Raw genomic sequence first — 57671 nt, forward strand, 5'->3', positions numbered from 1 at the left:
GCTGCCTGAACTATGGCAATGACGGCTACAAAATGACGCTGGAGCGTCTGGGGAGATAATGTATGCATAAACCGGGGATATTGATTATTAGTCATGGATCGCCGGAGTCGGAGTGGATGCGCTGGATTGACGAAGCTGTCGAGCAGACTACCTTTCCGGCAGACATGCCTGTGTACAGTAGCTATCTGGATAATGTACCAGGTCGACTCATACAGGATGGAATTGATGAGCTAGAGCGACAAGGGGTAACCGATCTTTTGGTTATCCCCCTGTTTGTATCTTCAGGCAGTACGCATATCGATGAGATATCGTATGCGCTCGGCGTGAAGGAAGCGCCAGACAAGGAAACGGATCTTGAACCTTTTCGTATAACAGCGAGGGTTCATTTTGGTTATCCGGTCGATGATGATGAGGATATTGCCCATATGCTATGGGATAAAGTAAAGCATTTATCCGAAGACCCTACGCGTGAGGTTGTACTGATCGTTGGTCATGGCAGCATTCATGGGGGCTTTCTGCATCGCTGGGTAAAAGGCATTGCCTCATTATCCAGAAGAGTAGGTGCGATTAGCGGTACGGCCTATGCAGATTACGCACTGCTGAATCCAGATAGTCTAATCCTCAAAACAAGAAAGTGGACGAAGCGCGGTTATCGGGTGTTGATTGCTCCGATCTTTTTGAGCCGGGGGTATTTCCTGAACACGGTGATTCCTCGCCGTCTGGAAGGGTTAAGTCATCATTATGTAGGTGAAGCATTATTGCCACATCCACGGCTGTCGCACTGGATTCAGCGTCAGGTGGATGTACTGCTGGAGCAGATGACCGTAACCAAATAAAACATAGCCAGGTCTGTTGATTTGCCTGTATGGTGTCAGGCAGTTTTGTTTGCGTCCTTCAACAGGCTTATCATATCAACAATAGGTGGCATACAGGAATGAAAAGAGCGAGATTAATATATAATCCAACCTCCGGTCGTGAGGAAATGCGTCGTCGACTGGCGGACATTTTACAGCGTCTGGATCAAGGTGGTATCGAAGCAAGCTGTCACGCTACAACAGGCGAGAATGATGCAACCGAAGCGGCACGCGATGCGATTGAACGCGGCGGCTACGATATGATCATTGCCGCTGGTGGAGACGGTACGATCTATGAAGTGATTAACGGCATGGCGGCATACGATAATCCACCGCCGCTGGGCATTTTCCCACTCGGAACGACGAATGATCTATCCCGTGCGCTTGGCATTTCGCGTAACTGGGAAACGTACTGTGATCTGGTGATTCGACAGCAGACCCGTCCGATCGATATCGGGCGTGTGAATGATCGTTATTTTATCAATATTGCAGGTGGCGGATCGTTTACGGAGCTAACGTACGAAGTCCCTAGCAAGCTCAAGACGATGATTGGTCAGATGGCCTATTATATGAAGGGCATCGAGAAAATGGTCAATCTGGCACCAACTGAGCTGATCATTCGCCCGGAAGGCATGGATACGATCCATGATCAGTTTATGATCTTCCTCGTGGCGAACAGCAACTCGGTCGGCGGCTTTGAGAAGCTAGCACCAGATGCACGTATCGACGATGGTATGTTCGACGTGATCGCTGTGAAAAATTGCAATCTCGCCGAGTTCATTCGTCTCGTAACGATGGCGCTACGCGGCGAGCATCTCGATGATCCGAAAGTGTTATATTTCCGTACGAGTAGCATGCATATCGAAGCACCTCAGGCATCACAGGTGCTGCTGAATCTGGATGGCGAGCTGGGTGGTAGCTTGCCCGGGCATTTTGAGGTGCTCAAGCATAAGCTGCGGATTTTTGCTGCGGATCAGCGTCCAGTTTAAAGCATAGCGGCTTATAAAATAAGGCTTTCGTAACTCCCGGTCTGAATTTCTGAGAAGAAAGAAGGACGAATGAGTTGCGGAAGCTTTTTTTGTATGTATGTTTGCATAGATGATTTTGTACGTATAGTTTGACTGGATAGTAAAATAATAATATTTTGTCTTCCATATTCTTTGTGCCCTATTCCGCATCCTTCCAACCATATTTTATCTTATATTCCGAGTCCCCATGCTATCTCTTAACTTGAGCAGGCAGGCTGTTGCTAGTACACTATATACAGGTGAACTCTAGGCAAATGTTAGCTATATCAAAGCAATAGAAGCTGCATAGAAATAAAGATCTAAAAAAATAACAACTATGGCCAACACCAACAATTCTAGCACAGTTCCATTTGCCTGCTTCTAGTGATGCCAGAAAAGTAAGAAGAATCCTACATCATTTATTCCACACGGTGTACATTTGAAAGGAGCAACCGATTATGAGTACATATTCGAATTATCCCAACCTGCTGCCTGAGACGAAGCTAAAGCAATTGCTGGAAAGGCATGAAGCGCCTGAACTAGAGCAGTATTTGCGCGATCACCAGCGTCCACTTGTCAAATTAATCCGTGGTGATAAAGGACACGAGCGTATCGGTCATTCACGCTTTGGCGGATCGCCGGATCTACCGGAACAGCTGGAATGGCCACAATCGAAAAACGGTGAAAAAATGACTCTAATCGCTCAACTCAATCTCGCTCAGCTGCAAGCAGAAATACACGATGAAGAGTATCAGGGTGTGCATAGCTCACTTTTACCAAAGCAGGGAATGCTCTATTTCTTCCTCGGTGAAGGCGAAACTGCGAATGATATCGAGCATCGGGTAATCTACTGGCCTGGAACGGATGTGTCCCAGCTACAATATCAGGAGTGCGAAGAGTTTACGACCTGGGAGGAAGAAGACGAGATCAAATTCGAAGCCTATGAAGTTCATGCCCATGCGGACGTGGAGTTCCCGAACTACGGCTACAGCACGATACATTTAGTAGATCAGGATACGTTGACAGATGAATCGGAAGAAGCGTACATGCTGATCACAGAAGAGATGGATTGGAAGCCTGAGAATAAAATGGGACAGCTATTCGGCTATGCGGAAGGACAACATGGAGATGGCGAGCTAGTTGCGACTTCTTATCTGTACAACGGTAAATATACATACCGTCCGGACGATGATCGTAAGCGACTGCTCAAGCATTTTGACGGCGATGAAGCGCGTTTGCAAGAAGAGCTGGAAAATGTGTATATGCTGCTTGAGGTAGACAGCGATCAGGAAATTGGCTTCCTCTGGTGGGATGCAGGCTATCTGCAATTTTTCATTCGTAAAGAAGACCTGCTCGCAGGTCGATTTGATCGTACATTTTGCTCGATTTATTCTAGCTAATTGTGCGCATCGTTAAAGCTGAAATAAGCAGGTTGATCTATATAATATTTCTTTTAATATGGTAAGCAGAAGGCATAGGAGCATCGAAGTAATAGAAGTAATATATGAAGTGATATATGTAGAAGTAATATACAAATCAGAACGAAGTAGCAGGCTACGACTGCTTATGTAGCTAGCCTGCTACTCCTTCATTACATCCCCTCAACCTATACAGTATGCGAATATAGCCATGCTATCACTAAACGATATGTACCCATCATCCACCTATATCATTCATGCTAAATCCTATTCCGCACCTTCACTCATCAAACAAATTCAATAATCCATCGTGAAAGTAGCGATATGTATTGTAACGTCGTGCAGTTTTCTATACAATTTAGTAGTTGCCCATCTGGGCGTAACTCAAATTAAGATGGAAAATGGAGCAATGACCATGAATAACAACCGCAAAGGCGGTCACTCACATAAATCAAAATCCAATCGACGTAAACCGGCAGCCGTATCCGCAGCAATCGCTAATCTGCCGGTAGCCAAAAATGATGAAATCGAGCTGGAAATGATCGGCTTAACTCATGAAGGCGAAGGTGTCGGTCGCGCAGACGGCTATACGTTATTCGTATCTGGCGCACTACCCGGCGAACGTGTGAAAGCCCGTGTACTCAAAACCAAAAAACAATATGGCTATGCCAAGCTATTAAAGGTATTAAACGAAAGCCCAGATCGCGTACAAGCCCCTTGCCCGATCTACACCCAATGTGGCGGCTGTCAGCTCCAGCATATGAGCTACGCTGGACAGCTAGAGTGGAAACGTCAGCATGTTATCGACAATCTGGAGCGAATCGGTAAACTGACTGTGCAGAAGCAGGCAAGGTCAGATGATGCGGACAGCCAGTTGGTAGAAGGTACAGTAACCGGAAATACACCGATACGAGGTGCATCAGCAGAAGATACGACCGTAAAATCGAGTGTAGATCAGAATATGCATTCTTCCGAAGTCGGATCACATGTACCAGATGTCCAGCATCCAGCGGACGCGTCTACGTCCACGAAACCTATAGTATCCGCATCCCATGCGATCCGTGTCCTACCAACGCTCGGTATGTCAGAGCCGTGGCGCTATCGCAACAAAGCACAGGTACCGATCGGTCAACAGGATGGACAACTGGTAGGTGGCTTCTATGCACGTGGTAGCCACCGTATTGTCGACATGCAAAGCTGCCTGATCCAGGACAGTCGTAACGATGAACTCGTCAACAAGGTGAAAGCGATCGGTCAGGAGCTGCATATCCAGCCTTATAACGAAGAAACAGGGGAAGGTATTCTACGCCATGTCGTCGTCAAAGTCGGCTTCGCTACAAATGAAATGATGATCGTACTCGTCACCAACGGCGAACGCCTGCCACGCAAGCCCGAATGGATCGAACGCATCCGCGCTGAAATGCCACAGGTCGTGAGCATTTGCCAGAACATCAACACGAAGCAAACGAACGTTATTTTCGGCGACGAAACGCGTACCCTGTGGGGACGTGATGTCATCCATGATTATATCGGCGATGTAAAGTTCGCCATCTCTGCACGTTCATTCTATCAGGTGAATCCCGTGCAGACGGAAGTGCTGTATGAGAAAGCTGTACAGTATGCTGGCTTGACGGGTAACGAGACGGTGATCGATGCGTACTGTGGAATCGGTACAATCTCTCTATTCCTCGCACAGCATGCGAAGCGTGTATACGGCGTGGAGATCGTGAAGGAAGCGATTGAGGACGCGCGTAAAAATGCCGAACTGAACGGAATGACGAATGTGGAATTTGAGGTAGGTGCATCCGAGGATGTGATTCCACGCTGGAAAGAGCAGGGGATTACGCCGGATGTGATCGTTGTCGATCCACCACGTAAGGGATGTGATCCGAGATTACTGGAGACGATTGTACAGATGCAGCCGGAGAAGGTTGTGTATGTGTCGTGTAATCCATCTACGCTGGCACGAGATTTGCAGGTGCTGGAGGAAGGCGGATATCGGACGGTTGAGGTGCAGCCGGTGGATATGTTCCCGCATACGGTGCATGTGGAGTCGGTGGCGGTTCTTCAATGGCAACCATCTGAATAATCGTATAAGTGACTATTTCTAATCAATTACAGCTTATTCATTACAATAAACTGCATATAAAGAAGCCAAGCATAGTTTGATTGTTTGGCTTTTCTTTTTTTATATCATTCATTACATTTCTCTAAAACGCCTCATATAGAAAACAAGGGAATTATCACGTATGATTAGATGTGAAAATAATCGGTTCAGTATTACCTCAAACAAGACAGCATATATGATTTTCAAGCAAAGTCTCAATCATATAAACGAAACAATAAAAGTAAGCAACAACATTGAACATATAACACTCCACATATTCCAAACTATTTTAACAAAGGCGGTCGAACACCATTCTTATCAACCAACTCAAAGTAGGTGAAGAATTCATCGGCTTCTACCTACTCAAAATGCTCGAAACCAAACAAACCAACACCACACCAGCCAAAGACTATTTCGACATCATCCTCATGGATGCCACCGGAGAAGTGTCCGCTAAATACTGGGACGTAACTGCGGACGAAAAAGAAGCCTTCGCCGCGATGGAGCTAGTCAAAGTACAAGGTAGTGTGCAAACCTATCGGGACAAGCTCCAGGTGAAAATCAGCCGAATCCGTAAAGCCGTAGAAGAAGATAACATTTCACTAACTGATTTTATCAAAGCCGCGCCGATCAGTCCGAATGATCTGATCAACACGATCAAAAAGACCATGAACGAAATTCAGGATCAACACATCAAAACTATAGTAGCCTACTGCCTCGTCAAAGTCGAAGACAAACTGATGGAATATCCAGCTGCCAAGTTCCATCATCACGCCTACTTTGCAGGACTGGCGTATCATATTGTTCGTATGCTGGAGCTCGGCGATTTTATTTGCAAACAGCGTCCTTTTTTAAACGTCGATCTGATCAAAGCAGGCATCATTCTCCATGATATTGCCAAACCGGAAGAAATGAATGCTCAGCTCGGCATTGTGACAGACTACAGCGATCACGGCAAACTGATCGGGCATATCGTGATGGCTTCCAATTGGATCGTGGAAGCAGCGATGTCGCATCAGATTCCGCTCGACTCCAAGCAGATAGTCGCTTTGCAGCATATGGTTCTGTCTCACCATAATCTGGGCGAATGGGGCAGCCCGGTACAGCCGCAATTGCCTGAAGCAGTCGCCTTGCACTATATTGATGCGATGGATGCGAAGCTACAGATGGTGGAGGATGCACTGGCGAATACCGCTGAAACCGAGTCGTGGACGCCTATGATTAGAGGTTTGGAGAATAAAGCATTGATGCGTCTGACATTTGATGAGTAATGGTTGGCGCTGAAGCTAAATCCTTTATAGAGATGTCCATGACAGAAAATGATTTGCGATGAGAGCTAAATAAAAGTTAAAACGAAAAAGGATACTCACCACTGAGTATCCTTTTCTATATTTACTCTATATGAACTTTAAATGCGTTCTAAACGAACTGTAAATGCACTCTACATGCACTCTACATGCACTCTAAATTACCCTTACTGCATCCTATATCCATTATGCTATCATCCATTACAATGTGGTCTTTAGCTTCCCCTACAACGTTGCAGTAATAACAAACCGCCCCGCATTAGTCCGAATGCCTTTCTCCGTCTGATTATCCTTCACAAACTGTTGCAGAATCTCAAAATCCGCATCACTCTGTCCAAAGTTAGGAATAATAGGCGTATGCTTTAGCAGAAAAATTAGATCCTCCACCGTTTCATAATACTCCGCAACATTGAATGCTACCGCGCGAATACCATTAAAGCCCGCTTGGCGTAAATCGTTCATGTATCGCTGTTGTAATGTACCTGCTTCGGTTCCCAATGCTTGTCCTCTACCGAATGCTTCTTTTATATTGGATTTATCGTCTTCACTGACTTGCTGCGTAAGAAACGCTCCACCGCTCACCAAAACTCGTGCCACCTCATCAGCAACAAATTCCGAATGCCGACACGATACGATATTAAAAAAGTCATTGGGGAAATGCAGCTGCTCTGCTTCCATCTGGAGAAACCGCACATTAACTATACCTGATTCAGCACCATTTCGAGTCGCAGTCTCCAGCATGCCAGTGGATTGATCAATCCCGATCAACAGCAACGCCGATTCGGCGATCGATAAGATCGCTTCGCCGCCACCTGTACCGATATCAAGCAATAGGTCGGAGCTTTTGCAAATATGGGTGACTTCAGCATACAAGTCCGGATGTGTCCCTTCCGATACACATTTCACCTTGCTAAAATCCCAACCGTTCGTTTTACCAACTTGGTCATAAAAGTGTTTATATTCAAATGAATTCATAGATCGTTCCGCCTTCCAATAAGGAGATAATGGTATTTCGTATCATTCGTTCGAGTCACTGCATGAGATCAAAAGGACAGACGTGTCCCTTGATAGCTGGTACGCGTTTTTTCCAGCCCGAATGCTACATACCTCGAACGATACGGAAAGACATCCAATTCACCTCGTTTGAAAGATTATTCTCATTGTAGTTTGAGAAGGAATTGTAAGCAAGCATACTGAGCGTCGGAGCATTAAACAGATTTGATGAAATATTGGATGCTAATTACTCAATCCACTATTCTTTTCATCGTTATCGGCTACTCCAGCCAATAGTTCCTTCACCCACGCATAGCATTGATCGAGCTGTTTATCACTTACAAGCTGCGAATTATGCTCAAACATGATTTTCACATACTGATTTTCTTCGCGAATGATATTCAGATATTCTTCAATCGGAGCCCATCCATCTGTCTGGCGTAGTTCAGGCAATACAGGATGGCGCAGATGTTGGATCGTGTCTTTCATTTGAAAAGTCCATAAGTGCACGAGGTATGAGTATTTTGCAAAGGTTCTCATGACTTTACGTGCATCAAAGTTAGGGTCGATCGATTCTTGCAAAAATAATCTGCCTGTATCCAGACATAGTTTAATTTTGGGATATCTGGCTAGCAGCTTCTCTAAAAAGTCATTATCGTAGATATATGTAGTCAACGCATCGAATTCAAGCACAGGAATGAAATCATACTCATTACTTTTCTCAGTAAGCCACTGGAATAAACCTTCACTTCGATCAACAAAATCGTCAAAGGAAAATTCGCTTTCCAATATATACTCGGAGTGATCGGCAAAGCGCCATGCATTCCAATTCACCCGATCATCTAATATGACTGGTTTCGGATAATGAAATAATACATAATCAGGCTGCATTGCTTTTACAACCTCTAATTCCTGTTGGATCGAATAAAAAGCATGTTCTCTAACCGTTTGATCTGGAGACATAAACAGAGCATCTCTTGATAAGGATGGAGAGGCGTAGAATGGATAATGAATACCAATAGCCAATCCAGTCTGTCTTGCTTCGCGAATAAGATCGATAGCATCCTGAGTTGTAGCGAACAAGCAAGCTTCTATACCATAAAAGTCTGCTCTAAAATCTCTCGTATACTTCTTACGATCAAAGCCTCCATATTGACCAATCATAAACTGTTTCAAGCCATCACCTCTCTTTTCAAATTAGTGGCTAAAATAAGATGAATAATCCTAATTAAAGTATAAATATGGAAAATAATAAAAATAAAAAATCTCCCTCCGATATATTTATATAATAAGCCAATCTAATGTATAGTAAAGCCAATTCATTTTGTACATGTATCATATCAGGATATACAAGGGAGGAAGAAGCTTGAAAACAAAGCTACCAATCATGATTCCGTTTATTCTTATTCTATGTATCAGTATAGGAATTTTAGTGTACAGTTTGTTCACTTCTTCTCCACCTGACGTTAATCGGATGCCCAGACCGATGGAGGGGGAAGGTGGATTTCGTCCAGAGGAAGGTATAGGGGAATCGTTTAAATGGTTGGGAACGTTCGCGGTATGGCTGGTCGCTTTTAGTGTGTCCTGGTATGGATTCAAACGTCTGAAAAAGAAGACCAAAGTTATTAAAAAAGCCTCCAAGTATACATTTCGCTGGCATCACTGGGCAGGTTGGATTGCAGTGGGACTGATTGCGGTGCATGCGACATTTTTTCTAGTGACCAAGCTAAGCGATCCTAATGTGAAAACGGGTCTAGCCGCGTTTATTCCGTTAGCTACACTTGCCGTATACGGATTATTGCTGCAACGTGCGCCCAAACCGTTCATTCGTTTACTTCATACACTGCTTGCCGCATTTACCTTGATTGTGATCGCCATTCATGCGGACGGTACATTCTGGGCAGCATTGTCCGCAGTCGTCGCTGCATGGCTGCTAGCATGGGCATATGAACGCCATAAGCAAAAGGGGCTTCCAAGCAAAGCTTCTTAAATAGATAGGTAAAAGGCTCTGTGTAGAGGAACAGAGCCTTTTTGTATGCAAATGTGAAATACAGTTTAGTCTGTGCGGATAGTATGCTGAGATGTAGAGCCTGCAACGTATCTTATTAAGGTAATATCTCATAAATGTAATTTGTGACCCGTTGAGCGACCTTTTTATTTTGTCGGTATGTGATATATCGCTTCTGGCTACTAAGCTTAAAATAAATTCGTACATCATAGTAACCAATCATAGTAACTAGTACACGATAGTAACAGCTAGTGCATGAGATAAAGCGATGGATGAACAACCCCCAATGTAGTTATCCCTCTTATCCTTCTCTAACCGCAAACCAAATCGTCCAGCGATCCTGTTCTACAATTGGCAGCGGATGACCACTTCGCTTGTCCATAATATGATCAACTAACACTCGCAACTCCTCATCCGTTAATTCATGTAAAATAGAGCGGCCGGTTCGTTGTAACAGGTCTTGCTCTAATTCCTCCATATTCGCATACACTCGTCTCGTTTCCCAGAGGGATACGGTATGCAGCAATCGCATTCCGTTGGATATCAGCGCCTGTTCGACTTGAGCGGAATCGTATCGAGAAGTCGTTTCACGATCCTTTAGACGAGGGAACATTTCAAAAAAATAGCCTCTAATATGATTCGGGTCTCCAGGTAAGAGACAATCCTCGGGAGTACGATCTTGAATGATCAGTATGCCCTGCTGCTGTAAAATACGGGCGGCTTCCTTGAAGCAGGAATGGAGATCGTCGAGGTGATGAATCAGCGCACGCTCCAACACGATGTCTACCGCCTGTCCGGGCAGATGGGTTTGATCGGCAGTTCCTTTTTGAAAATGAGTAGCGGGTAATTGTCTACAATTGTGTGCAGCCGCTTTTAGCATTTCATCGGAAAAGTCGACACCTGTAACCTGTTCAGCACCCATCTCGATTAATGCTCTGGTATAAATGCCACCGCCGCAGCCGATATCTGCAATGCGTTTGTGAGCGACCTCTACATGTTCGCTGATCGCGTCGATCCAAGATTGATCTGCTTTTCGCGTAGCATAGGTACCTCTGTTTTGTTCATCGTGGAAGTTGATTGGCATGATGATAATCCTCCTGTCGATGTAATGGGTCAATACATGAACGATACTTGTTTCAAATAAGTTTCATCAAATGAAACTATGTTTCATTATTATTTTAGCATAATATGTTGATGTATGCATATTGCTATCCGTCATTAGTTAAAGTAAAAGGATTGCCTATCTTTATGTTTATATAGAGAATAGGCTGAAATCACGATTCATGGAGGGAGCCAATGCTATAGTATTTTCATTTTAATCGCTTAAATTGTTGACATTTGCAGGGGTTTGATTAAAGATGTTTAAGGACACAATTGAGCATATCAATTGTGCTGGAATGTAGCGTTGGTGTCGTTGAATATACGAGCTGGGTGTACTTCACCTGTTGGGATCGCGGAGTGTGATCTTCGTGATCATGAAGAATTATCTTAAAACACGAGCATGCAGCAAATCGACATACATGGTTCAATAATGAACGTGGATATAGAGTGAAAGGATTTTTGAAAATGACAGACAATTTTTGGCATGATTTACCGAAACCGTTTTTTATACTGGCTCCGATGGAGGATGTGACGGATGTTGTATTTCGTCATGTGGTGAGTGCGGCGGCTAGACCGGATGTATTTTTTACCGAGTTTGCGAATACGGAGAGCTATTGTCATCCAGAGGGCAATCATAGTGTACGTGGTCGCTTAATGTTCACCGAGGATGAGCAGCCGATGGTAGCACATATCTGGGGCGATAAGCCGGAATATTTCCGTCAGATGAGTATTGGGATGGCGGAGCAGGGCTTTAAAGGGATCGATATCAATATGGGCTGCCCGGTGCCTAATGTTGCAGAAAATGGCAAGGGCAGCGGGCTGATCTGCCGTCCTCAGCTGGCAGGTGAGATCGTACAGGCAGCGAAGGCTGGCGGTCTGCCGGTGAGCGTGAAGACAAGACTTGGCTTTAGTGAAGTAGACGAATGGCGCGACTGGCTAACCCATATTTTGCAGCAGGATATTGCCAACCTGTCGATTCATCTGCGCACGCGTGATGAGATGAGTAAAGTGCCTGCACACTGGGAGCTTATTCCTGAAATTAAAAAGTTGCGTGATGAGATTGCACCACAGACGCTGTTGACGATTAACGGAGATATTATGGATCGTGCGGCAGGGCTGGAGCTGGTGGAGAAATATGGCGTAGATGGCATCATGATTGGACGCGGAATTTTCAGTAATCCTTTTGCGTTTGAACAGGAGCCGAGGGAGCATACAAGCGAAGAATTGCTTGATCTGCTGCGTCTGCATATGGATTTGCATGATAAGTACTCAGCGATTGAGCCGAGATCGTTCAAGCCGTTGCCGAGATTTTTCAAAATTTATGTACGTGGATTCCGTGGAGCGAGTGAGCTGCGTAATGAGCTGATGAGTGCACGTTCGACGGATGAGGTACGGGCGATGCTGGATGTGTTTAAGGCGAAAGCGGGTCAGGCTGTAGAGGAATATTAAGAGTATGAAAAGCGGGAGTGTTACTTTGTGTAGGTTGCAAAGAGCATTCCTGTTTTTATATGTGAATAGAGTTCGTAAAAGAAAAACTTTGAGTTTCGAGTAACTGAGAACTTATTGGTATAGCAGAAAAGTTCTCGAATATAGAGGATATTAGTATATCAGGAATATAATGTTTGGCTGATTTTGTAAGATTTGTTTATTGTTAAGTTTGTAGTAAATAACTTTTAGGAGGAAAATATGAATAAGTTTCTTAAAGGTAGTTTAGTTTTTTCGCTTGCATTAGTTATGTACATAGTTTTTTCACCATCTACAATCTTTGCGGCTACCGTGGGTCAATCACTACCTAAAGCTGAAACAGGATGGACAAGCTATACCGCCAAGAAGCTTCCATTGCTACGTTACGATGATAGTTGGAATTTCTTAGATAGTGATGAGAAAGCTGGTATTCCGTTTGCAGGTACATTAACCTCTGCTAAGGGAAATGGATCGTTAAAGTTTAATTTTAAAGGAACAGGATTGCGCCTTATTACAGCAGTAAATTACTCGTACTCCAAGAAGGTAGCTGTAAGTATTGATGGAAATGTAGAGTATTTTTCTCCTGGGGACGATGCAGTGAAAGATTACAAATATAATATTTTAAAATATGAGAAGACAGGTCTAGCATCAGAAGTCCATGAAGTGGAAATTTGGACAGTGGAAAAATCGACAGTAACTTTAGGTAATGACTATCGCTTGTATCGGGTTGATATTCAGGGGGAACTAACCGCAGATGAGCGAGTAGAACAGCCACCAGTGGAACAACCGCCTGTGACGGAGGAGCCTCCAGCAGCAGAACAACCATCCTCAGATCGCGCAATTCTGGTGGTGACAATGACTACAGGACTGGAAAAAGAATTTGATTTGAGTATGACAGAGGTAAACAGCTTTATTAATTGGTATGAAGCGAAACAAGCAGGTACTGGTAAAGCTTCTTACGCTATTGATAAACATGATAATAATAAAGGCCCATTTAAAAGTCGAAAGGATTACGTGCTGTTTGATCGTATCCTGACATTTGAAGTGAGCGAATACTAAAACTAATTTCGTGAGGCTCCATCGGTTTTTAATGATGGAGCTTTTATTATGCAATCATTCCTATCGTAAATATAAATTAGTGATAGCGAGAACTTTAAAATCTTAATCCAATTAAGATAAGCTCAATTACCTTATCAATTTCCATGAGATTACCTGTACCAATCTTGATCGTGTAGTAAAATGATGCGAAAATTGGTTGATATAAAAATAAATTAGCACAGAGAGTATCAAGCTCTGAATTCAATCCAAAGCTTCAATAGAGCTAAATAATCAAGAAAGGAGCTTATTATGCAACCTATTCATACTGATCGTTTAATCCTACGTAATTTCAAAGCCACCGACGCAGCAGGACTACTAGAATATACATCCAACCCGCGAGTAAACTGCTTTTTAGACGGGAAAATGAATACGCTGGGGGAAGCCGCAGCCGAAGTACAGAAGCGAATAAACAATGATTCACACATCGCAGTTAGCTTGAAGGAGACGGATGAGCTGATCGGCGAGCTATTTTTAATGCAGGAAGAACGCGATTCAGACACGTTTAATATCGGGTGGAATTTTAACGCTCGGTATGAAGGCAAGGGGCTAGCGCGTGAAAGTGCAGAGGCGTTGCTGGAATATCTATATATGCGAAAGGATGCCCGTAGATTATACGCCTATGTGGAGGACGATAATTTTCGCTCGCAAAAGCTATGTGAGAAGCTGGGCATGCGGCAGGAAGGCTGCATGATGGAGTTTGTCACATTTACGAAGCATCCAGATGGTACGCCGAAGTACGAGAACACGTATATGTATGCACTTTTAAAATGGGAATGGTTGAAGCATAAAGAGTCTTTATCGATATAAGGCGTGGACAAAAAAGACATAGACAGACAGAATATCGATAAAGAAAACATAGACAGAGAACCGATCAACTTATCCAGATCGTAATCTCTGTCTATTCGTGTGTGGAAATGAGGCTTTTCTAGCATGCTCTATTTACAACAATAGTCTAGTTTCCTACACCGAAGATTTAAATATTTTTGTTTTAAAGGTAAATTATGTATGCTGGAGAATTTATTGTATGGTGGTGCTGATTACGAATTCACTTCCATTGTGAATCGATGCCATCACCGTTCCACATTCCACCCACCGAAGGGGGCCATTCTCCATGCAGGCAGGACAATCTGGCAATGCGCAAGGGATTGATGTAAGTCGATATCAGGGGACGATTGACTGGAAGCGCGTGAAGGCGGCGGGCAAAACGTTTGTTTTTGCTAAAGCGAGCCAGGGAGCTACTTATCGAGATTCTACGTTTACGAGCAATATTCAGGGAGCAAGAGCAGCGGGCTTATTCGTGGGTGCGTATCATTTTCTAACAGCCACGTCTTCAGTGACCGCGCAGGCAGAAGCAGCCCATTTTGTGACGGTAATGCAATCGGTGGGAGCGATGGATTTGCCACCTGTCATGGACTATGAGAATAATCCCAATAGCTTGACCACCCAGCAGATCAACACTGTTGCGCTTACCTTTTTACAAGAGGTGGAACGCTTGAGTGGGCATCGACCGATCGTCTATACAGGGAATTCGTTTGGACAAAATTTTAATGCGACATTGGGTATATACGATCTATGGATTGCCCGGTATAGTAGCAGCGGCATCGCACCTAAGGATACAGCTGCTTGGAAACAGTGGACATTCTGGCAATATAGTGATGCCGGGCAAGTGGATGGCATTAAGGGGCCTGTCGATCTGAATCAGTTTCAGGGTAGCATTGAGCTGCTACAGCGTTATATTCAGCAAAGTAAAGCTTCATCCCGATCATCTGATGTTATAGCTTCAAAGTCGTTGCCACAGCAGAAGTCCTCTTCCACTGGAGTCGTTCAGGCTGATGCAGTATCTTCTGTAAGCTCTGCATCGACCGAAGTGCCTGAACCCGTCGTTCCAGCTCCGATACCGACAGCTGTTACTTATGTTAGAGGTACACAGACCGTGAAGGCTACAGGGCTGCTTATCGATAATAAAAATTATATTCCTTTACGCGAGCTGCAATCTGTATTTGGATTTATTGTAGGATTCGATGCTGCGACCAAGACAGCGACGGTGAACGGACAACCTATACAGGATGGACGGCTCGTCAACAACATAACGTATGTGCAGGCAGCTCCGCTTGTAGCGAGCTTTCATGGAACGCTAAGCTGGGATAACGAGAGTAAAAGCTTGACGATTCATAAAGGATAACTTGCTGACGCGGTCGAGAACCTTTCTAGTGAGAAGGCAAGCTATATGGTGGAGTCTTTGATATCAGATGAGGAGTATGGAAGTGTTGAATGGTAGTAAGGGTGGAGTAGATGAAGTAGAAGATAATGCTTATAACTACATCGAATGTTCAAATGCTCAAAAAATGGGCTGGATAATACCATCGAGGCTATTGTTTGAAGTGAATCTGCTAACGTATTCATTCATTGCTCGATCGTTTGCGCGAAAGCATGTACCAGAATCCTATACGAAAGTATAATCCAATTGAACAAGGAGTCAGCTCAGGCATCTGCGAAACACGTTATCTACTAATGATCTACTGATTACATGACTTCAACGCCTTAATTAAGATTTCTTCCGACTCACATCGTTATTATTGCACGGGAAATACATCTGCTGAGCAGGTGTATTTTTTATTGCTGAAAAACCAGTAAAATCAAGCCTTTTCAGTAATGTAAGCGTATACAAAAAACTGGGAAATGGAAGGTAAACACCTTTAATTTATAAATTGTGCTTCCTTTATTTGCACATTATAATTTGAAATGGAGGTGAGGAATTATTTTCCAATTATGAGTATCGTAAATTTACAGATACGATAAAAGGAATCACTCAGCACAGATATGCGCTTACAGCTTGATGTCGCTGAAGTTCTCACTGAATACAAGGATAACCGGGGTATGAAACGGATCGCAGTCGTGATGCAGCATGAGTATGGCTTTAGATGTTTATTCATCATCATCCCATTCCAGGAGGTATACGATGTTCAAATTTAAAAAGAAATTGATGACAACATTACTCGCCGTAACGATGGGCTCCAGTCTGTTCGCAGCTACTTCCAGTGCAGCAACCGATTACTGGCAAAACTGGACAGATGGCGGCGGGATCGTTAACGCCGTGAACGGTTCTGGCGGTAACTACAGTGTAAACTGGCAAAATACAGGTAACTTTGTTGTAGGTAAAGGCTGGACAGTGGGTTCGCCAAACCGTGTTATTAATTACAATGCAGGCCAATTCGCACCGCAGGGCAATGGCTATCTGACATTGTACGGATGGACGCAAAATTCGCTGATCGAGTATTACGTTGTCGATAGCTGGGGTACGTACCGTCCAACAGGTACATACAAAGGGACGGTAACGAGCGATGGTGGCACCTACGATATCTATACAACGATGCGCTACAATGCACCATCGATCGAGGGCAATAGCTCGACATTCGTTCAATACTGGAGTGTTCGTCAGACGAAGCGTCCAATCGGCACCAACTCCACTATTACATTTAGCAACCACGTCAAAGCATGGGCAAGCCATGGCATGAATCTGGGTAGCAAATGGTCGTATCAGGTCATGGCAACAGAAGGCTATCAGAGCAGTGGTAGCTCGAATGTAACAGTATGGTAATGTAAATCGTGCTTCTTATGTCGCAGTCATAAGGAGCACACCAAATAAGAGAGTGATTCGTCTAGTACAGAGACGGATCACTCTCTTTTGCACGGGAGCATTATTGCTCGTGTTAGTCATTTCGATAGCTGTATCTGCCGCTAACCGTGATATAAATTAGCGATAACGTCCGGCGTCTTCTAGCATTTTACGATTACGCTTCTCGTTCTCCGTCTGACTGATCACGATAAAAGCATGAACAACACCTGGTAACCAGACGATTAACGTTAGGATGAGATTGAGAATGGCTTTACCTGGCTTGCCGCACAGCAATACCGCAACAGGTGGCAGGAAAATCGCTAAAATATAGAGCATCGTTGTCACTCCATTCGTATAATATCGGACACTATCTATTTACCAATCTGATACGGATGGTAAACGTATTTTATAGTACGCTTCTCAATTGCATCGGTTGCAGGCTTGCTACAGCCTTGAAAAGCTTACTGCGAGTGAGGTCTAGCAGGTTTCCCCGACCAAAGTCTAAGCTACAAAACCGTCCAACGACGGTTGGAGTGGAGCGCTTGATTTTGTAAGATACATATATAAGCAAGTCACACATGAGAACGTGCAGGAGTGAAGAGCCAAACGAGCATGAAGCATATCATATACGCGCAACAGATGATGTGAAGCTACAGATGCAAATGAGATCATTCGCGTACTTTTTATTCATCCATAGAGAAATATTCAAATGAATCGTATTCAAATGAAATACCAGTTATACCGCACATACTACTATATTAAAGGAGAGACATAACATGAGAAAATGGCATCGTTCAAGTCGTGATAAGGTGATGACGGGATTAATCGGTGGTCTGGCAGAAATGATGGGCTGGGACGCAAGTCTGCTCCGTATTCTGTTTGTCATCAGTGTATTTCTGACAAGTGGAACAAGCCTGCTGATCTATCTGATCGCAGCCCTGTTTGTACCGAAGGAATATCCGTATTAAGTGTAAAACGCTAATCATTCCCGTTCTCAGCTCATACAACAAAAAGAGAATATTCGATATATCTATACGAACATAAAAAGCGGCAGTGCTCTGTTATATTCAGCAGAACACTGCTTTTTTTGTTGTCAAATCGTAATGTTTACGATAATATGTAGATCGTAATTGTTACGAAATATCAGAGAGATAGATTTCAAATAAATAGGGGAGAGATGCTGAAATGAATCGTCTGAAAAAGAATAAAGCTATAGCTACCATACATAGGATTCTAGCGATGCTGGATCGCACCGCACAATCACTGGTAGGAAAGGATGGCGTACACATAACGAGTGGTTCCACACGCTCCATCCAGACCGTACAATCCATAGGAGCGATTCCCAGCAAACGCCGCTATACGTGGACGGTCGCAGCTGCGATGCTCGCTCTAGTTATGCTGCTCGGTGCTTGCTCACCTGCGTCTCAGTCATCAGCTGATGCACAGCAAGGGAAGCATGTGCATTTTCTGTACAATTTCTCCACACGTTCGCTTGATCCGCATACCGATTCTAGTTATGTACCGTTACGTGCTGGTATCACTGAGACACTGGTGAGACTAGATGAAGACAAGCTATCTGTAGAACCATGGCTGGCGAAAAGCTGGGAGGGCGACGATGGTGAGCACTGGACGATTCATCTGCGTGATGGTATTACCTTTCAAAATGGCAAGCCCTTGACGGGTGATGCTGTCAAAGCTTCGTTGGAACGTGTGCTCAAGGAAAACGCAGGCGTACAAAATGCACTGAAAATCAAGACGATTGAAGCAGATGGACAGACGCTACATATGACGACGACCGAGCCATTTCCGGAATTCGTATCCGAGCTGGTCAATCCGAATACGTCGATTATTGATGTGAGTGAGAACGATATCGTGAACAAGCCGGTAGGGACAGGGCCTTTTGCTTTAAGCTCGTTTACGCCGGGAAGTCGTCTGGAGCTTAAACGTTATGACGGTTACTGGGATGGAGCATCTCCGCTGGATGGAGTGACGTTTTCCTTTAACGAGGATGCCAATGCGCGCTCACTGGCATTGAAGTCAGGTCAGGTTGATGTGGTGTATCGTCCAGAGGTTGAAAGTCTGGAGTCACTGGATGCTCAGGACGGTATTCGTGTGGATGCGACATCGACATTCCGGGTGCATCAGATGACGATGAATATGCAGCGTCCGGCGTTACAGGATGTGAATGTGCGCAAGGCAGTCGATGCATTAATTGATCGCAAAGAGATTGTAGACAGCATTTTACTTGGCTATGGCGAGCCGGCTACAGGGCCGTTTCTGCCATCGCTACCGTTTGCTCCGGTCTATGAGCAGCAGACGGGTGGGGCAGACGTTGCCAAGCAATATTTGCAAAAAGCAGGCTATACACTTCTCAATGGCACGATGCAGAAGGGTGGACAGCCGCTCAAGCTGACACTGCTCACTTACTCAGCACGTGCAGACCTGCCGCTCATCGCGCAAGTATTCCAATCGGATGCAGGAAGAATTGGGATTGGTGTAGAGATTCGTCAGATTGATACGCCAGAGGAATATATGGCGTCTAATCGGGATTGGGATCTGGCGACATACAGTAATCTGACCGCACCACGCGGCGATGCAGGATATTACCTGAATGCTACGTATCATCCGAAGGGCGCGCTGAACTTTAGCGGTGTGCATGATGATCAGCTGACTGCGATCATCGACAAGCTGAATCGTACAGTTGAACCGAAGCAACGTGCAGTGCTGGCGAAGCAGGCTGCGGATTATGTGCATGACAATGTGATTAATGCCTTTGTGTTATTTCCGTCTACGATCGTAGCGTATAACGAAAACAAGGTGAAAAACTGGGTGACGACTCGTAGTGAATACTACATGATCACGAATAAGCTGGATGTGATGTAATGCTTCGTATTATTATTCGTAAGCTGGTGGAGACAGCAGGCTTTGTGCTGTTCATCACGCTGATTAGCTTTTTATTTATACGTCTGGCACCGGGCGATCCGGTGCTAACGATTCTGAACGTGGATGAGCTGTCTGTTAGTCGTGAGCAGGTGGAGGCGCTGCGTGAGGAGTTAGGCTTTAACCAGCCGTTATTGCTGCAATATGCGATGTGGCTGTGGGATCTGGTGCGATTAGACTTTGGACAGTCCTTTGTCACCGGTCAGCCTGTAGTGGAGATGATCACCTCTGGTCTTCCAGCTACGCTAGAGCTGGCTGGTGGTGGATTGCTAGTGATGCTGTTGATCGCCTTGCCGCTCGGTTCCTTATCTGCGCTCTATCGGGATCGCTGGATCGATCATGTGAGTCGGGGGTTCGCGATTATCGGTGCGGCTGTACCTAGCTTCTGGCTGGGACTGCTGCTCATCGATTGGTTTGGGGTACGCTGGGCATGGTTACCGACGATGGGTCGAGATGGCTGGATTACGCTGGTACTGCCCTCTTTAACGCTTGGTCTGGCAATCTCAGGGGTATATGTACGTCTGCTGCGCTCCAGTCTGCTTGATTCACTGAGTCAGGAATTTGTACGGGCAGCGCGAGCGAGGGGATATAGCGAGTGGCGTATTTTCCGTGTACATGTGTTTCGGCATAGCCTGCCGCCTGTCATTACAGTGTTCGGTGTGAGTCTGGGCAGTCTGATCGGTGGCGTGATCGTGATCGAGGTGCTATTTGCGTATCCGGGTATCGGTAAGCTGATCGTTGATTCGATCAGGCAGCGGGATTATCCGGTCATTCAGGGCTATATTTTGCTGATGGCGGTGATCGTATTCGTCGTCAATACGACGGTTGATCTATCCTACCGCTTCCTCAATCCAGAGCTGCGGTTGAAGGAACAGAAGGCAGGTGGATAAGAAATGGACATCGTAAAGAAGCATCATCGCTTAGCGCTATCCATGCGCCGTCTGCAACCGATCATATTGGTAGCTGTGCTGGCAGTAGTGCTATGCGCATGTGGATACGCGTTTTTCTATTTAAAGCATGATCCGTTATTAACCGATCTAGGTCAACGGCTGCAAGGTGTGAGCTGGCAGCATCCGCTTGGTACGGATCATCTGGGCAGAGATACTTTTACTCGTCTATTGCTCGGTGGGCAGCAGACGCTGGGGTATAGCTTGCTGGCACTTGGTGCGGCATTGCTGCTCGGTATCCCGTTTGGATTACTGGCAGGGTATCGTCGTGGCTGGGTGGATCGTATCTTTGTACGGATATCGAATGGATTTCTAGCATTTCCAGATACGATTGTGGCGATTGTGCTGAGTGGGTTACTCGGTGCAGGCATTGGCAATCTGGTAATGGCGATCGTTATAGTCAAATGGGTCAATTATGCAAGACTTGTGCGCAGCATTGTGCTCGGCGAAGCTGAAAAAGATTATATTCGCATCGCACGTACCAATGGGTTACAGAGCGGTACGATTATGCGTCGTCATCTACTGCCACATGTGATTGGACATGTACTGGTAATGGCAAGCCTTGATCTGGGCAAAATTATTTTGCTCATTTCCTCATTCTCGTATATTGGATTGGGCACACAGCCGCCTTTACCAGAATGGGGAGCGATGCTGAATGATGCACGGCCTTATTTTCAATCTCGTCCAGAGCTGATGTTATTCCCGGGTATCGCTATCGTGATGACGGTATTGCTAGCGAATATGATTGGCGATATGCTGCGCGATCGCTTTGATGTGAAAAGAGACGAGTGGAGCAAGGAGGTGCCGTCCTGATGCTAGAGCTAGATAAGCTGACCGTGCGTAGTCGGGAGCGTGTGCTAGTGGACGAAGTATCTCTATCGGTAGGTGCTGGAGAATGGATGGCACTGGTCGGGGAAAGTGGTAGTGGAAAAAGTCTGTTATCCCAATCGATTGGTGGACTATTACCTACAGGATTAGGGGCAAGTGGCAGTATCCGATGGAATGATCAGGAGCTAATGACGCTACCTGCCCGTCAGCTACGGAAGCTGCGTGGGAAGGAGATTGCGTATATTTTTCAGGATTATCAGGGAGCGTTCACCCCTTTTCGCACGATTGCTCAGCATATGGATGAATATCAGCAGGTGCATGGAGAGAAGAATCGTCAGCAACGGAGGGAGCGAAGCCAGCAGGCGCTGGAATCGATGGGCTTATCGGCAGAGCTACTGAATCGGTATCCATTTCAATTAAGTGGAGGACAGCTACAACGTGCTGCGATTGCGTTAGCGTTGCTGTTATCACCGCGTCTGCTTATTGCTGATGAAGCGACTACTGCGCTGGATAGTGTATCGGGTCATCGCATTCTGGAGCTGCTCCGTCAGAAGCAGCAGGAGACAGGCTGTGCGATTCTGTTCATTACGCATGATTGGCGGCATGTGCGTCGGTATGCGGATCGAATTGCGGTGATGAAGGAGGGGAAGATAGTGGAGAGTGGCAACCGTCATCGTGTGCTGGATCATCCACGTCATCCGTATACCAGACAATTGATCGCTGCTGCACCGATGCTGGAGCGACCGGAACCGACATTGCGTTCGGGTCTAGAGCCGCTCCATCGATTGGAGGAACAATCGCAATGAGTGTACTTCAGGTAGAGCATTTGTATAAAACGTATCATTCTCATCCTGGTCATATTGGATGGCGAAATGGAAAAAAAGCTACGTCTGTTGAAAGGGCACGATTCGGTTGGCTGGGAAGATGGTTTAAGCATTCGTCCGAACGAACAGGGGTGACGGCGTTAGACGATATATCGTTCCAGCTACAGCAGGGCGAATGTCTGGGACTGGTTGGCGAAAGTGGTAGCGGTAAAAGCACGCTGGCTCGTTGTCTGCTTGGCATCGAGTCAGCCGATCGAGGGCGCATCGTGCTGGCAGGTGAGGAGCTCGGTGGACAATCTCAATCCGAGCACCAGCTACGACAGCAGCGCAGACATATACAGATCGTCTTTCAAAATCCGACAGCTGCGCTGAATCCGAAGCTGACGATTCGCAAGTCTTTACTTGATCCATATCGGCAGTATCGCCATCAGCTCGATCTGAATCATTTTCGTGCTGATCGAGAGGATCGCTTTGCCCGTCAGCTAATGGAGGCGGTTGAGCTGCCTACGGCTCTGCTGGATCGATATCCGCATCAGTTAAGTGGCGGTCAGCGTCAGCGCGTCACGATTGCACGCACGATCAGTATTGAGCCCAAGCTCGTTGTGCTGGATGAACCGACCGCGAGTCTGGATGTAATCTCACAGGCAGCGATTTTACAGCTACTGACTCAGCTCAAGCAGGAGCTGGGACTGTCGTATTTGTTCATTTCACATGATCTGGCGGCGGTCTGTCAGCTAAGTGATCGGATCATGGTCATGAAGGAGGGACAGATTGTAGATCGTTGTCTACGACATGAACTGTTCGAGCAGGAGCGACATGCGTATACACAGGAGCTGGTATCGATTTTTTGAACAAAGCTGTTACTGTACTGTGGTTCTGCTCATTCGGATGGTTGGTGCTGATGGGAAGATTGAAAATGCAAGGCTATCGTTTATAGCATATAGATTAACATGCAAACCAGCGGTAGATGCACAGGGAAAGAATGTGCATTTACCGCTGGTTTTTTTATGCTTGCTATCGTTGCGATTCCGTATCGGGTGTTTCTTCATCCGAACAGCTATACGTTCACATCGTTTCCTTCCTCTGGATAATACATCATCATAAAATAGCTGGCTTTCTCAGAGGATGGATTGAAGTAGCCATGCGGAATCGTACCGGAAAAATGAAGTGCGTCGCCATCTGATACATGATACGGCTTGCCATTGATCTCCACGATCATCGAGCCTTCTTTGACAAACAAATATTCTTCGCCTGGATGCGTTTTGGGAAGGTGCTCGCAGCCGGGCAATAGATCAACGACGTACAGCTCGAATCTGTTCTCCGGGTGATACGGGAAAAAGCTATATACTTTGTACAGATCATCGCTGTCCACGACAGGATCAAGCTCGCGAATATTCACCTGCTGGATCGGCTGCTCTTCTTCCTTTAAAAACATGCTAAACGAGACCTGAAAGCCTTTGGCAATTTTCCATAAGGTGGTCACGGTTGGATTGGACTTTTCATTTTCGATCTGGGCAAGCATCGCTTTACTCACGCCGGTTAGCTCGGACGTTTGTTCCAGGGTGAGATTGCGACTTTTACGCAATTTGAGCAGATTACGGGCAATGATTTGTTGAATAGGTTCCATGCACAGACTCCTTTATCCAAAAATTTAATATAACAGACTATTGTATGTTATGAAGAATATTTGTATACTATATTAAAATTATATTCATTGTAGCATATCTGTTCCCGTTATGTGGATGCAAATTGTTCCATTTCGCTACGTTCAGTATAGGTGCATGCAGTGCTTCCAGCTGTCAGATCGCTTGCCTTTCATACAAAGGCATAAATAGCGCAGACAAATGGTAAATCAAAGGAGGAAATTAGATGTTGACCCATCAGATGGAATGCACCACAGAAGTACCCGCTTCAAGCTCGCCAACTTTTTGGGAGGGCGTACGGGATTGTATACCGACACTGCTCGGTTATATTAGTATCGGTCTGGCTGCTGGTGTTGTAGGTGCAGCCTCGGGCTTGAGTGTGATGGAAATGGCATTGATGTCGCTACTCGTATATGCCGGAGCAGCACAATTCATTATTTGTGCTCTGCTAGCCGTGCATACGCCGATATCGGCCATTGTGCTGACGACCTTTATCGTCAACCTGCGTAATTTCCTATTGAGTGCGACATTGGCACCGCATTTTGGCAAATATTCATTATTGAATAATATCGGAACAGGCTTACTTGTTACAGATGAATCGTTCGGTGTGGCAGCGACACGGCTTGCATCGGGTAAGCCGCTCAGCAATCGCTGGATGCACGGGCTCAATCTGACTGCCTATATCGTATGGGTAATCTCCTGTACACTCGGTACGCTGTTCGGCAACTGGATCGCTGATCCACAGATGTTCGGACTGGATTACGCGCTGACAGCGATGTTCATTGCACTGCTAGTATTACAGCTGGGTAATGTCGTACCGGAGAAGCTCAAGCATTACTTGAAGCTCATGGCGTATATGGTGATTGCGATGGTCGTATTGTCACTGGTTGTGTCTACACAATTGGCCATTATTCTGGCAACGGTTATTGTAGCAACGATCGGGGTGGTGACAGAGCGATGACAGTGAATTGGACGGTATTTATGATTATTGTAGGCTGTGCGCTTGTGACGATGATTCCGCGAGTAGCTCCATTTTTTGTAGTACGTAATATGGTGCTGCCGCAGGCAGTTATGAAATGGCTATCGTATATTCCAGTATGTATTTTTACAGCGCTTGTGGTGGAGAGTATGCTGGACAAGCAAAGTGGTACGCTGCATATTGAATGGCCGGCGGTAATTGTGCTGGTGCCGACGTTACTGGTCGCGTTGAAGACAAAAAGCTTGTCGTTGACAGTTGTGGTTGGGGTTGTGTGTATGGCAGTGGTGCGGTTTTTCTGGTGAGTCGGGTAACAGGAAGAGCATCGTATTTGGATAAGTGATCTGTGGGAATACTCTTGAAGCACTTATTGATATATCCATGTGGGTGTGCTGATGTACGTTCAGTAGATCGCTATGGTATTCATATGGTAGACGAGCAAATACAGCGGATCTTTTATAAAAATAGCATGATCGATGGTCACCTCAAGCAAAAGAAATGCTGAGGCGATGGCGATCATGCTATTTTTGTGTACTGCGATCTTGGAGATAAAGAAGCCTGCACAGAATACGATGTTTTTAAACGAAATCAACGTAAAAATCAAGTCCGCCATTCTGAGTAGTGATCAACTATAATAGGAATAATAATTTGAGAGGATTTGAAATAAGTACGATGATGAAGGCGATTCCTTACCTCTTAACGCTTTATGATGTATCGTCTTACTGAAATGTACTTCATGTAGGATGACGTATCCGGTATAGGATGTACTGGATATCCAACGTGTTGAAGCTGTACATTATACTGCTCAACATTTCAATAAGTGAGAAGGGACGATAAATTTGCAATCGCTTACAAATGAACATCTAACATTACTCAAATATTCCGCGCATAGGTATGTTAGGAGACAATCAATAATAAATGATGCTAGGCAAGCATCAAAAGCGACCCGATACGATGGTAGGCGGTAGATAAACTGCGCCTATCCTTATTCATAATGTAGAGTATTCATAACCAAGTGTATGGCTAACAGAGCATAGTCAAAGGAGGTTCACCAATGCTTAAAGCTGCGATATTTGATGATGAATATATTGTTCTGCAAGGACTCAAGCAGATGTTGGATTGGCAGCATTATGGAATTGAACTGATTGGCACAGCAGAGGATGGCTTATCTGCGCTGGAGCTGGTACGGGCGAAGCAGCCAGATATCATTTTCACTGATATTCGGATGCCAGGATTGGATGGATTACAGTTAATTGAAGCGATTATGAATGAGCAGCCAGATACACTTTGTATTGTATTTAGTGGGTTCAATGAGTTTGAATATGTACGGCGTGCGATTGGACTTGGTGTGATCGACTATCTGGAGAAGCCGATTACGATCGATAGTATGCAGGAGACGATTCAGAAAACACTGGATCGAATTGCGCGCGAGCAGCAATTTGGCGCGATGAAAATCCAATATGAAGCCAGTCGTGCCGAGCTGGCGGAAAAGGCGGCGTTGGATCTTCTTTTTCAAGGGAATGCTGGTGCGGCTGAAAAGCTGTGTCGGGAAATGAGGATCGAACGAGCATCTATTGATGGGGTGATGGTGCTCGCTTTTGCTCATACGCATCATCCATTGCCCCAGTATAGCGGCTATCATGTAGTGGAGGTAACTGTGGAGCAGGAGCGTCTTGCTCTATTGTTGCTGGAGGATGCAGGTAAGCTACCGGAAGAGCAACTACAGCTGCTGCATGTTCAGTGTGGAAATGACGTTTTCGCTTCTGGACGATGTTATGCTGCACTGGAGGATGCGAATAAAAGCTGGCGCGATGCAAGGCAGGCGTTACGCTATGGTATTTTTTTGGAGGAAAATGGCTGGGTACGGTTTGAAGATACAGCAGGAGATGAGCCAGTCCGCTCGGAGCTGTCTGAGTGGGAAGAAGCATTCGTATTTTCACTACGAGCCTGTGATCGAAGTGGGCTAGAGCAGGCACAGCAGCGTCTGGAGGACTGGGCAGCAACCGCTCGGCTTACACCAGAGCAGACGGAACAGGAGATTATAAAGCTCATATTTCTGGGTGGCGATGTACTACGTGAAAGTGGGGAAGATGTGAGCCGATTATTACCGTCTACTCGCACAATCTATCGGGAGCTTGGTGTGCTGGATACCCGTGAGCGCATGTTCGATTGGTGTCGGAGAATGATTATGCGTCTGGCAGAGGGAATGGAAGAGCTACGCAGTCCTTGTAAGCATAATGCTGTGCAAAAGTCGCTTGCCTATATTGAGCAACATTATGGCGAAAGCCTTTCGCTACAGCAGGTGGCAGATTATGTGGGGATGAATGCGAATTATTTTAGTCTATTATTCAAGGAGCAAATGAATATTTCGTATATCAAATACGTCACCCGTGTACGGATGGAGCATGCATGCAGATTGCTTCAGGAGGGTCTCAAGGTAAATGAAGCGGGCGAACAGGTCGGCTATTACAATCATCGCCATTTTAATGAAGTATTCAAAAAAACATTCGGTCTTACACCCGGGCAATACCGGGATCAATCGTCAGCCTCGTTACGTAGCGACTTTCGGGAGCAGAGCTGATGAGTCGCCTGCGCCATATGCTGGATCGGCTAATTCCACTGTTTCGGTTTAAACGGATTCGTGTGCGCTTTTTGCTCGCGATGATTATTCTTGTCGTTCCTGCGTTAATGTTGCTGGGCTTTATTTCATCGAATATTGCCAAAAGTATGATTACCAGCATTAACAGCGAAAATAACCAGAATCATTTGCGCACGTCCAGTGAGGTAGCGGATCTGCTGTTTCGCAATGTACAAAATCTGCATCTGTCGATTGTTACGAATGATACGGTGAATGAAACGCTACGTCGTAGCAATGAACGCACCGAGCAGGTCACGGGTCGTAGTAATAAGTTGGGCGATGAGGCGACGAATCGACTTCAACAAATTCTAGGTGAGCGGATTATCGATACTCGATTTGTGCGATCGATCTGCTTGTTTGACTTGAATTTTCGCGTGTCGTGTATCGGGCGCTCCGATGATGTCGGGCAATACGAGCAAGCTGGACAAGGAGCGATTGCCCATACCGATTGGTATAAGCAGGTGTATAGCGCTCAGGGCAAGGTCGTTTATTTTCCAAATGATGTACTGGGCGAATCAGCTAATGTATTCTCCACTGTAAAACTGGTACGCGACGATATGGCTGTGCCAGGTATGCCAATCGGCTTGCTTGTAGTCAATATTGATCGTCAATTGTTCAGCAAGGTGTTCCCAAGCCGTGAGGATTATGAAGGCTTTGTGGTGCTGGATAATAACAAGGTGAATCAGGTACAGACGGTATTTAGCAATGCTCCTATCACTTCGACTGCGAATACGATGAACGAGCGCATAGCTGCGTATGAAGAAGATGGCTACCTGATCAGCCGTTATACGAATTCCACAACAGGCTGGAGCTTTCTGCATCTCGTTCAGCGAAGTGCGCTGCTTCGTCAATCCAATCAGATTGCCTATGCGACACTGGGTGTGGCTGCATTGATGGGTTTGCTAGCAGTAGTACTGTCTTATTTTATCTCCGGCACGATTACTCGTCCGTTATTACAGCTCAAAAAGCTAATGCTCGACTGGACGCAGGGAAAGCTCAAGCTTCCCGATTATTTTGGTCGAGATGAGGTCGGTACAATCGGTGAGACATTTAAGCGCATTGTGGGCGAAAATGAAGAGTTGAATCAGCGTCTAATCGCCACTGAGATGAAAGAAAAAGAAGCTGAGCTACGGGCATTACAGGCACAGATCAAGCCTCATTTTTTATACAATACATTGGATTCGATCTACTGGATGGCGACGCTGCAAAACAATCATGAGGTGGCACGGATGGCGGTCAGTCTGTCAGAAAGCTTCAAGCTGAGTTTGAACAAAGGTCGCGAGAGCATTACCGTCTATCGCGAGCTTCAGCATATCGGGCATTATTTGAACATCCAAAATATCCGCTTTAACAATCGCTTTACGTATATCGAGCAGGTGGATGAAGGTGTCAAAGGGATGGAGATTATGAAGTTGCTTCTACAACCACTTGTAGAAAATGCAATCTATCATGGTCTGGAGCCGAAGGTAGGGCCAGGTACAGTTTCGCTTACAGGCATCTATGATGATCAGCAACTGATCTTCACGGTGGAGGATGACGGTGTGGGGATGTCTGACCCAGCAAGCGTGATGGAAGGCTATGGATTGAGGAATGTGCTGGAACGAATGAAGCTTGCGTATGGGGAGCAGAGTACGTTAGAAGTGGAAAGTGAGCCAGGGAAGGGCACGAGGGTAACGCTGCGTTTCAGACCTAAGGTGGAGTAAGCGCAGGAACAAGATTGAAAAGGAAACAAGTAGCTGCTGGAGATTAATAAGCAGTTGGAAGAATTAGGTTATCATTGTCAGCATGGAGCATAGCCGTGGAATAGAGCATATAGTAAAAAGGCTTCTTGTAGAAGAAGTCTTTTTGGCTTGAACGCGAATAGTATTTAGATATTGATTCGCTCCCCAAATAAGCGAGTAAGGCGAACCTATAGATTATGTATACGCCGAATGCAAAGTATACATTACAACCGACACGCTTGCATGAAGATTAATTGCCCCATCAAAGTGAAAAAATCGGACAAAACCTTAAAAATAAAGCGCTTACAATAAAAGGCCATCCCCACTACAATTAAACCAACAAGTCGAACATCAGGAGCAGACAGCCCATTCGCCATCCATTCTTACATTCTCAAAACCGGGGGTTATCGAATGAACAAACGTAAATGGAACGTCGTTACCGCATTAACCAGCATTATGATCATTGCCGCACTTCTCGCAGCGTGTGGTAATTCAGGTTCCGGGCAAAGCTCGGGCAGTGAAGGAGGCAGTACAAGCCTATCCTTACTCGTCGACAATTCACAGGATTCGGTGAATGTGGCGAATGCGCTCAAGGAAGCGTATGAAGCCAAGCATCCAAATATTACGATTGAAGTGGAGACACGCCCGGGCGGCAGTGAGGGCGATAATCTGGTGAAGACGAGGCTGGCAACTGGGGATATGACAGATGTTCTTTTTTATAACTCTGGTTCTTTAATGACAGCCTTATCGCCTGAAGCGAATCTGGAGGATCTGACGAATGAAGCATTTCAAGCGAATGTACTGGATGATTTTAAAAACACAGTCAAAATGAATGGTAAAGTGTATGGCGCTCCGATCGGCTCTACGATTGGCGGCGGTTGGTTTTATAACAAAAAAATCTATGCTGATCTTGGCTTATCCGTTCCGAAAACATGGGATGAGCTAATTGCGAACAGCAAAAAGATCAAGGAAGCCGGCATCACACCTGTAATCGGGACAATGAAGGATAGCTGGACAGCACAGGTGATTATTCTTGCAGACGAGTACAATGTTGTACAGACTGCACCAGACTTCCCAAAGCAGTTCACGGCGCACCAGGCGACATTTGCAGGCACGCCAGCTGCCTTGCGCAGCTTTGACAAGCTACAGAGCATATTTGATGGGGGCTTTTACAATACCGACTTTCTAGCCGCAACTTATGACAATGGCATTAAAATGCTCGGCGAAGGCAAAGGAGCGCAATATCCGATGCTATCCTTTGCTCTACCGATCTTGAAGCAAAATTACCCGGATCAGATGGACAATATCGGTTATTTTGCCCAGCCGGGCGACAGCGCAGACAAGAATGGCTTGACCGTATGGATGCCGTCTGCCGCCTATGTCTACAAAAATGGTAATCATGTCGACGAAGCGAAGAAATTCGTAGACTTTATCGTATCCGCAGATGGCATTGCAGCGATGGCGAAGGTATCGACCCCAACTGGCCCGTATCCGCTCAAAGACGCCAAGCTACCTGATAATGTACCAGGTGCTGTCAAGGATATGCTGCCGTATTTTGATTCTGGTAAAACAGCACCAGCGTTGGAATTTGTATCACCGATCAAAGGGCCTAGCTTACCGCAAATCTCGGTTGAGGTGGGAGCAGGTATCAAAAAGGCGACAGAAGGTGCAGCTGCTTATGATCAGGATGTAGAGAAGCAGGCGAAGCAGCTTGGTCTGGAAGGCTGGTAATTCAGCTTATCTATCACTATCTAGCGATGTTATCCAATATGAATGCCTACTATTGATGTGAATTCGCAGTCGGTAGAAATGAAGGGCGATTGCGAATTCTGTCATCGGTGTGCATAGCAAGGGAGGAGTCGGCATGAATCGAATTTTTCGGCAGACGTATTCATACTGGTTTTTGCTTCCGGCTGCTATTATCTATACCGTCATGTTTTTGCTGCCCACGGCGATGTCGTTCTTTTTCAGCTTCACTCGCTGGACGCTGACGGATTGGGAGTTTATCGGGCTGGACAATTTTATTATGTTTTTTCAGGAGCAGTCGCTACGTATTGGCTTTCAAAATACGCTGATCTATGCGGTCGTGACGTGCGGACTCAAGGTAGTGCTTGGGCTGGTGCTCGGCGTATTGCTAACGTCCAAGCTGCGTACACGCAATTATTTGCGCTCGGTGATTTTTTTCCCGACCTTGATCAGTACGATTGCAGTAGGTATCGCTTTTAGCGTGATGATGCATCCGACCGAGGGCATCATTAATGCGGCACTTGGCTGGATCGGAATCAGTGGTCCGGATTGGCTTGGTGATACGCGGTTTGCGTTGCTATCGATTGCGATGGTGGATGTATGGAAAGGTGTTGGAGTAGCAACGGTTATCTATATTGCAGGCATTCTTGCGATTCCAACGGAATATTATGAAGCATTGCAAATCGACGGTGGAGGGCTATGGCATCGGTTCTGGAATATTATCGTTCCGCTGAGCCGCCCGGCAACAAACTCGGTCATTATTTTATCGTTTATCGGTGGGCTGCGTTCCTTTGATCTGGTGTGGGCGATGACACAGGGAGGGCCGGGCTTTACGACCGATGTGATTGCTTCGATTATTTACAAGCAGTATCAGGGTGGATTTTATGGGCTGGCTACGGCAGGCAATGTGATTCTGTTTATTATTGTGACAGTGCTGGCTTTTCCACTGTATCGTTATTTGAATAAAAGGGAGGTGGATCTATGAGTACAATCAAAACATCCTCTGATTCAGTAGCTCGTATCCATACTTCGCCATCAGGTCGTACACGCCGTCTGGGGCGATGGTCGTTGGAAGTGCTGGGCATTGTATTTACAGTGGTCATCTTCTGGATTCCCTTTTACTTCATTATTGTGAATGCACTGAAAAGCACACAGGAATCAGCTTCACTCAGTCTGAGTCTGCCCAGCTCCTTGCATCTATGGGACAATATCGTAACGGTCATACAAGCACGGGATTATATGCTGTTGCGGGCGTTCTGGAATAGTACGCTACTGACAGTTGTATCCGTGCTGGCGCTGGTCGTATTATGCGGTATGGCAGGGTATGTAATGCAGCGGCGCCGAGGTAAGGCTACCCCGCTGCTTGATCTGCTCGTACTCGTCGGCTTGATTATTCCACCAGCGATTGTGCCTACGATCTGGGTGCTGAATGGTCTGCATCTGTTCAAAACGATGTCAGGACTCATTCTAGTAGAGGTTGCGCTAAACTTTCCATTTTGTGTGCTACTGTACAAGGGCTTTATGGCAACGATTCCGCGTGAGATTGATGAGGCAGCGGTCATTGATGGCTGTAGTGGGCTACGTATGTTTTTTAGTATGATTTTGCCGCTGTTACAGCCGGTATCGGCTACGGTTATTGTACTTTGCTCGGTTACGATTTTTAATGATTTTGCGAATCCGTTATATTTCCTGCCAGGCTCCAACAATGTGACGGTACAGACGACGCTTTATAATTTTAAAAGTCAGTATATTACGCAGTGGAACCTACTGTTTATGAATATTTTGCTGATCACGATTCCGCCGTTAGTATTATTTTTATTTTTCAACAAACGAATTGTAGCAGGAATGACCGCTGGCTCTGTCAAAGGTTGAGATCGAAGCCCTATTCAACGTAATGGAATAGAGATAGAATATCAACAATAAAGATAACGCTTACATTAAAAATCTCGTATCCTATTGTCCATTGTTAGAAAGCGATACCGTTCGCTGCAAGTTCGCATCTCATCCCCAACACAGGTTGAAGGAGTGATCAAAAGATGGATTCATTTCAAATTACAGATGTGCAATGTGAGTATCGTAACCGACTGCTCGGTACCGATATTGCTAAGCCGAGATTCAGCTGGAAATGTAGCAGTCCGCAGCGTGATGTACAGCAGTCTTCCTATCGGCTACAGGTGACACATGCAGATGATTCGCATTTTGAGCAGGTTATATGGGATTCAGAGCAGGTGAATAGCTCGCAGTCGATTCAGGTGCAGTATGCTGGGCCTGCACTACAGGCGCGCACGGCGTATCTTTTTCGCGTCAAGATATGGTCATCAGCAGGCGAAGAAAGTGAATGGAGCGAGCCAGGACAATTGGAAACTGGCATGATGCAGTCGGCACAGTGGCAGGCGCAGTGGATTACACCCGATACGCGTGAGATCGAGCGAGAGTCCGAGGCGAATTTTCAGCTACGCCATACCTTTGAGCTGAATGGAGAGATCGCTTCAGCGCGTATCTATTCTACAGCAGCAGGTGTGTATGAGCTATACATGAACGGGCAAACGGTATCGGATGACGTCCTTGCGCCGGGCTGGACTAGCTATCATCATCGACTGCAATATCAGACGTATGATGTGACGTCACTTCTACAGCGGGGAAATAATACAGTCGGCGCATGGCTGGCAGATGGCTGGTATCGCGGCAAGCTCGGCTTTGATGATAAGCAATATACGTACGGCGACCATCGCGCCTTGCTGCTGGAGCTGCATATTCGATATACCGATGGACGAGAACAGATCATTACGAGCAATACGGACTGGCGTGCTGCTACCGGACCTGTGCTGTACTCGAATATGTATCATGGTGAAATCTATGATGCGACAGCCGAGCAGCAAGGCTGGAGTGAGCCGGGCTTTGACGATCGTCACTGGAACGGTGTTGAGGTGTTGCCACTTGGATATGACACGCTGATCGCACAGGAAAATTGGCCGACTCGTGTCACAGAGACGATTCGTCCGATCGCTACCTTTGTCACGCCTGCTGGTGATCATGTGCTGGATATGGGGCAAAATATGGTCGGTCGCATTCGGCTACATATACCGGAGACTCAGGCAGGCACAGAAATTACGCTACGTCATGCCGAGGTACTGGATAAGGATGGAAATATTTACTTTGGCAATCTACGTCCTGCCCGGCAGACTGTTACATATCGCACAGCAGGCACGCCAAGCGGGGAAACGTATGCGCCTTATTTTACCTTTCAAGGCTTCCGTTATGTACAAGTAGAAGGCTATCCAGGGCAGAAACAAAATGGACTGCCGTTGGATGCATTTGAAGGCGAGGTGCTACATTCGGATATGCCATCGACCGGATCATTCGAATGCTCGGATGAGCGAATCAATAAGCTTCAGCAAAATATACGCTGGGGACAACGTGGGAACTTCCTTGATGTGCCTACTGACTGTCCGCAGCGCGATGAGCGACTGGGTTGGACGGGAGATGCGCAGGTATTCATCTCGACTGCACTGTTCAATTATCAGGGGGCTCCCTTTTTTAGCAAATGGTTACATGATGTGAAGGCAGAGCAGCATGTGGACGGTGGGATACCTTTTGTCGTACCGGATGTTGTGGGTGGTGCGAACTCGGCAGCATGGGGTGATGCAGCGGTGATCTGTCCGTGGACAACGTATCGTTATTATGGCGATACACGCTTGCTGGCAGAGCAGTATGACAGTATGAAGCAGTGGGTAGAATACATTCGCGCGCAGGGTGAGGAAGAAGCGCTGTGGAATACGGGCTTTCATTTTGGCGATTGGCTTGCGTTGGATGCGAAGGAAGACAGCTACATCGGTGCTACGCCAACCGATCTGATCGCGACCGCCTATTATGCGTACTCGTCACGATTGGTGGCGGAAGCGGCGGCTGTACTGGGTAAAACAGACGAGGCTGAGCGGTATCAGCAGCTTCATCAGCAGGTCGTTCAGGCATTTCAAGCTGAGTTTGTAACGGGACGTGGGCGGATGGCGGCACCGACACAGACGGCGCATGTACTTGCACTGGTATTTGATCTATTGGAGCCTGCTCTGCGAGCGCGAGTAGCGCGTGATCTGAACGATCTGGTTGTGAGTAATGGCTATCATCTAACGACAGGCTTTGTTGGTACACCGTATCTATGCTTTGCCCTGTCGGATAATGGCTATCATGAAACGGCAGTACGCTTGCTATTGCAAAGCTCTTATCCGGGCTGGCTCTATTCGGTATCTCAGGGCGCAACGACGATCTGGGAGCACTGGGATAGCATCAAGCAGGACGGTTCCTTTTGGAGCGATGATATGAATTCATTTAACCATTATTCCTATGGTGCAGTCGGTGATTGGATGTATCGCCGTATCGCTGGTCTGGATATGGGGATGGAAGAGCCAGCTTATCGTCATATTCATCTGGAGCCGCAATTCGGTGGGCGGCAGCTTACGTATGCGAAGGCTACACATGAATCGATGTATGGACGCATTGAATGTGGCTGGGAGCTGGATGGAGAGCATGTTATTGTACAGGTAACGATTCCGGTAAATACAGCAGCAACGCTTCGCTTGCGGGGAGCAATCTTAGAGCAGCTAACGGAAAATGGCGATGCGATACCGTCCATTCCTGCCTCGGGTATTCGCAACGTGCAGCAGGAGGTGGAGTTGGTTCAACTAGAGCTTGGCTCGGGCAGCTATTGCTTCCGTTATCCAGCGAAAGGGTTATTTCAGCGTTCTTATACCGAGTATACGCGCTTATCGGAACTACAGCTGGATGAGCAGGCGATCAGCATAGTGAACCAGCATGCTCCGCAGCTACTTAGTGGAGCATTGACGAGCATTGTAAGCCAATCGTCTCTTCGTCAGATTACCGATAACCAGATGACGCGTGTCTCTGAGGATACACTGAAGAAGATACTGGAGGAGCTACAAATGCTATCTTAAGTCCATCTCAACGCAAAAAGCCTGTCTACCATCCGCTGCATGATGCATCGGGCTCGATGGACAGGCTTTTTTACATGCACAATCATATCAATTCGGTTGTCTCCTCAATGATCGTTTAGGAAGGTAAGCACCATCAGACTGATATCTTTGTCAAAATCCCAATCTAGAAACGCTTGATCAAGCGTTTTGCCGAGAATGGTACGTACAGGCAGGCCATCTACAAAGCGATCCAGCTCCAGCTCACGCTTGGATACACGTAGGGCGTTATTAAAGCCTTTTTTGATAATTCGCTTTTCCAGGCTGATCAATAATCCTTTGCGAATGATGACCAGTGTATCTGGATCAACCCAGTACGATTCGATATCAGCAGGTGATTTTTGTACATCCTCTGTAATTTGACTTACTCGGATATGCAGCTCGGCTTTACCAGAGTATAGATCTTCCTTTTTACGATCTGGCTCTAGCTCAAACATGATCGCGATACAGGCACGATTCACGTCTTCCTTCCAATCGATAAAATGGTGAATAATCTGCTGTCCAGCCGCTGCTTCAACCTTTTTACGAATCGCAGGAAAGACAAATTGATCAAGTAAAATGTAGACATGGGTATATCGCTCATCCGGGTCATCCGGCAGACGCTCATCGTCCGGATCAATCAGCTCATTCAGAAAAATAATGACACTGTGCTCGTTGGTACGAATAGTGACTGATTCCGGGGATTTGCCGAACTGACTTTGACCCAGCAGACCGATTTGTTGAATGACAGCTTCCAGATTAGCGGTTTGGGACACGGCAAATGCTCCTTTGCAGCAATAAAATAGAAAAGTATGATAAGTATTAACCACAAGCTAGCCTTATGTAATCGCTGTTAAGTGCTTCAATCTGTAAATCATTTGATTTCTAAACAATTGTAAACTAATAAATGTATCGCAAATGAGTGATAAAGACCCTTACCTGTACGAATAAAGGCAAGGGTCTTGGTTGATTTACCGATATGAAGCACCGATTAGCTATCGATTCTATTCGATTAATATTGAGTGATGAGCCAGTTCGTTTTGCTCCAGCTTAGCTTGCCAGAGCCTGCGCCATCTGATGCCTTCAGGCGACTAACGAGTGTGGTAGGATCATCGGTCTGATAGCTGTAAGGCAGGCTGCTAAAGCCATTCCATGAGAAGGCTAATGCAGCGGCTGGATACGGAGCGAGCGGGCTGCCTGCTGTATCGCTATTCCCACGGAAGGTTGTACCATTCGCGGTGTAGATCGTGTCGACTGCGCGAATTTTGCCTGTATATTTGCTATTGCTTGGATCAGTCTGGTTATTACGAATCGGAGAGCCGACACCAATAATTTGCGATTTTTCCACCAGTACGGCACCGCCCTCGGTGGAGATCGCACCATTACTCGTTACGGTGAAATGGTAGCCCTTCGAGCTAATCGCTGTATCCATGGCAGGTGTTAGCTTTGCCTTGGCAGCAACCAGTCCAGAAGCGTCCATTACGATATTGTAAACGTGTGCATTTCCGCCCCGCAGACGAGGCATCCGATCCTGAGAGTCCTGATAGTAGTTATGATGGAGCGTGATTTCCAGATCAGGATTGTCTGATGCGAACTCCGTAGCACCAACCAGATGTGTTTTCTTTTGTCCGCCAGCGATGGCGATAATGTCCTGCTGACTCAGACCTACCGCACTACTGCGCAAATAGTTATACATTGGATAAGCTGATTTGTTGGCTTCCATTACTTTAACCTGCTGGCTGACCCAGCTATTAGAGCTGCCATCATCACTGCGGAAGGAAGACCAGGAGATGGTCACACCATTACTGCCCTTTTTCACATCGACAACGCCGTCATAGGCTTTGTTAAATGTGCAATGGTCAATCCAGACCTTGCTCGTCTGCTCCAGTGTCAGGTAATCCCAATCATTTTTATCGTAGTCACCCTTGGTCGCTTCATCCCATTCCCATAGCTCGTCAAATTCCAGATTGCGAATGACTAGATTGGAGCTGCGTTTAACGGTGATGCCGACATGCTTGATTTTGGAACCATTGTTCGAGAATATCGTTAACCCGTCAAAGCCGTCGATCGTCAGCTTACTAACGCCTGTTTGCTTGAGTACCGGATGAGTGAGCGGCTTGTTATGCTCAGCAAAAGGAGAGGTCTGCGCAGCAGACGGTAGCTTGTTCCAGCCCAGATTCAGGTCGTTCATCACTTCAATTACTTTGACCCCGGAGCCTTTTTTGAGTGCCTGGGCTAGATCGGTAGCCGTATAGACCTTTTTGTAGCGCGCATCGGTCTCAGCGATTGTGCCGCCGCCCGTATTGCCTGCTGAGAATCCGGTTAAATTATAAGCGCTGTATGTACCTGCTGCCTGTGCGCTGGCAAGCTGCTCGGTGCCATCAGCAGGAGCGAGAGCGCTACCGTTATTGCTGATTGCCGTGTCAGAGGGCATCGCCTGTGCGGTCGAATCGAGCATAGAGGCAAAAATGTTAACGTTTGCAAAATGTGAAATAGAAGATGGGGATGACGCGGATGCTGATGGTCCGGCGATGGATAATCCGCCCCACATCATCGCTCCGCTTAGCAGTAGAACGGTTCCTTTTTGAAGTACCTTTTTTTTCATGCTTGATCTCTCCTTTAATTGTCGATGGATGATAACAAGTTGAATAGGTAATAAAAGGTATTGCATGTCACATGTACAAGCTATCATGTTAATTAAAGCGCTTACATAGATCAAAAGCACTAATATTGTCGCAAAAGATATCAGTTTATAGAATTGTGTAGAAAAATATGGAATTTAAGGTCGTCAGCCTAATTATTTGACATGGTCGAAGCTGGCTTCGCTGTTAGGAGAAGATCAATATGTTAATGATGATATATCAAAAAATGCAGGCGATATGTACATCCATACAAGCGGAGATCATTTCGGTATAATTATAGATCGCCTTTTTAATCTCATCGCTGATCTGGCGTCAGATAATAAAAAACAGCCTTTCCGGTCATGACCGTAACAGGCTGTTTGGTTCATCCTATGAATGGCTTGTAGCAGCAATGGGTTTGCTTCTACGTAAAGAAGAGCTTACATCACAGTCGGGCCTTTTGTCAGTGAGGAATCAGAGGAGCTACCTTTGAGCTTGTTGACCTCACCAGTCAGCTCAACCTTCGCATCCGTCAGCATACCTTTCCATTCCTGCACGACACCAATCGCTTCTTTCACAACTGGTGTAATCTCCTTAGCCAGCTCGACCAGCTCTTCAGTGCTGGACTTCATCTCACGCCCTTTAGATTTGAGCGTCTCCGTCAGACTGCTAGCGGAGCTGCTTGCGCCCGATTTGAGCGTATAACGCATATCCTCGCCAGATTTAGGCGCAAATAAAAGTGCTGCACCTGCACCTACCAGTGCGCCTGCGATAATCCCAAATACTAGATTTTTCTGTTCCATCATGATCATCTCCGTTCGATAAAAGATTAGGATTGTCATCCATGTCTAGCGTGCTATCTATATGGTATTACCCACGATTCGCTGCTGCGCCTACGCATTCGCGTGTCTGTATGCATAAAATGTACAATGATGGCAGAGATCGACATCATGAAAGGGGATGGACACGTTCGATCACATCTGTATTTCTAACGATAAGATCCTAGTCTGAGCTTGAGATACGTGGTGCATTTCAGTTACTGTACAGCTATCGTAGATAATAAGCGATATACTTAGCATACCGAACACAGCATGAGGGACGCAACTATCATCTTGGCCTCAGACGACAAGCCGTTGAATCTTCATCCTAAATAGGGGGCTTCCTATGAATATCGATATGGAACACGCAACAATGAAGGATTATGACTATCTTGCTCAGCATGATGTACATCTGCCACAGCATCGTTTACTGGCAAAGATTAATGCGAGTGAAGTGTATATGATTCGTTTACTGCCAGCAAATACGAACGAAGCGGAAGATGACACGAGCGCTGAGGGTGATGGGACACTGATCGGCTGGCTGCGCTATGGCTGGTTTTGGGATCATACGCCGTTTATGAATTTGCTATGGCTGTCTGAGTCTTATCGCCGTCAGGGGATAGGTAAACAGGCTGTGCACCTATGGGAGCAGCAGATGGCAGCACAGGGCTGTTTTACTGTGATGACCTCAACCCAATCTGATGAGGAAGCGCAGCATTTTTATCGTCAGCTTGGCTATAAGGATGCAGGCGCACTCATGCAGGAGGATGCGGCTATGGAGATTATTTTCACAAAAGCGATTGTACCTCTGATCACTTCCACCATAGTAGATTAAAGCTCCAGTAGAGCAGATTAAGCGATCAGGGTAAAGTGCTGCTAGGATGTAGAGTAGCTACGGTGCAGAATAGCTAGGATACAGGAACAACAGGATCACATAGCAAAAAGCTCCTTATCACCAGCAGGTGACAGGGAGCTTTTTGTTAGTACTATTGCGATGCTTATGAACATCGTAGCAGTTGTGCTAAACGATATTGAACAGGTACACGCCTATCATGCACTTCATTTTATTAGTATGAACAATCGTTCTACTCGATAGGAAAGCAAGGGTACGAATAGCGCAGCACCTCTGACTCCACGCTTGCTTGTACGATGATTAGCCTGCTGTAACAGGAGACGGACTTAGCAGCTTTTCAGCTACGATACCGAGGAAGATACGTCCGGTGTTCAGCAGCGCACGCTCGTCGATATCGAAGCGTGGGTGGTGATGGGCAAATGCCGTTGCTTCATCTTTTTGTGAGCCGACATAGAAGAAGTTACCCGGACGTTCCTCTAAGAAATAGGCAAAGTCTTCTGCACCCATCGCTGGTTCAATTTCAAATAAAGCTTCTTCGCCAAGCACATCAGTCACGATTGCACGCACCTGATCAGCCTGTTCCGGTGGATTCACTACTGCGGGATAGCCATTCGTATATTCCAGCGAGAAAGTTGCGCGTGAAGCCGCAGTAATTCCTGCCAGTGTGGTACGAATATCTTCTTCAATCTGCTTGCGTACCTCAGGATCGAATGTACGCACCGTGCCTTCAATTTTGGCAGTATCCGCAATAATGTTAAACGCAGACCCTGCCTGGAATACACCGACTGTAACGACAGCGGATTTGAGTGGATTCACATGACGTGCCACGATATTTTGTAGTGCGCCTACGACCTGACTTCCTACTACGATCGAATCGACCGTTTGGTCTGGACGAGCACCGTGTCCGCCTTTACCTTGAATGACGATTGAGAAGCCATCGGCTGCTGCCATCGCAGGCCCAGCGACGATAGCGATGCGACCATAGGGCAGATAGCTCGCCAGATGGGCACCGTACACTTCGTCGACACCGTCCAGTGCGCCATCTTCGATCATCGCTTTGGCACCGCCTGGAATTTTCTCCTCGGCATGCTGGAAAATAAAGCGTACATTCCCTTTCAACTGATCGGTATGACGACTGAGCACATGCGCGACACCGAGTAGAGACGCCGTATGTCCATCATGTCCGCAGGCGTGCATCACGCCATCATTTTGTGAACGATAAGGAACATCGTTTTCTTCATGAATAGGCAAAGCATCAAAGTCTGCTCGAAACGCAATCGTTGGCCCCGGCTGTGCCCCTTTCAAATCGGCAATCACACCGCCTTCACCAACGCCCGTTCTCACCTCATAACCGAATCCAGTTAACGTATCGGCAATAAATTGCGAGGTTTTCACTTCCTGAAATGACAGCTCAGGATACTGGTGCATATGTCTGCGCCATCCGACAATATCCTGTTCAAGTACGTTCAATTCGTCTATCCACTGAGTTCTCATATGCATCCTCCTGTTATATAGGTTTCATGCTCTAATGATAAAATAAATTCCAGAATTTACAAAGGAAATTCACTTTAAAACTATCATGATGAATTTTATATGTCAAATTTGACATTTGAGAAAAGGAAGATATAAGCGAGTGACTGACTTCGTTAATCTCACAATGGAATCACGAGTATCCAACAATCCAAGAAATCAACAGGCTCAAGGTACAACAAAAGATGTTTTGGATCAGCAAAGGCTGTACGGATCAATATGTTCAAGCCTGTATCGATCATGTAATACTATAAAAAAACCACCTTCCGAACACTTCAACCGAAGCGCTCAGAAGGTGGATAAGTGGTAAGGGAGTAGTAAAAGAGTAGTTGAAATGGAGGGGCGGAAGGTAGCTTAATTATTGCAAATGATCTAGTAAACCAGAACAAGCTATGAGTTCTATCGTGTTGATTAGGAATTGGCTAATTGGTTGTAGGTTTAAGCAGCTCTGTGATCCGGTGCAGGTGCGGTAGGTGTGCCGCCGTCATGTTTCGGGTGACGTTTGAACACATGTGCTTTCAAGTAAGGCAGTACCCAGCGATCCAGACCGATGCGACCAGCATTAGCACCAGCAACGACGATGAAGATTTCGAGCAGGATCAGGTACGGGTTGGTGCTGATCGTACCCGAGAACAGGAAGGCGAAGTTCATCACCATACCCATCAATGCAGCAACTGTAGTAAAGGTACCGAGGATCAAGCCCAGACCGACCAGGAATTCACCGACTGGAACCAGGATATTGAACAGCTCTACATTAGGAAGAGCAAAGTGCTGTAGGAAGCCTGCCCATGCCGCTTTCACGACGGGCTTGTCACCTGTGCTGAGCGTGATGGCATTGGTAAGGAAGCCTGTAGCATCGAAGCCTCCTGTTAGCTTGCCCCAGCCGCCATGGATCCATTGAAAGCCGACATAGAAACGGAGAACGGTTAATAACCACATTGCAACTTTGTTTTGTCTGAGCCATGTATTCATGATTGATACACTCCTTGAATAATGTATTAGGTGCCTGCTCGTGCAGGCGGCTGTTCATATGGAACAGTATGGTTGCAGTCAGCTTCCCGTTGGCTGTGTATCGGTTAAATGCTTGATCTTGTAGGGATCAGCTGCTGCTATCTCTTTGGTTGGGGGATGATCATCTCTTCCATGGCTTTAGTTTAAAATAAAACTAAAATTTAATATGTGACAAAAATCACAATCTACATTAAAAATTAAAATAAATTTGCAGATACCTGAAAGTGAGGCATCATAGCGAGTGTATCTTAATATGTTGAGTGCTTTACGTGTGATATGGAAAGCACGCAGAACAACTAGCTATTCAGCGAGATTGCTGCTTTCGCTGTTCATTCCATTTTTCCAGGCGTTCCAGTATAAAATAAATCCATACTGCCACCGCGATATAACAGGCAAGATTAACAAGATAGCGAAGGATATTGCCCGTACTGAACCAGCCTTCTGTGAGATTATATTGCAAAAAGGCAATCTGCTTAAAGCTCCAGTTACCGATAACATTAGACAGTAAAAATGCCAGAATGAATTTGCGTAGTACCTTCACAGTGATCGCCTCCTTGCAAATAGGAATACGATGAGTATAGCATGGTGTTAATCGTTTACCCGTATGGTTGTGCTGTGAATAGAACAGATTGGTTATCCTGAGAACATCTATATTGAAATAAGCAGACAGTATTGTACATAGTCAAACACGAGAGCTAGCGTTTGATCCAACCACGTTCAATACCAAAGGAGACGAGATCATGCGAAGTGAGCAGCAGATGATGGAGCTTATTATCGAAACAGCTGAACGCAACCCTCATATTCGAGCTGTAGCAATGAACGGATCAAGAGTCAATCCAGCTGCGCCGAAGGATATTTTTCAGGATTATGATATTGTGTATCTGGTTGATACGTTAGAGCCATTTGTTAGCGATCATCGCTGGGTTGAGAGGTTTGGCGAGCAGATCATTATGCAGATGCCGGATCAAAGTGAGCTGCCTCTGCATGAAGGCATCGTCAAATACATGTATTTGATGCAGCTAGCGGATGGGAATCGGATTGATCTGCGACTACAGCGAATCGACCACTGGCGCGAGTATGTAGATGAGGATCGTCTGACAGTAATTTTGCTAGATAAGGATGGCGTACTGCCACAGCTTGACGTGCCAGATGAGCGAGAGTATTGGGTGAAGCGTCCGACTGCGGAGGATTTTGCTAGATGCTGTAATGAATTCTGGTGGGTATCCACCTATATTGCCAAAGGATTATGGAGGCAGGAGCTGCTCTATGCGCTCGATCAGCTCAATCGCTATGTGCGCCCGATGCTGGAGCAGATGCTATGCTGGCAGGCTGGTAGTGAGCATCAGTTTCAGATCAATATAGGTAAAAGCGGCAAATACTTGCCGCACTATCTGGATCAATCTACGTTGGTAAGACTGCTCGCTACGTATCCTCAAGCGGATAGCGAAGCGATCTGGCAGTCTGTGTTTATCATGATGGAGCTATTCGACGAGCGTGTGCGCCTGATGGCAGAGCGTCTGGGTTATATGTACGATGATGGGGAGGCGCAGCGTGTTCGTGCTCATATGCTGCATGTGTATCGATTGCCTGCGGATGCAGCTCAGATGTACGAATGAATAGCATACAGGCTTGTTATAGGCACTATTTATCAGGGTACATAGGCTGATCATCATTCCAGCAGGAGCGCTAAGGTTGACACTTCGATCTCATCACCAAGCGCTGCCCCAGTAAACGTAATAAGAAGATACGCACGATGGCATGAATCGGCAGGCGTTATAGCGACTGATGCGAATATCGACATTGATCGTTATCTATAGCTCACGCTTGGCAGCTCGACCAGCCTGCTGCTGATAGCTGTTCATAATCTCTTTCAGTCGATTGCTATGCAAAATACTCTCTGCTAGCGACTGCTCTAGCGCAGCTGTAGCTCGAATGCGTTCAGCAATAAGACTCAGTAGCGGCTCTCGCTGCACCCGCGGCTCAAAGCTGTGTAAATAGCTCTTGCGAATAAGCGTCCAGCTACGGACAGTCTCGTTAAAGGCAGTTGTAATCTGTTCCATAAAGGAATCCTTTGCATCACGCTTCTGTTCAAGCAGCTGTAAGAACTGCATTCTAGCCTGCACGATGTACAGGAGCTCCAGATTAAGCGGATTCATATCAGCAGCACTGTGTAGCTGTTGCTCAGCAGCGAGACGATCCAGCTCGATCCAGCCGTCTGCCATATTTCGCATCGAATCAAATGCTGAATACGCTTCATCGCCAAGCCCTAGATTGGCAGTAGCACGGCGTGTAAGCACCTCGTACAGAGTAGGTAGCTGTGCAGGCTGGCTGTACTGGTCGTGATTGGGACGCAGTGTTAGCAGATCACCAGCAAAGCCAAGACTAAAATCACTTACCGTCTGCGCCTGATGATACGTCATATACGCTACATCGGTGCAGAAAAGATGGTTCGTCAGATCATCATAACCTGTAATCAGGTAAAAATGAGGTCTGTGCAGTCTACCATAATCAGCAGGGAACCATGGACAACGGTAGGTATCACCCTTCACCAGTACCGGATGCCCTTGAGCAAGCTCGATACGAATCATCGCTAACGCTTCTTCCGCAGGCAAATACCGTTCCATCCGGTAATCCAGACGCGTCCATTTCAAAATCTGGTCATAGGAGGTATTGTACAATACGGATTCCTGACCGAGCGATGGAATCGCCTTGCTTCCATGCTCTGTGAAGCAGGAAAATGTCCATGCATCGGCAAAAGCATACATATAATCGCTGCTAAAATACGCAGCAGCGCTTGCCACATTGCCGGTCAGACTCGACCAATCGAAGCCCTGAAGTGGTTGGAGCGGAATTCGATGGGATTGGGGCATGACCTTTCACTCCTTCGATATACCGAGCCAGCGATATGCTGGTTAGCGGCTGGATAATTGTAAGTTCGACCATTAAGAACAGTATATAATAGTTCAGTTAGTGAGAAAAGCACGTTCTCCATGTAAATAATATACATATCATCCAGCTGTATCACGGTTGAAGTACAGATGAATGACTCGGTTTGAACATTGACATGGAAATTGGGAATATGTTATATAAAAGATAGGTTTAGCACTCGATAGTGAAGAGTGCTAATATGAAGGAAGTCTATATACGTGCAGATGGTAGTAGCCTGTAGAACAGGGAGCCGATAGATATGCACGAAGGCAAGGCACACATACGTTCATTTACTAATGGAGAGGGGAATAATACGACCATGACCAAAAAGCAATTTCAGGCTGAATCCAAGCGCCTGCTGGAAATGATGATTAACTCCATTTACACCCATCGTGAAATCTTTCTGCGTGAGCTTATCTCCAATGCCAGCGACGCAATTGACAAAATCTATTACAAAACACTAACCGACGACAGTCTCACCTTCCACAAGGAAGATTACTACGTCAAAATCAAGCCAAACAAAGAAACACGTACCCTGACCATTTCCGATACAGGGATTGGTATGACGGCTGAGGAACTGGAAAACAATCTTGGTATTATCGCAAAGAGTGGCTCCCTTGCCTTTAAAAAGGAAAATCAGGCGCAGGACGGTCACAATATCATCGGTCAATTCGGTGTCGGCTTCTACGCTGCCTTTATGGTTGCAGATGAAGTAACCGTCATCACGCGTGCACTGGGCAGTGACCAGGCATACAAATGGCATTCCGAAGGTGCAGATGGCTACACCATCGAGCCGACTGACAAAGAAACTGTAGGTACGGACATCATCCTCAGCATCAAGGAAAATACCGAAGATGACCAGTACGACGAGTATCTGGATGAGTACCGTCTGCGCAATATTGTGAAGAAATATTCTGACTTTATCCGCTATCCGATCAAGATGGATGTGACGAGTAGCCGTCCAGCCGAGAAGGCTGAGGACGCAGCAGAAGACGCGCAGCCGGAATATGTAGAATATACCGAAGAACAGACCATCAACAGCATGATCCCAATCTGGCGCAAAAATAAAAGCGAGCTGACCGACGAGGACTATAACAACTTCTATCAAGAGAAGCGCTATGGCTTCGATAAGCCGCTCAAGCATCTGCATATTAGCGCAGACGGCGCAGTTGTCTACAACGCGATTCTGTTTATTCCAGAAAATACACCGTTTGATTACTACACCAAGGAATATGAAAAAGGGCTGGAGCTGTATTCCAACGGCGTGCTGATCATGGACAAATGCGGTGATCTGCTGCCGGATTACTTTAGCTTTGTCAAAGGGATGGTCGATTCCGAGGATCTGTCTCTGAACATCTCGCGTGAGCTGCTACAGCATGACCGTCAGCTCAAGCTGATCGCTAAAAATATCAAAAACAAAATCAAGTCCCAGCTACAAAGCATGATCAAGGACGAGCGCGACAGCTACGAGAAGTTCTACCAATCCTTCGGTCGTCAATTGAAGTTCGGTGTGTACAATGACTACGGTATGCACAAGGACGATCTACAGGATCTGATCATGTTCTATTCCTCCAAGGAGAAAAAGCTTGTTACACTGGCGGAGTATGTAGCTCGTATGCCAGAAGAGCAGAAGTATATCTACTATGCAGCTGGTGATTCGATCGAGCGCATCGAGAAGCTGCCACAAACCGAAATGGTTGCCGATAAAGGCTATGAAATTCTGTATCTGACCGATGATATCGATGAGTTCGCGATCAAAATCATCAGTGCGTACAAAGAAAAAGAATTCAAGTCCGTATCCAGTGGCGATCTGGGCATTGAGCCAGACGAGAAGGACGAAGCGGCAGAAGCGGAACAGAACGAAAGCCAAGAGCTGTTCACAGCGATGAAGGACGTACTGGGCGGTAAAGTCAAAGACGTACGCGCATCCAAACGCCTCAAATCGCATCCAGTCTGCCTCACTTCGGAAGGCGAACTGTCGATCGAAATGGAGAAAATCCTGCAAATGATGCCAAACAGCCAGGATGTGAAAGCGGAAAAAGTGCTGGAAATTAACATTAACCACGATGTATTCCAATCGCTGAAAAAGGCACATGAGAGCGATAGCGAGAAGCTGGGGCTGTACACCAACCTGCTGTACAACCAGGCGCTATTGATCGAAGGACTGCCACTGCAAGATCCGGTTGAGTTTACGAATGATATTTGTAAAGTGATGGTGTAAATTGACTTTTATTACACGTTAACAACGGACAATGGGTTCATCTGTCATTATATTGTTATACAAGAAAGCTTCTTTTATCAAAACGATTTGATAAAAGAAGCTTTTTCTCTTATATGTTTTAGGAGTACTATGAACTAAAAAAAGGCGGTAAGATTATGTATATTGTATTTTGTTCTCATCCTTTGTATCCGAAGCAAGTGGATGATGAATATCAAAGTGAATTTGAAGCATGCAGACAATATGGATTTACACCTTTGTTATTTTCGTTTGAAGAACTGATCGAACATAACGAAATGAAGATATATCCTCAAATAAATATGGAGCCTCAAAAGGCTATGTATCGAGGTTGGATGGTAACAATTGAACAATATACATTGCTATATGAGAAGTTAAAAGAGAACAATATACATCTCCTAACAAGCCCAACCGAGTATGCAAATATTCATTATTTTCCTAACGCATATTCACATATCAAGCAGTATACTCCGCTAACTACTTGGATCAGCAAAGAGCATATCCATGACGAAGCACTTGTGCTGAAGCAAACGGCTATTTTTGGAGATTCAGCTATGATTGTTAAGGATTATGTGAAATCAAGAAAACATGAATGGGATACAGCTTGTTATGTTCCTAATGCCGAAGATACAGAAAAGGTTTTACATACGGTACGAAATGTTATTCGTCTGCAAGGCGAAGCCCTGAATGGTGGAATCATGTTTCGGCAATTCATTGAGCTTGAATCTATCGGAATCCATGAGAAAAGTGGAATGCCATTATCCAGAGAATTTAGAATCTTTTACTTTAACCAACAACCTGTATTGACCGAAAATTATTGGGAAGAAATACAGTATGAGCAAGATCAAATTCCGCTCTCTTTTTTTAATAAGGTTGCGAAGGATATTCCAAGTTCGTTTTTTACTATGGATATTGCACGGACTATTAACAATGAATGGATTATTATTGAAGTAGGCGACGGTCAAGTATCTGGTTTGCCATCTTATGATCTATCTCATTTATTTTATAGGAAGTTACAAAAGTGTAATTAAAATCGACAATTTGTACGATATAAGTATTGAATATTTATTAAATTGAATGACTTAGAAGAAATTTGATTTTCTACGCTAAAATATATTATAAAGAAAGACTTCAACCAAAAACCATTCTTTAATTGTATTAAAATCGATTTTATTCGTCCTAAAATCGTACATTTTTTCTTCGTTGACAGTATCGATATGTATTATTATAAACCCATAGATCTATTGTTATCGTTTTAAAGAATCAACTATATTCCTTGTCAATAGTTATGATAAGAGAAACTAATTTTTCAAGATTAACAAAACTTGAAGTGATTTAAGTAATCTTATAATATAAAAATAACTATCAATAAAATACGATTGAAAATTTCTATGGATTACATCGATTAATATAATCATTTCAAAAGTAATAATTTTCCTGTTACATCTATGCCGATATTCTTTTATGGGGTAATATATAAGTATTGGAATTGATCGAAATATAAATACTAGAAAGGTGGCAATTTAAATGGCTACCAAAAGCTTTACTTCGGAGTTCAAATTTAATCAAAGAGCTAGTTCGAAACTTGCCAGTGCAATTGATAAGTCCAAAAGAGTGGATTATGAGATTAAGCAAACGGTTAATGAAGTTACTCGAACAGACAGCATACAAAAGATAATGGATAGTTTCTTGGGAGATATTAAAAAGTAATGGCTTTGAATGTTATATCTCTTTATGATTTATTGAAATCAATTCCAACAGAAGATGATATTAAAACATTACTTTTTTCTTTCAAAACGTTAGGTTCTCAAGATAGTGCTGGAGCCGATGATGTGGAGTACTTTTTGCATAATAAGTCTATTCAATTTGAAAAAATGGATTTGGCAAGGACGTATTTAGTAATGTCTACTTATAAATCCAAACCGATATTAGTCGGCTATTTTTCTATCTCTAATAAGCCACTTACTATTCCAAATAGACAATTTCGAAAATTATCAAATAATTTAAAGAAAAAATTATTAGGAGTAGGTTTTAAGACTGAACAAAGTTCTTATGTAGTAAAGGGGTACTTATTAGGACAGCTTGGAAAAAACTTTAGCAACGAAGCAATATTAGCAAACTGTTGTAATGGCAATGATCTTCTTCAAATCGCTTATAAAAAAGTTGCTGAAGCTCATCGTATTGTTGGTGGACGTATTTTATATTTAGAATGTGAGAATGTAGAAAAAATACTTAACTTTTATAAAGCTAATGGTTTTAATCAAATTGAAGATTATGAGTCCGAAAATGGTTACTGTATGATGATCAAGCAATTGAAAGATATAATCTAAATTATTTATCAACTCGTTAGCGGTGCTAGCGAGTTTTTATTTTATTAATGCATTTTCTAATTTCTCTTCTGTCAGTTGATTGCTCACGACTCAACAAGTTGGCGTCGAAGGTGTAGTTCATGTACATACGAATCCGCCATCTACGCGAAGATAAAGACCTAACTCAGACGCAAATGGCACAGTATCTTCAATGCAGCCAGCGCATTTATAGCAATTACGAACGTGGAGAAGTAGATATTCCAACGCATATTTTAATCAAAATCGCTGATTTCCATGATACAAGTACCGATTATTTGTTAAATCGAACTAATCGAAAAGACCGCTATCCTGTAGACGAATAGGTATGAACAGACATCCTAACAGAACATATGAAATAAAGTCATCGCACAATACATGCAGGAGTGTGATCCACATGGACGTGATGCTACCCACAACGACAAACGCTTCTCTTGTACTGACTGATTCGTACTGGCAAGCGATCGTTCAAAATGATGAGCGGTATGATGGAGAGTTTTTTTACAGTGTCAAAACGACGAACATCTTCTGCCGTCCGTCCTGCAAATCGCGGATACCGAATCGCAAAAATGTCTGTCTATTTACTACCGTTCAACACGCCATGCAAGCGGGCTTTCAGGCGTGTAAGCGATGCTTTCCCGATCAACTACAATCTCCGCAGGAGCAGTGGGTCGAAGAGATTGTGCAGTTGATCGACCAATACTTCTGGGACGATCTGAAGCTGGAGGAGCTGTCCCGGCTGGCGAGTGGAAGCCCGTTTCATCTGCAACGCTCCTTTCGCCATATGAAAGGCTACACGCCAGCGCAATATGTGCAGACTGTGCGGATACGTGAAGCGGAAAAGCTATTGTTGACGACAGCACAGAGCGTATCGCAAATCGGTATGCAGGTGGGACTCGACAATCCGTCCTATTTTGCCACATTATTCAAACAAAAGACCGGCTTCACACCCACCGCTTATCGTCAGCAGCATCTGACTTCGGTACAGAATGAAGCCGCAAGATAACAAAAGAAGCGCATCTCGCCGTGATCTATACTATGTTCATATCATGGATCACAGAGAGGGGCATCTTCATGCATCAGACGATTCAGCCGCAAATTTTATATTTTGGTACACCTGTCGTAATCATCAGTACAATCAACCCGGACGGTACGCCGAATATCGCACCGATTTCATCCATCTGGTGGATGAATCAATCGTGTATGATTGGCATGTCGAGTCGTTCGCAAACGATTGCCAATCTCAAAAGGGAACAACAATGCACGATCAATCTAGCGTCCGCCGATTTGGTTCATGCCATCGACCGATTGGAGTTGACGACAGGCTTGTCTCCTGTACCTGAATATAAGCAAGACATGGGATATGTATACGTACCGGATAAGTTCAAGCATGCTGCTTTGACACCGGTGGCATCGCAGACGGTTCAGCCGCCTTGTATTCAGGAATGCCCGGTGCAAATGGAAGCTTTGCTGGAGCAGTCGTATGTATTTGATGCAAAAAGTGGCGGACATCTATGCGCTGCTGAGCTGAAAATCAATCGCATTCATATCGAGGAAGCCTTGCTAAACGATCGGCAGCGCATTGTCGCCGAGCGCTGGCATCCGCTTATTATGAATTTTTGCGAGTTTTTTACGACAGGCACGACGATTTATCCATCCCGACTGGCAGAGCCATTTACCAAACAATACTATAGCTCTTGAGTATTCACTGTCATGGATGAGATGAACAATCATCGATCAGATACACGATACGCATGAATACAATCACCAATCTTCCAAAGCTTATTTTCCTCACAACGAGGAGAGTAAGCTTTTTTTGTGACGATTCGATTTTTTTGATAATAAAATACCAAATTTAAAGACGATGATAATTTTTTACCAAAATCAACATATGGCTTAATATCATTTTGACACTTCACCCGTAGTATTGGACATGCAGGTAGCGACAACGTATTTACAAACCATACATAATCTCAACCCGCATTCAGTTTCCACTTCTATGGCTGTCTGTTAACTGCAAAGGCAATCACGTGTTGTTCATTCCGAAGTTAATTATCATTATTGCAGGAGGAATTTATGAACAGAACATTCAAAGGGAAATCTTCACTTCAAAGGACATCTTCAGTTGGTAAAGTTGGAGCGAGCGGCTTGCTCTCGCTACTCCTCGTCCCTGCATTGTTATTATCCGCATGTGGTAACAGCACTGACTCCCCTGTTGCGAATGGACAGGCAGCTCCAGCACAGACGAGCACGAACGATTCGGTCGATGCACTCTACGCACAGGCCAAGCAAGAAGGCAAAGTTGTCGTGTATTCCACCTCCGGTCGCGCCAATGATGCAGCCGAAACCTTTATGAAAAAGTATCCAGGTGTGAAGGTCGAGGTGAGCAAGGTCAAATCCGATCAGATGATGGACAAGGTGACCAATGAGCAGGACGCCGGACAATTCAATCCCGATGTGATCATCACCAAGGAAGTGAGCGGCGCGGTTGGCAAAGAAATGGTCGAGCAAGGCAGATACGTCAAATACTTACCAGACGATATCGCTCCAACTGTCGACGAGCCTTACCGCACACAGGCACCAGGCTATGCCAACTATGTCGAGTTCCGTACGATCTTTTACAATACCGATCATTACAAGCAAATCCCTGTCACCAACTGGTGGGATCTGACCACACCTGCCTTCAAAAATAAAGTCTACGTCGCCGACCCACTTAGCTCTCCAGCATTTATGGATCTGTTCACCACGATGGTCATCCATAGCGACGACATGGCAGCTGCCTACAAAGAAAAGTTCGGTAAGGATATCGATCTGCAAGGCGAGGAAAATGCAGGCTATGCCTTTATCCATCAGCTATTCGCTAACGGTCTAACCGTACTCAAGGGCAGTGACGATGTGCTCGACGCAATCGGTAAAACATCCAGCGACGCTGTAGGTATCGCCGTCTCTGGCGACGTATCCAAAGTTGAAGAAAAAGGCTGGCATGTCCAACCAATCTACGACATCAAGCCCAAAACATCCGTACCCGACGCAGGCTACCTGTATCTCGCCAAGCAAGCTCCACACGAAGCCGCCGGCAAACTATTCATCCGCTGGATGATGGGCGAAGAAGACGGCAAAGGCGCAGGCATGGAACCATTCAACGAAGTCGGCTCCTGGGTCCCACGCTCCAACGTCACAACCCAAAACCCGGTAGACTTCGAAAAGCTCAACCTCTGGAACTTCGACGCCGACACCCTCTACATGACCTCCCCCAAAGTCCGCGATTTCTGGATCAAACAGAAATAGCGTAAGGGAAATATAGTGAGAATCAAAGAAGTAGCAGTACAAGCAAAATAGAAGCAAGCCGTTGAGAATGGCGAAACTCTGATATGCAATGATACACGAGGATATGGCTACATGATCACACGATTAACAGTACCTTTGGCGTTAGCTATTGTTAACTATTAGGGTACAGTAATGCAGCACAGAAATGTGATGAAAAGTGAGTTTTAGAAATGAAATCCAAACTGCTTTAGTTCTATAAGTGATTCCAAGCGTTAAATGAAGTCATCTTTGATGTAAGGTGCAACGACAGATACTAGATGATGGATTGTTGCTCATAAGGGTTAAATGACTTCACTCTTGTAAGATTAAGCAACTCGTTAGCCTTGAATTATTGGTTCAAATTCACGCGAATGTATGAACTATCTTAAGTTTTATTAATAATTCAATAAAGAAGTATGTCATTTAAGCGCAAAAAATGAATGTTGCGAATAGCACGGAACGGAGGCAAGGAAATAAGGGGAAAGGACGATTTTGGAGGGACAGGAATCTTCATTCCTTGTTAATCCAAAAGATTCCTGCCCCTCCACTGAGTCCGTCCCCTTATTCCTTGCTGGAGTGCTGTATATCTCCAGCAAACAGGTATCTATAAAGAACAATACGAACTCTAGAATTAAAATGTTCAGAATGACCATATCATATCATTACATCGATATGATTTACTGCTACCCACTATATTTAAAAGGAGGCCCCCATGTCCGACAAGCCAATCATCACCCTCTCCCAAACCAAGCCCCGCCGCATCAAGCAATGGAATCGGCTGTATGGCTGGCTACGTAGTCCGGTTCACGTGATCGGGCTGGTCGGGCTATTATTTCTCGCGTATACGATTATCTGGCCCGTGATCAACATTTTGCTCACCACCTTTGTCTGGAAAACGCAGGATATGCGCATTACTGCCGAAGCGAACCCGGGGCATTTCACCCTGTATCACTGGCAACGTGTGCTGGCGAGCGATATGAGCCTGTCTCTCTTTTATAAGCCCGTCCTGCATGCAGGTGCCGTTGCTTTCGTCGTCTCGATACTATCCATGCTGCTCGGCTGTGGACTGGCATGGCTCGTAACCCGTACCGACCTTCCATTTAAAAAAGCAATTGCCTTTCTGGCGGTCATTCCTTATTTATTGCCATCCTGGGTAATTGCACAGGCATGGTTGACCTTTTTCAAAAATGACAAAATTGGCGGTACGCCGGGAATCTGGCAATCGCTCACCCATATGCAAACACCGGACACACTGGCATATGGGTTTGTGCCGATCGTCATCTCGCTATCGATTCATGATAGTGTGTACTTTTTTCTGCTCGTGGGAGCCGCGCTGAGCTCGATGAATACGCAGCTAGAGGAAGCAGCGAGTATGAATGGAGCAGGCAGATGGACGATTATCCGTCAGATTGTATTTCCGCTGATGCTGCCTGCGATCCTATCTGGCTTTATCCTGACATTTACGCGTGCCATTAGCTCGTATGGGGTACCTGCGATTCTCGGTACGCCTGTAGATTTTTATATGATTTCGACGATGCTGTATTCCAGTATGCGAGCCCGATTAACCACCGAGGCACATGTGCTCAGTCTGATGCTTATGCTGATTTCCATGCTGATGATCTACTGGAACAGTCGAGTCGTCGGACGACAGCGCAGCTTCGTTACGATTACAGGTAAAGATAATCCGCGTACCGTGCAATCCCTCGGCCGCTGGCGTAAGCCGACAGCCCTTCTCACAATTGGCAGTATGATCCTTGTATCCGTTGTGCCGCTGCTTATTTTGCTCGTACAGACCTTTATGCTACGGGAAGGGGTCTATAGCTGGGATAACCTGACCCTGCATTACTGGATAGGCGGCTCGATTAGCGATATTAATTCGGGGGAAAAGGGCGTGCTACAAAATCCGATCTTCCTGCTGGCACTACGTAATTCACTGCTTATCGCAGCATTTTCAGCTGTGTTCGCAGCGATACTGGGCTTGCTGCTTGGCTATACTGTTGCTCGTGGGCGACAGACATGGATTGGACGCACAGTGGATCAGGTATCCTTTTTACCGTACCTGATGCCGGGTATTTCACTATCTGCGATCTATATTACGATGTTTGCACGTCCACACTGGATTATCCCAGCGCTGTACGGAACGGTCTGGCTGATCATTTTGATTACGGTCGTAAAGGAATTGCCCTTTACCGTAAAGGCAGGCGGCGCTGCGGTTATGCAGGTAGGTGGTGAACTGGAGGAAGCGGCTCAGATGAACGGAGCCTCATGGTGGACAAGGTTTAAACGCATTGTATTACCGCTCAATCGTAAAAGTCTGCTATCTGCTTTTCTAATCGTATTTATCGGAGCGATGAAGGAGACGGAGCTGATTATTATGCTTGTCACTCCACGTACAGAGACGCTGACTACGCTCACCTTTGCCTATGTAGAAAAGGGATATACGCAGCTTACTAATGTGGTGCTGATGATCATGATTAGTATCGTAATTCTGGTCTATGCGCTGGCAACACGCTATGGCAAGGCTGACCTGACTACAGGAATTGGAGGACAATAATATGAGCGCTATTGAACTGCGTAACGTTACCGTGAATATCGGCAGCAAGCAGGTACTGCGCGGCATTGATCTGCAAGTGGAAAAGGGTGAGTTTATGACCTTTCTCGGCCCTTCTGGCTGTGGAAAAACTACATTATTACGCACGATTGCCGGGCTACAGCAGGCAGATGGTGGTACGATCGTACTGAGTGGCAGAGAGGTTGCCAATGGAGAGACTGCGTATCATCTGGATTCCTCCAAGCGCGGCTTGAATCTGGTATTTCAAAGTTATGCGCTATGGCCACATATGACGGTATTCGATAATGTTGCCTTCGGGCTGCGTATTCGTCGTCAAAGTAAAAGCGAGATTCGTCAGAAAGTCATGGCGGCACTCGATAAGGTGCGAATCAGTGAGCTAGAAGCACGTTATCCGGGCGAGCTATCTGGTGGTCAACAGCAACGTGTAGCGATTGCGCGCGCCATTGTGACCGAGCCAGAGCTACTGCTACTGGATGAGCCACTGTCTAATCTAGATGCACGCTTACGGGTAGAGATGCGAGCCGAGCTCAAGCGACTGCATCGGGAGCTGGGAGCGACGATTATTTATGTAACACATGACCAGCAGGAGGCGCTGACCTTATCTTCACGAATTGCTGTCTTTTTTGAAGGCAAGATTGTACAGGTAGATCGTCCACAGGCGCTGTACCGTCGTCCAGCGACACTGCGGATCGCCGACTTTTTCGGTAGTGGTGGGATGGAGATGAATCATGTGGACGGACGCATCCTGTTCGCTGGAGATCGTAGCCTGTATCTGTCCTCACCCGTATGCTCCTTTGCGCTTGAAGGACGACTGAACGCTTTACCCGACGAAGGGATGGCGGTAACGATGACGATCAAGCCGGAGCATATCCGTTTGCAGCGTCATTTTGTACCTGGTGCGATTGCCTGTGAGGTGGATACGGTATTTCCAGCAGGCTCTGAAACGACAGTAACCGTGCTTGCTGGTGGACGCCTGCTTACGGTACGTTTACTCGGGGATGCCGACTACGACAGGGGCGATACTGCCTATCTTTTGCTACGAGAGGAGCATCTGAATCTGTATCATGGCGATACAGGCGAGCTACTGGATGGAGTAAGACCAGCCAGCTTATCTGTCACCGATCACGTTTCGAATTCTATATCATACGATCAAAATCATTTACTTGCGGAGGTACCTACACGATGAAAATCGACTTTCATATTCATGCCAAATTATCTAAAAAGACCGACTTTTCGATGGAGCATTTTAAC

At 45.7% G+C, this 57671-nt stretch carries 51 protein-coding genes (2 of these 51 only partly in view); 39 read left to right on the forward strand and 12 right to left on the reverse strand.

The genetic code is table 11. From position 1 onward, the window contains the following. From SK066_RS04255 to SK066_RS04280, 6 genes are all read left to right on the forward strand, one after another. Nucleotides 1-59, forward strand: the 3' portion of a protein-coding gene (locus SK066_RS04255; RefSeq protein ID WP_188778663.1) for a YerC/YecD family TrpR-related protein. It extends 232 nt beyond the left edge of the window; only the last 59 of its 291 coding nucleotides appear in the window; its start codon lies off the left edge, out of view; it ends in the stop codon at nucleotides 57-59. A 3-nt stretch (nucleotides 60-62) separates the two neighbouring features. Next, a complete protein-coding gene (locus tag SK066_RS04260) occupies nucleotides 63-836 on the forward strand; it encodes a sirohydrochlorin chelatase (RefSeq protein WP_188778612.1) in 774 nt (257 codons plus the stop codon). A gap of 98 nt (nucleotides 837-934) precedes the next feature. Next, the gene (locus tag SK066_RS04265; protein ID WP_188778614.1) at nucleotides 935-1843 is read left to right on the forward strand and encodes a diacylglycerol kinase; all 909 of its coding nucleotides are present in this window, start codon (nucleotides 935-937) and stop codon (nucleotides 1841-1843) included. A gap of 476 nt (nucleotides 1844-2319) precedes the next feature. Next, nucleotides 2320-3261 (forward strand): YwqG family protein, encoded by a 942-nt coding sequence (locus SK066_RS04270; RefSeq protein ID WP_320543767.1) that lies wholly within the window; start codon nucleotides 2320-2322, stop codon nucleotides 3259-3261. 433 nt (nucleotides 3262-3694) lie between these two features. Continuing rightward, entirely contained in the window at nucleotides 3695-5368 is a 1674-nt protein-coding gene (gene rlmD / locus SK066_RS04275; RefSeq protein ID WP_320543768.1) for a 23S rRNA (uracil(1939)-C(5))-methyltransferase RlmD, read from the forward strand. 386 nt (nucleotides 5369-5754) lie between these two features. Then, nucleotides 5755-6657, forward strand: a complete 903-nt coding sequence (locus SK066_RS04280) for a 3'-5' exoribonuclease YhaM family protein (protein WP_320543769.1) — start codon at nucleotides 5755-5757, stop codon at nucleotides 6655-6657. Between the two features lie 261 nt (nucleotides 6658-6918). Here SK066_RS04280 and SK066_RS04285 read toward each other — a convergent pair whose 3' ends face one another. Together SK066_RS04285 and SK066_RS04290 are read right to left on the reverse strand one after the other, a co-directional pair. Then, a complete protein-coding gene (locus SK066_RS04285) occupies nucleotides 6919-7668 on the reverse strand; it encodes a class I SAM-dependent methyltransferase (protein ID WP_320543770.1) in 750 nt (249 codons plus the stop codon). A gap of 261 nt (nucleotides 7669-7929) precedes the next feature. Continuing rightward, nucleotides 7930-8862: a sugar phosphate isomerase/epimerase gene (locus SK066_RS04290; RefSeq protein WP_320543771.1), complete on the reverse strand. Its 933-nt coding sequence runs from the start codon at nucleotides 8860-8862 to the stop codon at nucleotides 7930-7932. 190 nt (nucleotides 8863-9052) lie between these two features. Here SK066_RS04290 and SK066_RS04295 point away from each other — a divergent pair, with 190 nt between their 5' ends. Next, complete coding sequence (locus SK066_RS04295; protein ID WP_320543772.1) at nucleotides 9053-9676, forward strand: ferric reductase-like transmembrane domain-containing protein; 624 nt, start codon at nucleotides 9053-9055, stop codon at nucleotides 9674-9676. A 319-nt stretch (nucleotides 9677-9995) separates the two neighbouring features. Here SK066_RS04295 and SK066_RS04300 read toward each other — a convergent pair whose 3' ends face one another. Continuing rightward, on the reverse strand, nucleotides 9996-10778 hold the full coding sequence (locus SK066_RS04300) for a class I SAM-dependent methyltransferase (protein ID WP_320543773.1): 783 nt from the start codon (nucleotides 10776-10778) through the stop codon (nucleotides 9996-9998). A 482-nt stretch (nucleotides 10779-11260) separates the two neighbouring features. On the opposite strand from SK066_RS04300, the gene SK066_RS04305 reads away from it, so the two are divergent. From SK066_RS04305 to SK066_RS04325, 5 genes are all read left to right on the forward strand, one after another. Then, a complete protein-coding gene (locus SK066_RS04305; protein WP_320543774.1) occupies nucleotides 11261-12244 on the forward strand; it encodes a tRNA dihydrouridine synthase in 984 nt (327 codons plus the stop codon). 237 nt (nucleotides 12245-12481) lie between these two features. Further along, complete coding sequence (locus SK066_RS04310) at nucleotides 12482-13318, forward strand: hypothetical protein (RefSeq protein WP_320543775.1); 837 nt, start codon at nucleotides 12482-12484, stop codon at nucleotides 13316-13318. 288 nt (nucleotides 13319-13606) lie between these two features. Further along, entirely contained in the window at nucleotides 13607-14164 is a 558-nt protein-coding gene (locus SK066_RS04315) for a GNAT family N-acetyltransferase (protein WP_320543776.1), read from the forward strand. A gap of 304 nt (nucleotides 14165-14468) precedes the next feature. Then, nucleotides 14469-15539 carry a GH25 family lysozyme gene (locus SK066_RS04320; RefSeq protein ID WP_320543777.1) on the forward strand — a complete coding sequence of 357 codons (1071 nt, stop codon included), beginning with the start codon at nucleotides 14469-14471 and terminating at the stop codon, nucleotides 15537-15539. Nucleotides 15540-16316: 777 nt separating this feature from the next. Beyond that, a complete protein-coding gene (locus SK066_RS04325) occupies nucleotides 16317-16955 on the forward strand; it encodes a glycoside hydrolase family 11 protein (protein WP_320543778.1) in 639 nt (212 codons plus the stop codon). 156 nt (nucleotides 16956-17111) lie between these two features. Here the strand turns inward: SK066_RS04325 and SK066_RS04330 are convergent, their stop codons facing one another. After that, nucleotides 17112-17309, reverse strand: coding sequence for a YqaE/Pmp3 family membrane protein (locus SK066_RS04330; protein ID WP_188778641.1), 198 nt, complete (start codon nucleotides 17307-17309; stop codon nucleotides 17112-17114). 440 nt (nucleotides 17310-17749) lie between these two features. Here SK066_RS04330 and SK066_RS04335 point away from each other — a divergent pair, with 440 nt between their 5' ends. The 6 genes from SK066_RS04335 (at nucleotide 17750) to SK066_RS04360 (ending at nucleotide 23363) form a co-directional block, all read left to right on the forward strand. Continuing rightward, nucleotides 17750-17941 (forward strand): PspC domain-containing protein, encoded by a 192-nt coding sequence (locus SK066_RS04335; protein ID WP_188778643.1) that lies wholly within the window; start codon nucleotides 17750-17752, stop codon nucleotides 17939-17941. Nucleotides 17942-18368: 427 nt separating this feature from the next. Continuing rightward, a complete protein-coding gene (gene nikA, locus SK066_RS04340; RefSeq protein WP_320544798.1) occupies nucleotides 18369-19856 on the forward strand; it encodes a nickel ABC transporter substrate-binding protein in 1488 nt (495 codons plus the stop codon). Beyond that, nucleotides 19856-20803: a nickel ABC transporter permease gene (gene nikB / locus SK066_RS04345; RefSeq protein WP_320543779.1), complete on the forward strand. Its 948-nt coding sequence runs from the start codon at nucleotides 19856-19858 to the stop codon at nucleotides 20801-20803. Before nikA ends, nikB begins: the two co-directional genes overlap by 1 nt. A gap of 3 nt (nucleotides 20804-20806) precedes the next feature. Continuing rightward, entirely contained in the window at nucleotides 20807-21673 is an 867-nt protein-coding gene (nikC, locus tag SK066_RS04350) for a nickel transporter permease (protein WP_320543780.1), read from the forward strand. Beyond that, nucleotides 21673-22494: an ABC transporter ATP-binding protein gene (locus SK066_RS04355; protein ID WP_320543781.1), complete on the forward strand. Its 822-nt coding sequence runs from the start codon at nucleotides 21673-21675 to the stop codon at nucleotides 22492-22494. Before nikC ends, SK066_RS04355 begins: the two co-directional genes overlap by 1 nt. Continuing rightward, nucleotides 22491-23363: an ABC transporter ATP-binding protein gene (locus SK066_RS04360; RefSeq protein WP_320543782.1), complete on the forward strand. Its 873-nt coding sequence runs from the start codon at nucleotides 22491-22493 to the stop codon at nucleotides 23361-23363. Before SK066_RS04355 ends, SK066_RS04360 begins: the two co-directional genes overlap by 4 nt. Nucleotides 23364-23569: 206 nt before the next feature. Here SK066_RS04360 and SK066_RS04365 read toward each other — a convergent pair whose 3' ends face one another. Next, nucleotides 23570-24139 (reverse strand): helix-turn-helix domain-containing protein, encoded by a 570-nt coding sequence (locus SK066_RS04365; RefSeq protein WP_188778651.1) that lies wholly within the window; start codon nucleotides 24137-24139, stop codon nucleotides 23570-23572. A 242-nt stretch (nucleotides 24140-24381) separates the two neighbouring features. Here SK066_RS04365 and SK066_RS04370 point away from each other — a divergent pair, with 242 nt between their 5' ends. From SK066_RS04370 to SK066_RS04405, 8 genes are all read left to right on the forward strand, one after another. Then, nucleotides 24382-25116, forward strand: a complete 735-nt coding sequence (locus SK066_RS04370) for an AzlC family ABC transporter permease (protein WP_320543783.1) — start codon at nucleotides 24382-24384, stop codon at nucleotides 25114-25116. Further along, entirely contained in the window at nucleotides 25113-25436 is a 324-nt protein-coding gene (locus tag SK066_RS04375; RefSeq protein ID WP_250343988.1) for an AzlD domain-containing protein, read from the forward strand. The genes SK066_RS04370 and SK066_RS04375 overlap by 4 nt, the downstream gene beginning before the upstream one ends. 749 nt (nucleotides 25437-26185) lie before the next feature. Next, the gene (locus SK066_RS04380; protein WP_320543784.1) at nucleotides 26186-27712 is read left to right on the forward strand and encodes a response regulator; all 1527 of its coding nucleotides are present in this window, start codon (nucleotides 26186-26188) and stop codon (nucleotides 27710-27712) included. Then, nucleotides 27712-29472 carry a sensor histidine kinase gene (locus SK066_RS04385; protein WP_320543785.1) on the forward strand — a complete coding sequence of 587 codons (1761 nt, stop codon included), beginning with the start codon at nucleotides 27712-27714 and terminating at the stop codon, nucleotides 29470-29472. Before SK066_RS04380 ends, SK066_RS04385 begins: the two co-directional genes overlap by 1 nt. Before the next feature lie 429 nt (nucleotides 29473-29901). Beyond that, nucleotides 29902-31221, forward strand: a complete 1320-nt coding sequence (locus SK066_RS04390) for an ABC transporter substrate-binding protein (RefSeq protein ID WP_320543786.1) — start codon at nucleotides 29902-29904, stop codon at nucleotides 31219-31221. Between the two features lie 133 nt (nucleotides 31222-31354). After that, nucleotides 31355-32221 (forward strand): carbohydrate ABC transporter permease, encoded by an 867-nt coding sequence (locus SK066_RS04395; protein ID WP_320543787.1) that lies wholly within the window; start codon nucleotides 31355-31357, stop codon nucleotides 32219-32221. Further along, complete coding sequence (locus tag SK066_RS04400; RefSeq protein WP_320543788.1) at nucleotides 32218-33108, forward strand: carbohydrate ABC transporter permease; 891 nt, start codon at nucleotides 32218-32220, stop codon at nucleotides 33106-33108. The genes SK066_RS04395 and SK066_RS04400 overlap by 4 nt, the downstream gene beginning before the upstream one ends. 164 nt (nucleotides 33109-33272) lie before the next feature. After that, nucleotides 33273-36185 carry a family 78 glycoside hydrolase catalytic domain gene (locus SK066_RS04405; protein WP_320543789.1) on the forward strand — a complete coding sequence of 971 codons (2913 nt, stop codon included), beginning with the start codon at nucleotides 33273-33275 and terminating at the stop codon, nucleotides 36183-36185. A gap of 104 nt (nucleotides 36186-36289) precedes the next feature. Here SK066_RS04405 and SK066_RS04410 read toward each other — a convergent pair whose 3' ends face one another. The 3 genes from SK066_RS04410 to SK066_RS04420 all read right to left on the reverse strand — a co-directional run bounded on the left by SK066_RS04410 (nucleotide 36290) and on the right by SK066_RS04420 (nucleotide 39627). Then, on the reverse strand, nucleotides 36290-36976 hold the full coding sequence (locus SK066_RS04410; RefSeq protein WP_320543790.1) for a Na-translocating system protein MpsC family protein: 687 nt from the start codon (nucleotides 36974-36976) through the stop codon (nucleotides 36290-36292). A 236-nt stretch (nucleotides 36977-37212) separates the two neighbouring features. Then, complete coding sequence (locus tag SK066_RS04415) at nucleotides 37213-38805, reverse strand: pectate lyase family protein (RefSeq protein WP_320543791.1); 1593 nt, start codon at nucleotides 38803-38805, stop codon at nucleotides 37213-37215. Nucleotides 38806-39261: 456 nt separating this feature from the next. After that, nucleotides 39262-39627, reverse strand: coding sequence for a YtxH domain-containing protein (locus SK066_RS04420; RefSeq protein WP_320543792.1), 366 nt, complete (start codon nucleotides 39625-39627; stop codon nucleotides 39262-39264). A gap of 358 nt (nucleotides 39628-39985) precedes the next feature. Here SK066_RS04420 and SK066_RS04425 point away from each other — a divergent pair, with 358 nt between their 5' ends. Next, nucleotides 39986-40474, forward strand: a complete 489-nt coding sequence (locus SK066_RS04425) for a GNAT family N-acetyltransferase (RefSeq protein WP_320543793.1) — start codon at nucleotides 39986-39988, stop codon at nucleotides 40472-40474. A 318-nt stretch (nucleotides 40475-40792) separates the two neighbouring features. On the opposite strand, the gene SK066_RS04430 is transcribed toward SK066_RS04425, so the two are convergent. The 3 genes from SK066_RS04430 to SK066_RS04440 form a co-directional block, all read right to left on the reverse strand. Then, nucleotides 40793-41986 (reverse strand): M20 metallopeptidase family protein, encoded by a 1194-nt coding sequence (locus tag SK066_RS04430; RefSeq protein WP_320543794.1) that lies wholly within the window; start codon nucleotides 41984-41986, stop codon nucleotides 40793-40795. Nucleotides 41987-42460: 474 nt separating this feature from the next. Then, nucleotides 42461-42997 carry a DoxX family protein gene (locus SK066_RS04435; protein WP_320544799.1) on the reverse strand — a complete coding sequence of 179 codons (537 nt, stop codon included), beginning with the start codon at nucleotides 42995-42997 and terminating at the stop codon, nucleotides 42461-42463. A 340-nt stretch (nucleotides 42998-43337) separates the two neighbouring features. After that, nucleotides 43338-43574 carry a hypothetical protein gene (locus SK066_RS04440; protein WP_320543795.1) on the reverse strand — a complete coding sequence of 79 codons (237 nt, stop codon included), beginning with the start codon at nucleotides 43572-43574 and terminating at the stop codon, nucleotides 43338-43340. A gap of 199 nt (nucleotides 43575-43773) precedes the next feature. Between SK066_RS04440 and SK066_RS04445 the strand changes: the two genes are divergently transcribed. After that, nucleotides 43774-44649 carry an aminoglycoside 6-adenylyltransferase gene (locus tag SK066_RS04445; protein WP_320543796.1) on the forward strand — a complete coding sequence of 292 codons (876 nt, stop codon included), beginning with the start codon at nucleotides 43774-43776 and terminating at the stop codon, nucleotides 44647-44649. Nucleotides 44650-44844: 195 nt separating this feature from the next. Here the strand turns inward: SK066_RS04445 and SK066_RS04450 are convergent, their stop codons facing one another. Continuing rightward, nucleotides 44845-45903, reverse strand: coding sequence for a BtrH N-terminal domain-containing protein (locus SK066_RS04450; RefSeq protein ID WP_320543797.1), 1059 nt, complete (start codon nucleotides 45901-45903; stop codon nucleotides 44845-44847). A gap of 377 nt (nucleotides 45904-46280) precedes the next feature. Between SK066_RS04450 and htpG the strand changes: the two genes are divergently transcribed. The 11 genes from htpG to SK066_RS04505 form a co-directional block, all read left to right on the forward strand. After that, complete coding sequence (gene htpG / locus SK066_RS04455; protein WP_320543798.1) at nucleotides 46281-48182, forward strand: molecular chaperone HtpG; 1902 nt, start codon at nucleotides 46281-46283, stop codon at nucleotides 48180-48182. 155 nt (nucleotides 48183-48337) lie between these two features. Continuing rightward, the gene (locus SK066_RS04460; RefSeq protein ID WP_320543799.1) at nucleotides 48338-49228 is read left to right on the forward strand and encodes an ATP-grasp domain-containing protein; all 891 of its coding nucleotides are present in this window, start codon (nucleotides 48338-48340) and stop codon (nucleotides 49226-49228) included. A gap of 496 nt (nucleotides 49229-49724) precedes the next feature. Beyond that, nucleotides 49725-49907 (forward strand): hypothetical protein, encoded by a 183-nt coding sequence (locus SK066_RS04465; protein ID WP_320543800.1) that lies wholly within the window; start codon nucleotides 49725-49727, stop codon nucleotides 49905-49907. After that, nucleotides 49907-50527, forward strand: coding sequence for a GNAT family acetyltransferase (locus SK066_RS04470; RefSeq protein ID WP_320543801.1), 621 nt, complete (start codon nucleotides 49907-49909; stop codon nucleotides 50525-50527). Before SK066_RS04465 ends, SK066_RS04470 begins: the two co-directional genes overlap by 1 nt. A gap of 119 nt (nucleotides 50528-50646) precedes the next feature. Next, the gene (locus SK066_RS04475) at nucleotides 50647-50868 is read left to right on the forward strand and encodes a helix-turn-helix domain-containing protein (RefSeq protein ID WP_250344002.1); all 222 of its coding nucleotides are present in this window, start codon (nucleotides 50647-50649) and stop codon (nucleotides 50866-50868) included. A 71-nt stretch (nucleotides 50869-50939) separates the two neighbouring features. Then, nucleotides 50940-51548 carry a bifunctional transcriptional activator/DNA repair enzyme AdaA gene (locus SK066_RS04480; RefSeq protein ID WP_320543802.1) on the forward strand — a complete coding sequence of 203 codons (609 nt, stop codon included), beginning with the start codon at nucleotides 50940-50942 and terminating at the stop codon, nucleotides 51546-51548. Nucleotides 51549-51616: 68 nt separating this feature from the next. Beyond that, nucleotides 51617-52243: a flavin reductase family protein gene (locus SK066_RS04485; protein ID WP_320543803.1), complete on the forward strand. Its 627-nt coding sequence runs from the start codon at nucleotides 51617-51619 to the stop codon at nucleotides 52241-52243. A 375-nt stretch (nucleotides 52244-52618) separates the two neighbouring features. Continuing rightward, nucleotides 52619-53830: an ABC transporter substrate-binding protein gene (locus tag SK066_RS04490; protein WP_320543804.1), complete on the forward strand. Its 1212-nt coding sequence runs from the start codon at nucleotides 52619-52621 to the stop codon at nucleotides 53828-53830. 730 nt (nucleotides 53831-54560) lie between these two features. Further along, complete coding sequence (locus tag SK066_RS04495) at nucleotides 54561-56402, forward strand: ABC transporter permease (RefSeq protein WP_320543805.1); 1842 nt, start codon at nucleotides 54561-54563, stop codon at nucleotides 56400-56402. A 1-nt stretch (nucleotide 56403) separates the two neighbouring features. Then, nucleotides 56404-57606 (forward strand): ABC transporter ATP-binding protein, encoded by a 1203-nt coding sequence (locus SK066_RS04500; RefSeq protein ID WP_320543806.1) that lies wholly within the window; start codon nucleotides 56404-56406, stop codon nucleotides 57604-57606. After that, nucleotides 57603-57671, forward strand: partial view of a PHP-associated domain-containing protein gene (locus SK066_RS04505; protein ID WP_320543807.1) — the beginning only. It continues 711 nt past the right edge of the window; only the first 69 of its 780 coding nucleotides appear in the window; its start codon is at nucleotides 57603-57605; its stop codon lies off the right edge, out of view. The genes SK066_RS04500 and SK066_RS04505 overlap by 4 nt, the downstream gene beginning before the upstream one ends.

The organism is Paenibacillus hunanensis (assembly GCF_034055775.1).
Taxonomy (GTDB): domain Bacteria; phylum Bacillota; class Bacilli; order Paenibacillales; family Paenibacillaceae; genus Saccharibacillus; species Saccharibacillus hunanensis.

Excerpts from the sequence above, each read along its gene's own strand:
- SK066_RS04260 (WP_188778612.1), top strand. The coding sequence starts at position 63 with ATGCATAAACCGGGGATATTGATTATTAGTCATGGATCGCCGGAGTCG.
- SK066_RS04475 (WP_250344002.1), top strand. The coding sequence starts at position 50,647 with ATGTACATACGAATCCGCCATCTACGCGAAGATAAAGACCTAACTCAG.
- SK066_RS04450 (WP_320543797.1), bottom strand. The coding sequence starts at position 45,903 with ATGCCCCAATCCCATCGAATTCCGCTCCAACCACTTCAGGGCTTCGAT.
- SK066_RS04305 (WP_320543774.1), top strand. The coding sequence starts at position 11,261 with ATGACAGACAATTTTTGGCATGATTTACCGAAACCGTTTTTTATACTG.
- SK066_RS04385 (WP_320543785.1), top strand. The coding sequence starts at position 27,712 with ATGAGTCGCCTGCGCCATATGCTGGATCGGCTAATTCCACTGTTTCGG.
- SK066_RS04380 (WP_320543784.1), top strand. The coding sequence starts at position 26,186 with ATGCTTAAAGCTGCGATATTTGATGATGAATATATTGTTCTGCAAGGA.
- SK066_RS04405 (WP_320543789.1), top strand. The coding sequence starts at position 33,273 with ATGGATTCATTTCAAATTACAGATGTGCAATGTGAGTATCGTAACCGA.
- SK066_RS04500 (WP_320543806.1), top strand. The coding sequence starts at position 56,404 with ATGAGCGCTATTGAACTGCGTAACGTTACCGTGAATATCGGCAGCAAG.
- SK066_RS04400 (WP_320543788.1), top strand. The coding sequence starts at position 32,218 with ATGAGTACAATCAAAACATCCTCTGATTCAGTAGCTCGTATCCATACT.
- SK066_RS04460 (WP_320543799.1), top strand. The coding sequence starts at position 48,338 with ATGTATATTGTATTTTGTTCTCATCCTTTGTATCCGAAGCAAGTGGAT.
- SK066_RS04495 (WP_320543805.1), top strand. The coding sequence starts at position 54,561 with ATGTCCGACAAGCCAATCATCACCCTCTCCCAAACCAAGCCCCGCCGC.
- SK066_RS04310 (WP_320543775.1), top strand. The coding sequence starts at position 12,482 with ATGAATAAGTTTCTTAAAGGTAGTTTAGTTTTTTCGCTTGCATTAGTT.
- SK066_RS04360 (WP_320543782.1), top strand. The coding sequence starts at position 22,491 with ATGAGTGTACTTCAGGTAGAGCATTTGTATAAAACGTATCATTCTCAT.
- SK066_RS04395 (WP_320543787.1), top strand. The coding sequence starts at position 31,355 with ATGAATCGAATTTTTCGGCAGACGTATTCATACTGGTTTTTGCTTCCG.
- SK066_RS04300 (WP_320543773.1), bottom strand. The coding sequence starts at position 10,778 with ATGCCAATCAACTTCCACGATGAACAAAACAGAGGTACCTATGCTACG.
- SK066_RS04470 (WP_320543801.1), top strand. The coding sequence starts at position 49,907 with ATGGCTTTGAATGTTATATCTCTTTATGATTTATTGAAATCAATTCCA.
- SK066_RS04355 (WP_320543781.1), top strand. The coding sequence starts at position 21,673 with ATGCTAGAGCTAGATAAGCTGACCGTGCGTAGTCGGGAGCGTGTGCTA.
- SK066_RS04480 (WP_320543802.1), top strand. The coding sequence starts at position 50,940 with ATGGACGTGATGCTACCCACAACGACAAACGCTTCTCTTGTACTGACT.
- htpG (WP_320543798.1), top strand. The coding sequence starts at position 46,281 with ATGACCAAAAAGCAATTTCAGGCTGAATCCAAGCGCCTGCTGGAAATG.
- SK066_RS04330 (WP_188778641.1), bottom strand. The coding sequence starts at position 17,309 with ATGCTCTATATTTTAGCGATTTTCCTGCCACCTGTTGCGGTATTGCTG.
- SK066_RS04415 (WP_320543791.1), bottom strand. The coding sequence starts at position 38,805 with ATGAAAAAAAAGGTACTTCAAAAAGGAACCGTTCTACTGCTAAGCGGA.
- SK066_RS04270 (WP_320543767.1), top strand. The coding sequence starts at position 2,320 with ATGAGTACATATTCGAATTATCCCAACCTGCTGCCTGAGACGAAGCTA.
- SK066_RS04465 (WP_320543800.1), top strand. The coding sequence starts at position 49,725 with ATGGCTACCAAAAGCTTTACTTCGGAGTTCAAATTTAATCAAAGAGCT.
- nikB (WP_320543779.1), top strand. The coding sequence starts at position 19,856 with ATGCTTCGTATTATTATTCGTAAGCTGGTGGAGACAGCAGGCTTTGTG.
- SK066_RS04375 (WP_250343988.1), top strand. The coding sequence starts at position 25,113 with ATGACAGTGAATTGGACGGTATTTATGATTATTGTAGGCTGTGCGCTT.
- SK066_RS04390 (WP_320543786.1), top strand. The coding sequence starts at position 29,902 with ATGAACAAACGTAAATGGAACGTCGTTACCGCATTAACCAGCATTATG.
- SK066_RS04490 (WP_320543804.1), top strand. The coding sequence starts at position 52,619 with ATGAACAGAACATTCAAAGGGAAATCTTCACTTCAAAGGACATCTTCA.
- SK066_RS04430 (WP_320543794.1), bottom strand. The coding sequence starts at position 41,986 with ATGAGAACTCAGTGGATAGACGAATTGAACGTACTTGAACAGGATATT.
- SK066_RS04425 (WP_320543793.1), top strand. The coding sequence starts at position 39,986 with ATGAATATCGATATGGAACACGCAACAATGAAGGATTATGACTATCTT.
- SK066_RS04285 (WP_320543770.1), bottom strand. The coding sequence starts at position 7,668 with ATGAATTCATTTGAATATAAACACTTTTATGACCAAGTTGGTAAAACG.
- SK066_RS04485 (WP_320543803.1), top strand. The coding sequence starts at position 51,617 with ATGCATCAGACGATTCAGCCGCAAATTTTATATTTTGGTACACCTGTC.
- nikC (WP_320543780.1), top strand. The coding sequence starts at position 20,807 with ATGGACATCGTAAAGAAGCATCATCGCTTAGCGCTATCCATGCGCCGT.
- SK066_RS04280 (WP_320543769.1), top strand. The coding sequence starts at position 5,755 with ATGCTCGAAACCAAACAAACCAACACCACACCAGCCAAAGACTATTTC.
- SK066_RS04445 (WP_320543796.1), top strand. The coding sequence starts at position 43,774 with ATGCGAAGTGAGCAGCAGATGATGGAGCTTATTATCGAAACAGCTGAA.
- SK066_RS04370 (WP_320543783.1), top strand. The coding sequence starts at position 24,382 with ATGTTGACCCATCAGATGGAATGCACCACAGAAGTACCCGCTTCAAGC.
- SK066_RS04335 (WP_188778643.1), top strand. The coding sequence starts at position 17,750 with ATGAGAAAATGGCATCGTTCAAGTCGTGATAAGGTGATGACGGGATTA.
- SK066_RS04265 (WP_188778614.1), top strand. The coding sequence starts at position 935 with ATGAAAAGAGCGAGATTAATATATAATCCAACCTCCGGTCGTGAGGAA.
- nikA (WP_320544798.1), top strand. The coding sequence starts at position 18,369 with ATGCTGCTCGGTGCTTGCTCACCTGCGTCTCAGTCATCAGCTGATGCA.
- SK066_RS04420 (WP_320543792.1), bottom strand. The coding sequence starts at position 39,627 with ATGATGGAACAGAAAAATCTAGTATTTGGGATTATCGCAGGCGCACTG.
- SK066_RS04325 (WP_320543778.1), top strand. The coding sequence starts at position 16,317 with ATGTTCAAATTTAAAAAGAAATTGATGACAACATTACTCGCCGTAACG.
- SK066_RS04320 (WP_320543777.1), top strand. The coding sequence starts at position 14,469 with ATGCAGGCAGGACAATCTGGCAATGCGCAAGGGATTGATGTAAGTCGA.
- SK066_RS04315 (WP_320543776.1), top strand. The coding sequence starts at position 13,607 with ATGCAACCTATTCATACTGATCGTTTAATCCTACGTAATTTCAAAGCC.
- rlmD (WP_320543768.1), top strand. The coding sequence starts at position 3,695 with ATGAATAACAACCGCAAAGGCGGTCACTCACATAAATCAAAATCCAAT.
- SK066_RS04365 (WP_188778651.1), bottom strand. The coding sequence starts at position 24,139 with ATGGAACCTATTCAACAAATCATTGCCCGTAATCTGCTCAAATTGCGT.